Annotated in this window: 60 protein-coding genes and 1 tRNA gene (1 of these 61 cut by a window edge); 14 read left to right on the top strand and 47 right to left on the bottom strand. The window is 47.0% G+C overall.

Annotated elements, in window-relative coordinates:
• Window positions 1-68: 68 nt before the first annotated feature.
• Both OQ477_RS10490 and OQ477_RS10495 read right to left on the bottom strand, forming a co-directional pair.
• Window positions 69-938 (bottom strand): SDR family oxidoreductase, encoded by an 870-nt coding sequence (locus OQ477_RS10490; RefSeq protein WP_265972336.1) that lies wholly within the window; start codon window positions 936-938, stop codon window positions 69-71.
• A 79-nt stretch (window positions 939-1,017) separates the two neighbouring features.
• Entirely contained in the window at window positions 1,018-2,121 is a 1,104-nt protein-coding gene (locus OQ477_RS10495) for a citrate synthase/methylcitrate synthase (RefSeq protein WP_045207585.1), read from the bottom strand.
• 109 nt (window positions 2,122-2,230) lie between these two features.
• Here OQ477_RS10495 and OQ477_RS10500 point away from each other — a divergent pair, with 109 nt between their 5' ends.
• Entirely contained in the window at window positions 2,231-3,100 is an 870-nt protein-coding gene (locus OQ477_RS10500) for a LysR family transcriptional regulator (RefSeq protein ID WP_265972337.1), read from the top strand.
• Window positions 3,101-3,168: 68 nt separating this feature from the next.
• On the opposite strand, the gene OQ477_RS10505 is transcribed toward OQ477_RS10500, so the two are convergent.
• Window positions 3,169-3,993, bottom strand: coding sequence for a C40 family peptidase (locus OQ477_RS10505; RefSeq protein ID WP_088462357.1), 825 nt, complete (start codon window positions 3,991-3,993; stop codon window positions 3,169-3,171).
• Window positions 3,994-4,451: 458 nt separating this feature from the next.
• Between OQ477_RS10505 and OQ477_RS10510 the strand changes: the two genes are divergently transcribed.
• The gene (locus tag OQ477_RS10510) at window positions 4,452-5,831 is read left to right on the top strand and encodes an alkaline phosphatase (protein ID WP_265972338.1); all 1,380 of its coding nucleotides are present in this window, start codon (window positions 4,452-4,454) and stop codon (window positions 5,829-5,831) included.
• A 37-nt stretch (window positions 5,832-5,868) separates the two neighbouring features.
• On the opposite strand, the gene OQ477_RS10515 is transcribed toward OQ477_RS10510, so the two are convergent.
• Window positions 5,869-7,275, bottom strand: coding sequence for a SpoVR family protein (locus tag OQ477_RS10515; protein WP_007409274.1), 1,407 nt, complete (start codon window positions 7,273-7,275; stop codon window positions 5,869-5,871).
• Between the two features lie 169 nt (window positions 7,276-7,444).
• Between OQ477_RS10515 and OQ477_RS10520 the strand changes: the two genes are divergently transcribed.
• From OQ477_RS10520 to OQ477_RS10530, 3 genes are all read left to right on the top strand, one after another.
• Window positions 7,445-8,959, top strand: a complete 1,515-nt coding sequence (locus OQ477_RS10520; RefSeq protein ID WP_410577211.1) for a mechanosensitive ion channel — start codon at window positions 7,445-7,447, stop codon at window positions 8,957-8,959.
• A 131-nt stretch (window positions 8,960-9,090) separates the two neighbouring features.
• The gene (nsrR, locus tag OQ477_RS10525) at window positions 9,091-9,525 is read left to right on the top strand and encodes a nitric oxide-sensing transcriptional repressor NsrR (protein WP_032874275.1); all 435 of its coding nucleotides are present in this window, start codon (window positions 9,091-9,093) and stop codon (window positions 9,523-9,525) included.
• A gap of 178 nt (window positions 9,526-9,703) precedes the next feature.
• Window positions 9,704-11,158, top strand: a complete 1,455-nt coding sequence (locus OQ477_RS10530) for a LysM peptidoglycan-binding domain-containing protein (RefSeq protein WP_265972339.1) — start codon at window positions 9,704-9,706, stop codon at window positions 11,156-11,158.
• 44 nt (window positions 11,159-11,202) lie between these two features.
• On the opposite strand, the gene OQ477_RS10535 is transcribed toward OQ477_RS10530, so the two are convergent.
• Window positions 11,203-11,526 (bottom strand): DUF3889 domain-containing protein, encoded by a 324-nt coding sequence (locus tag OQ477_RS10535; RefSeq protein WP_265972340.1) that lies wholly within the window; start codon window positions 11,524-11,526, stop codon window positions 11,203-11,205.
• A gap of 191 nt (window positions 11,527-11,717) precedes the next feature.
• Between OQ477_RS10535 and OQ477_RS10540 the strand changes: the two genes are divergently transcribed.
• On the top strand, window positions 11,718-11,960 hold the full coding sequence (locus OQ477_RS10540) for a YhdB family protein (protein WP_021494909.1): 243 nt from the start codon (window positions 11,718-11,720) through the stop codon (window positions 11,958-11,960).
• 14 nt (window positions 11,961-11,974) lie between these two features.
• Here OQ477_RS10540 and OQ477_RS10545 read toward each other — a convergent pair whose 3' ends face one another.
• The 13 genes from OQ477_RS10545 to OQ477_RS10605 form a co-directional block, all read right to left on the bottom strand.
• Window positions 11,975-12,499: an NADPH-dependent FMN reductase gene (locus OQ477_RS10545; protein WP_265972342.1), complete on the bottom strand. Its 525-nt coding sequence runs from the start codon at window positions 12,497-12,499 to the stop codon at window positions 11,975-11,977.
• Window positions 12,496-13,143 (bottom strand): response regulator, encoded by a 648-nt coding sequence (locus OQ477_RS10550; RefSeq protein WP_007610297.1) that lies wholly within the window; start codon window positions 13,141-13,143, stop codon window positions 12,496-12,498. The genes OQ477_RS10545 and OQ477_RS10550 overlap by 4 nt, the downstream gene beginning before the upstream one ends.
• On the bottom strand, window positions 13,143-14,279 hold the full coding sequence (locus OQ477_RS10555) for a GAF domain-containing sensor histidine kinase (RefSeq protein WP_265972345.1): 1,137 nt from the start codon (window positions 14,277-14,279) through the stop codon (window positions 13,143-13,145). The genes OQ477_RS10550 and OQ477_RS10555 overlap by 1 nt, the downstream gene beginning before the upstream one ends.
• 145 nt (window positions 14,280-14,424) lie before the next feature.
• Window positions 14,425-16,167: a phospho-sugar mutase gene (locus OQ477_RS10560; protein WP_130571226.1), complete on the bottom strand. Its 1,743-nt coding sequence runs from the start codon at window positions 16,165-16,167 to the stop codon at window positions 14,425-14,427.
• A gap of 139 nt (window positions 16,168-16,306) precedes the next feature.
• Entirely contained in the window at window positions 16,307-17,974 is a 1,668-nt protein-coding gene (glpD, locus tag OQ477_RS10565) for a glycerol-3-phosphate dehydrogenase (protein ID WP_003155341.1), read from the bottom strand.
• Window positions 17,975-18,112: 138 nt separating this feature from the next.
• Window positions 18,113-19,603, bottom strand: coding sequence for a glycerol kinase GlpK (gene glpK, locus OQ477_RS10570; protein ID WP_007610291.1), 1,491 nt, complete (start codon window positions 19,601-19,603; stop codon window positions 18,113-18,115).
• A gap of 16 nt (window positions 19,604-19,619) precedes the next feature.
• Complete coding sequence (locus tag OQ477_RS10575; RefSeq protein WP_265972348.1) at window positions 19,620-20,447, bottom strand: MIP/aquaporin family protein; 828 nt, start codon at window positions 20,445-20,447, stop codon at window positions 19,620-19,622.
• Window positions 20,448-20,619: 172 nt separating this feature from the next.
• Entirely contained in the window at window positions 20,620-21,195 is a 576-nt protein-coding gene (locus OQ477_RS10580; protein ID WP_007610287.1) for a glycerol-3-phosphate responsive antiterminator, read from the bottom strand.
• Between the two features lie 16 nt (window positions 21,196-21,211).
• Entirely contained in the window at window positions 21,212-22,564 is a 1,353-nt protein-coding gene (locus OQ477_RS10585; RefSeq protein ID WP_130571228.1) for an aspartate aminotransferase family protein, read from the bottom strand.
• A 243-nt stretch (window positions 22,565-22,807) separates the two neighbouring features.
• A complete protein-coding gene (locus tag OQ477_RS10590) occupies window positions 22,808-24,346 on the bottom strand; it encodes a bifunctional GNAT family N-acetyltransferase/carbon-nitrogen hydrolase family protein (protein ID WP_007408451.1) in 1,539 nt (512 codons plus the stop codon).
• Complete coding sequence (locus OQ477_RS10595; protein WP_003155347.1) at window positions 24,339-25,028, bottom strand: HAD family hydrolase; 690 nt, start codon at window positions 25,026-25,028, stop codon at window positions 24,339-24,341. Before OQ477_RS10595 ends, OQ477_RS10590 begins: the two co-directional genes overlap by 8 nt.
• A gap of 127 nt (window positions 25,029-25,155) precedes the next feature.
• Entirely contained in the window at window positions 25,156-25,578 is a 423-nt protein-coding gene (locus OQ477_RS10600; protein ID WP_007408449.1) for a CBS domain-containing protein, read from the bottom strand.
• A gap of 130 nt (window positions 25,579-25,708) precedes the next feature.
• Window positions 25,709-26,104, bottom strand: a complete 396-nt coding sequence (locus tag OQ477_RS10605; RefSeq protein WP_265972354.1) for a DUF5365 family protein — start codon at window positions 26,102-26,104, stop codon at window positions 25,709-25,711.
• A gap of 109 nt (window positions 26,105-26,213) precedes the next feature.
• Between OQ477_RS10605 and OQ477_RS10610 the strand changes: the two genes are divergently transcribed.
• Window positions 26,214-27,122, top strand: coding sequence for an RluA family pseudouridine synthase (locus OQ477_RS10610; RefSeq protein WP_265972355.1), 909 nt, complete (start codon window positions 26,214-26,216; stop codon window positions 27,120-27,122).
• Here the strand turns inward: OQ477_RS10610 and OQ477_RS10615 are convergent.
• Both OQ477_RS10615 and OQ477_RS10620 read right to left on the bottom strand, forming a co-directional pair.
• Window positions 27,119-27,715, bottom strand: coding sequence for a class D sortase (locus OQ477_RS10615; protein WP_032874231.1), 597 nt, complete (start codon window positions 27,713-27,715; stop codon window positions 27,119-27,121). The two genes, OQ477_RS10610 and OQ477_RS10615, sit on opposite strands and share 4 nt — an antisense overlap.
• Window positions 27,712-29,766 carry a bifunctional metallophosphatase/5'-nucleotidase gene (locus OQ477_RS10620; protein ID WP_265972356.1) on the bottom strand — a complete coding sequence of 685 codons (2,055 nt, stop codon included), beginning with the start codon at window positions 29,764-29,766 and terminating at the stop codon, window positions 27,712-27,714. Before OQ477_RS10620 ends, OQ477_RS10615 begins: the two co-directional genes overlap by 4 nt.
• A 193-nt stretch (window positions 29,767-29,959) precedes the next feature.
• On the opposite strand from OQ477_RS10620, the gene OQ477_RS10625 reads away from it, so the two are divergent.
• Window positions 29,960-30,625: a spore coat protein gene (locus tag OQ477_RS10625; RefSeq protein WP_044801693.1), complete on the top strand. Its 666-nt coding sequence runs from the start codon at window positions 29,960-29,962 to the stop codon at window positions 30,623-30,625.
• Here OQ477_RS10625 and OQ477_RS10630 read toward each other — a convergent pair whose 3' ends face one another.
• Together OQ477_RS10630 and OQ477_RS10635 are read right to left on the bottom strand one after the other, a co-directional pair.
• On the bottom strand, window positions 30,626-31,528 hold the full coding sequence (locus OQ477_RS10630; RefSeq protein WP_025649518.1) for a hypothetical protein: 903 nt from the start codon (window positions 31,526-31,528) through the stop codon (window positions 30,626-30,628).
• A gap of 128 nt (window positions 31,529-31,656) precedes the next feature.
• Window positions 31,657-32,196, bottom strand: coding sequence for a YhcN/YlaJ family sporulation lipoprotein (locus OQ477_RS10635; RefSeq protein ID WP_003155362.1), 540 nt, complete (start codon window positions 32,194-32,196; stop codon window positions 31,657-31,659).
• A gap of 144 nt (window positions 32,197-32,340) precedes the next feature.
• Here OQ477_RS10635 and OQ477_RS10640 point away from each other — a divergent pair, with 144 nt between their 5' ends.
• Window positions 32,341-32,919, top strand: coding sequence for a hypothetical protein (locus OQ477_RS10640; protein WP_265972357.1), 579 nt, complete (start codon window positions 32,341-32,343; stop codon window positions 32,917-32,919).
• Between the two features lie 103 nt (window positions 32,920-33,022).
• Here OQ477_RS10640 and OQ477_RS10645 read toward each other — a convergent pair whose 3' ends face one another.
• A complete protein-coding gene (locus OQ477_RS10645; RefSeq protein WP_042635000.1) occupies window positions 33,023-34,414 on the bottom strand; it encodes an L-cystine transporter in 1,392 nt (463 codons plus the stop codon).
• Between the two features lie 151 nt (window positions 34,415-34,565).
• On the opposite strand from OQ477_RS10645, the gene OQ477_RS10650 reads away from it, so the two are divergent.
• A complete protein-coding gene (locus tag OQ477_RS10650; RefSeq protein ID WP_265972358.1) occupies window positions 34,566-35,645 on the top strand; it encodes a GGDEF domain-containing protein in 1,080 nt (359 codons plus the stop codon).
• 16 nt (window positions 35,646-35,661) lie between these two features.
• Here OQ477_RS10650 and OQ477_RS10655 read toward each other — a convergent pair whose 3' ends face one another.
• Window positions 35,662-36,492: a MetQ/NlpA family ABC transporter substrate-binding protein gene (locus OQ477_RS10655; RefSeq protein ID WP_265972359.1), complete on the bottom strand. Its 831-nt coding sequence runs from the start codon at window positions 36,490-36,492 to the stop codon at window positions 35,662-35,664.
• Window positions 36,493-36,874: 382 nt separating this feature from the next.
• On the opposite strand from OQ477_RS10655, the gene cspB reads away from it, so the two are divergent.
• Entirely contained in the window at window positions 36,875-37,075 is a 201-nt protein-coding gene (gene cspB, locus OQ477_RS10660; RefSeq protein ID WP_003155376.1) for a cold shock-like protein CspB, read from the top strand.
• A 92-nt stretch (window positions 37,076-37,167) separates the two neighbouring features.
• Here cspB and OQ477_RS10665 read toward each other — a convergent pair whose 3' ends face one another.
• The 18 genes from OQ477_RS10665 to queG all read right to left on the bottom strand — a co-directional run bounded on the left by OQ477_RS10665 (window position 37,168) and on the right by queG (window position 53,416).
• The gene (locus tag OQ477_RS10665; RefSeq protein WP_265972360.1) at window positions 37,168-38,115 is read right to left on the bottom strand and encodes an ABC transporter permease; all 948 of its coding nucleotides are present in this window, start codon (window positions 38,113-38,115) and stop codon (window positions 37,168-37,170) included.
• The gene (locus tag OQ477_RS10670; protein WP_265972361.1) at window positions 38,108-39,025 is read right to left on the bottom strand and encodes an ABC transporter ATP-binding protein; all 918 of its coding nucleotides are present in this window, start codon (window positions 39,023-39,025) and stop codon (window positions 38,108-38,110) included. The genes OQ477_RS10665 and OQ477_RS10670 overlap by 8 nt, the downstream gene beginning before the upstream one ends.
• A complete protein-coding gene (locus tag OQ477_RS10675; protein ID WP_044801698.1) occupies window positions 39,026-39,742 on the bottom strand; it encodes an ATP-binding cassette domain-containing protein in 717 nt (238 codons plus the stop codon).
• Window positions 39,732-40,109: a GntR family transcriptional regulator gene (locus OQ477_RS10680; protein ID WP_044801699.1), complete on the bottom strand. Its 378-nt coding sequence runs from the start codon at window positions 40,107-40,109 to the stop codon at window positions 39,732-39,734. The genes OQ477_RS10675 and OQ477_RS10680 overlap by 11 nt, the downstream gene beginning before the upstream one ends.
• Before the next feature lie 2 nt (window positions 40,110-40,111).
• A complete protein-coding gene (locus OQ477_RS10685; protein WP_265972362.1) occupies window positions 40,112-40,879 on the bottom strand; it encodes a hypothetical protein in 768 nt (255 codons plus the stop codon).
• Between the two features lie 119 nt (window positions 40,880-40,998).
• Window positions 40,999-41,370: a hypothetical protein gene (locus tag OQ477_RS10690; RefSeq protein ID WP_003155385.1), complete on the bottom strand. Its 372-nt coding sequence runs from the start codon at window positions 41,368-41,370 to the stop codon at window positions 40,999-41,001.
• A 12-nt stretch (window positions 41,371-41,382) separates the two neighbouring features.
• Window positions 41,383-41,916 (bottom strand): NAD(P)H-dependent oxidoreductase, encoded by a 534-nt coding sequence (locus tag OQ477_RS10695; protein WP_003155386.1) that lies wholly within the window; start codon window positions 41,914-41,916, stop codon window positions 41,383-41,385.
• 24 nt (window positions 41,917-41,940) lie between these two features.
• On the bottom strand, window positions 41,941-43,536 hold the full coding sequence (locus OQ477_RS10700) for an MFS transporter (protein WP_003155387.1): 1,596 nt from the start codon (window positions 43,534-43,536) through the stop codon (window positions 41,941-41,943).
• Window positions 43,537-43,576: 40 nt separating this feature from the next.
• Entirely contained in the window at window positions 43,577-44,242 is a 666-nt protein-coding gene (locus OQ477_RS10705) for an HlyD family secretion protein (protein WP_007610259.1), read from the bottom strand.
• Between the two features lie 36 nt (window positions 44,243-44,278).
• A complete protein-coding gene (locus OQ477_RS10710) occupies window positions 44,279-44,743 on the bottom strand; it encodes a MarR family transcriptional regulator (protein ID WP_003155389.1) in 465 nt (154 codons plus the stop codon).
• A gap of 185 nt (window positions 44,744-44,928) precedes the next feature.
• Entirely contained in the window at window positions 44,929-46,107 is a 1,179-nt protein-coding gene (gene yhbH / locus OQ477_RS10715) for a sporulation protein YhbH (RefSeq protein WP_017417325.1), read from the bottom strand.
• A gap of 190 nt (window positions 46,108-46,297) precedes the next feature.
• Entirely contained in the window at window positions 46,298-48,193 is a 1,896-nt protein-coding gene (prkA, locus tag OQ477_RS10720) for a serine/threonine protein kinase PrkA (protein ID WP_003155391.1), read from the bottom strand.
• Window positions 48,194-48,551: 358 nt separating this feature from the next.
• Entirely contained in the window at window positions 48,552-49,262 is a 711-nt protein-coding gene (locus OQ477_RS10725; RefSeq protein WP_265972363.1) for a hypothetical protein, read from the bottom strand.
• 11 nt (window positions 49,263-49,273) lie between these two features.
• Window positions 49,274-49,987 (bottom strand): polymer-forming cytoskeletal protein, encoded by a 714-nt coding sequence (locus OQ477_RS10730; RefSeq protein WP_265972364.1) that lies wholly within the window; start codon window positions 49,985-49,987, stop codon window positions 49,274-49,276.
• Window positions 49,978-50,610, bottom strand: coding sequence for a YhbD family protein (locus OQ477_RS10735; protein WP_265972365.1), 633 nt, complete (start codon window positions 50,608-50,610; stop codon window positions 49,978-49,980). The genes OQ477_RS10730 and OQ477_RS10735 overlap by 10 nt, the downstream gene beginning before the upstream one ends.
• A 138-nt stretch (window positions 50,611-50,748) precedes the next feature.
• Entirely contained in the window at window positions 50,749-51,231 is a 483-nt protein-coding gene (gene trmL, locus OQ477_RS10740; protein ID WP_007610253.1) for a tRNA (uridine(34)/cytosine(34)/5-carboxymethylaminomethyluridine(34)-2'-O)-methyltransferase TrmL, read from the bottom strand.
• Window positions 51,232-51,267: 36 nt separating this feature from the next.
• The gene (locus OQ477_RS10745; protein WP_265972366.1) at window positions 51,268-52,179 is read right to left on the bottom strand and encodes an amidase domain-containing protein; all 912 of its coding nucleotides are present in this window, start codon (window positions 52,177-52,179) and stop codon (window positions 51,268-51,270) included.
• A 76-nt stretch (window positions 52,180-52,255) separates the two neighbouring features.
• Window positions 52,256-53,416: a tRNA epoxyqueuosine(34) reductase QueG gene (gene queG / locus OQ477_RS10750; protein WP_265972367.1), complete on the bottom strand. Its 1,161-nt coding sequence runs from the start codon at window positions 53,414-53,416 to the stop codon at window positions 52,256-52,258.
• Between the two features lie 84 nt (window positions 53,417-53,500).
• On the opposite strand from queG, the gene OQ477_RS10755 reads away from it, so the two are divergent.
• The gene (locus OQ477_RS10755) at window positions 53,501-54,124 is read left to right on the top strand and encodes a hypothetical protein (RefSeq protein WP_265972368.1); all 624 of its coding nucleotides are present in this window, start codon (window positions 53,501-53,503) and stop codon (window positions 54,122-54,124) included.
• Window positions 54,125-54,213: 89 nt separating this feature from the next.
• Here OQ477_RS10755 and OQ477_RS10760 read toward each other — a convergent pair.
• Window positions 54,214-54,287 (bottom strand) — tRNA-Gly (locus tag OQ477_RS10760).
• A gap of 190 nt (window positions 54,288-54,477) precedes the next feature.
• On the opposite strand from OQ477_RS10760, the gene OQ477_RS10765 reads away from it, so the two are divergent.
• A complete protein-coding gene (locus OQ477_RS10765) occupies window positions 54,478-54,681 on the top strand; it encodes a helix-turn-helix transcriptional regulator (protein WP_003155407.1) in 204 nt (67 codons plus the stop codon).
• The gene (locus OQ477_RS10770; protein WP_007610246.1) at window positions 54,678-55,145 is read left to right on the top strand and encodes a hypothetical protein; all 468 of its coding nucleotides are present in this window, start codon (window positions 54,678-54,680) and stop codon (window positions 55,143-55,145) included. The genes OQ477_RS10765 and OQ477_RS10770 overlap by 4 nt, the downstream gene beginning before the upstream one ends.
• Before the next feature lie 20 nt (window positions 55,146-55,165).
• Here the strand turns inward: OQ477_RS10770 and rpsN are convergent, their stop codons facing one another.
• The 4 genes from rpsN to OQ477_RS10790 all read right to left on the bottom strand — a co-directional run.
• Window positions 55,166-55,435, bottom strand: a complete 270-nt coding sequence (gene rpsN, locus OQ477_RS10775) for a 30S ribosomal protein S14 (RefSeq protein ID WP_007610245.1) — start codon at window positions 55,433-55,435, stop codon at window positions 55,166-55,168.
• Between the two features lie 174 nt (window positions 55,436-55,609).
• On the bottom strand, window positions 55,610-56,746 hold the full coding sequence (ssuD, locus tag OQ477_RS10780) for an FMNH2-dependent alkanesulfonate monooxygenase (protein WP_265972371.1): 1,137 nt from the start codon (window positions 56,744-56,746) through the stop codon (window positions 55,610-55,612).
• A 24-nt stretch (window positions 56,747-56,770) separates the two neighbouring features.
• Complete coding sequence (locus OQ477_RS10785) at window positions 56,771-57,604, bottom strand: ABC transporter permease (RefSeq protein ID WP_265972373.1); 834 nt, start codon at window positions 57,602-57,604, stop codon at window positions 56,771-56,773.
• Window positions 57,604-57,671, bottom strand: the 3' portion of a protein-coding gene (locus OQ477_RS10790) for an aliphatic sulfonate ABC transporter substrate-binding protein (RefSeq protein ID WP_265972375.1). 922 nt of this gene lie beyond the right edge of the window; the window shows 68 of its 990 coding nt (coding positions 923-990); the start codon falls outside the window, past its right edge; it ends in the stop codon at window positions 57,604-57,606. Before OQ477_RS10790 ends, OQ477_RS10785 begins: the two co-directional genes overlap by 1 nt.

A 57,671-nucleotide genomic window follows, 5' to 3' on the forward strand; every position in this document is an offset into this window, starting at 1 on the left:
ATCGTATTCATATGTACGTTCAAATAAAAATCCCGCACTTTTTAAAAGCGCGGGATAAGACTTGCGTATTATGTTGAAATAAATCTGCCGCCATTTACGTGAATGGTCTGCCCCGTCATATAGGAAGATTCGTCTGAAGCCAGAAGCACGTAAGCTCCGGCGTGTTCCGCAGGCTGTCCCGGTCTTCCCATCGGAGTGTCCAGACCGTGCTTTTCCACCTTTTCTTCAGTAAACGTTGCCGGAATCAGAGCGGTCCAGATCGGGCCAGGGGCCACCGCATTTACTCTGATCCCCTGATCGGCCAATGACATCGCCATTGAACGCGTAAAGGAAACGATGCCGCCTTTCGTGCACGAATAGTCGATCAATGAAGTGTCTCCCTGATAAGCGGTAATCGACGTTGTATTAATGATGGCGCTCCCTCTTTTGAGATGAGGCAGCACGGCTTTTGTCATATGAAACATAGAAAACATGTTTGTACGGAATGTCTTTTCCAGCTGTTCAGCTGTAATATCAAGAATCCCGTTTTGCGGATGCTGCTCAGCCGCATTATTAACGAGAATATCTATTTTTCCGTAGTGATCTAAGACTTGCCGGACCGCCTTCTGACAATGCGCCTCATCACCGACGTCTCCCGGAATTAACAGGCATTCGGCCTGGTATTCTTCCGCACGCTTTTTCGTTCTCTCGGCATCGGCATGTTCGTCCAGGTACAGGATGGCAAGATCCGCCCCTTCCTTCGCGTAAGCGATCGCAGCCGCTGCGCCGATGCCGCTGTCTCCGCCCGTGATGACGGCGACTTTTCCTTTTAATCTGCCCGACCCTTTTACATCCGGTTCCTCCAAGAGCGGTTTCGGCTCCATGTCTGACTCAATACCGGGCTGGCGCTTTTGCACCTGCGGCTTTTGTCCTTCCGTCTGTCTGTCCATCGGATTCATATTCTCACACTCCTGCAATTGGTATTACTGAGACGATACCACGCAGTGCGGGGAGTTAAACGGACAAATATGCCGGTGATTAAAGCTGCTGAGCCGTTTCGGGAAACGCGCCGGTATATTTCGCAGACGGCCTGTAAATCATGTTGTCAGCGGACTGTTCAAGCACGTGTGCGCACCAGCCTGCCATTCTGCTTGCTGAAAAGGTCGGCGTAAACAAATCATTGTCGACATCAATGGCCTGCATCACAGCCGCTGCGTAAAACTCCACATTCGTATACAGCTTCCGTCCGGGCTTATATTGCTCTAACAAACGGATGGCTTCCTTCTCCACATAAAGCGCCAAGTCAAGCGACGGATCATTTCCCGCCACTTCTTCAGCCTTTATGCGCAGCGCTTCCGCCCGCGGGTCTTTTGTTTTGTACACCCTATGTCCGAAGCCCATCAGGCGTTCTCCCTTCATAAGCTTCGCTGCCAAATATGCTTCTGCATTTTCTTTTTCCCCGATGTCTTCAAGCATTTTCGTGACGCCTGAAGGTGCGCCTCCGTGCAGCGGCCCTTTCATCGTACCCAGTGCGGCAGTGACGGCAGACACTAAGTCTGATTCCGTCGAAACGGTGACTCTCGCTGAAAAAGTCGATGCATTCATCCCGTGCTCCATCGCCAGAATCATATACGTCTCAAGCGCTTTCTTTTGGGCTGCGGACGGCTGCCTGCCTGTCAGCATATACAAATAGTTTTCAACGTGTCCGTATCGCGCCTCAGGTGACAACGCTTCCTGCCCTTGTTTACGGCGGTATCTGTACGCAATAATCGTCGGTGTGACGGCAATCAGTTTAATCGCTTCTTCCGGCTTGGGCGGATATGTAAATGAATCTGTGCCCAAACCTGAAACAGCCGTTCTCAGCACCGCCATGTCGTCCATTTCATCCGGAAGCGTTTCCAGTAAGTCGATCAAATGTTTCGGAAGCCCGCGCTCGGCTGCAAGTTCTTCCTGAAACGCAAGCAATTGCCGCTCATCAGGAAGCGTCCCGTTCAAAATGAGATACGCCGCTTCTTCAAAACTGAATTGCAGCGCGATATCCTTCGCGTCATAGCCGCGATATATTAAATGCCCCTTTTCTCCGTCAATATGGCTGATAGCCGTTTCTGCACAAGTAATCCCTTTCAATCCACGATAAATCAATTTCATTCCCCCTTATCCTCTTTCTGTTATTATAGTAAATATAATATTTAAAAAATAATGAATATTTTTAAGGGAATTAATTAAAACTTTTAATCAGAGGAGTGCATCTATGGATTTTAAATGGCTTCACACCTTCGTCACCGCGGCAAAATATGAGAATTTCAGAAAAACGGCGGAAACGCTTTTTTTATCTCAGCCGACCGTCACCGTTCATATAAAATTATTAGAGAAAGAAATCAGCTGCAAGCTGTTTCAGCGGAGCGGCCGGAAAATACAATTGACAGAAGAAGGAAAAGCATACGTGCCGTTTGCCATGAGGCTTTTGGAAGACTATGAAAACAGCATGGCGGAGCTGCACAGGGTGCGCCAGGGCTACTCGCACACGCTGACACTCGCTGTTTCGCCGCTTATCGCCGACACCGTTCTCCCGTCTGTCATGAAGCGTTATACAGAGGACAATAAAGAAACCGAAATGACGGTCACCATTTTCGAATCGGAAGAAATCGCCTCTCAAATCAGAAACGGCTCAGCCGATATCGGACTGAGCTGCTTAAAGGTGCAATCATCTTCCCTCACTTGCCGCCCCCTGTACAATGACCCCGTTGTCCTCGTCGCGCCGCCCGGCCAAAAACCCGGGACAGGGAAGGCGGATGAAGTGAAAGATCTGTTCGGACAATATCTGCTTTTGACCCATAACCATCCTGACTATTGGGATGATTTGCTCCGCCAGGTCAGAATACAGTTCCCTTTCGTCAGGACAATGAAGGTGACACAGACGCATATTACGAAACGATTTATTAAAGAGGGGCTGGGCGTCTCATTTCTGCCGCTGTCAGCGGTACGGTCCGAACTCGCCGCAGGCAGCATGATTGAAATTCCGTGCGAATTCGCCCAGATGCCGGGCGCGTACGCCATCGCCCTCTATGAAAATGAAAAAAAGAAAACCTTTTTAGATTTTTTATCACATTTTCATTTTTAGGTGAAACAAATGGAGCTCTGTCCCGTCTAAATAAAAAACCCGTTCTGATGAACGGGTTTCTATCGCTGCTAGAATCTTTTCGCGCCAAGGTAGCGAGGTTTCCAGTAGCTGTTATTCAGATCACTTGTTGTGACGCCGTCAGAACCGGCATGGATGAACTTGTTGTTTCCGATGTACACACCCATGTGTGAAGGGCCGGCCTGATATGTTGTAAAGAAGACGAAGTCTCCTCTTGACGGGCTGGACACGCTCTTCATTGAGCTCCAGTATCCCGCAGTGCTCGTTCTGCCGACACTCGTCTGTTTGTTTAACAGGTACCAGATAAATCCGCTGCAGTCAAAGCCGGAAGTTGTTGTTCCGCCCCATACATACGGCGTGCCGATTAAAGATTGCGCATCAGAAATCAGCTTGTTTACATTCAGGCTCGTCTGTGCAGCATTATGGCTGGATGAAGGCTGCTTTGATGACGAAGATCCTGAAGACGTTGAACCGGAAGTTGATCCCTTTACTTTAAGAACTTGTCCGATGCGGATCAGGTCCGTTTTTAAACCGTTTAAACTTTTTAATTGGTTTACCGTCATTTTATATTTATTCGCAATTTTCCAAAGGCTGTCGCCTTTTACGACTTTATATGTAGACGATGATGACTTGCTGCTTGAGCTTGAACCTGAGGATGATTTACCGTTGATCGAAAGCGACTGACCGATGTAAATGATATCCGATTTTAATTTATTCTCAGATTTAATGGAATTAATTGACGTTCCATACCGATTTGAAAGTCCCCATAATGTATCGCCTTTTTTTACCTTAATCGTTTGCGCAGATGCTGCGCCCGCAAACAAAGTCGTCCCCAAAACCACTGCCGTTGTTGCTGTAACAAGTTGCTTTTTCATATTTTCCTCCCTGAATGATTCTATCTATTTTATGTGTCTCTTTTTTAAAGTATTTATCTGTTTCCTATTATAAGGTTCAATTTCCACTAGAAATAGACTTGACTTCCCGTGACAAATTTCTTACTAATTCGTTTTAGAAAAAAGTTTTTAAGGGTATTAAATATTTCAATTTGATTTCAAACGTGACGAAAAACGAGTCAATTTGTCATGTTTTTTTCCTGTGATCCTCGTATTTTGGAAAAACAAAGCAGTTTACTTTCCAAATAACTCCTTGTTAAAAAAATCCTCATCTTTTTCAAAAAAGTGAATGGTTTTCACTCTTTCTTGAAAACATAAGTTACACCGGAATTTACATTTCTAACAATATTTCACCTGAAATTTACAGGAGAAACAGGCGCTCTTTACAAACACCCCCTACCATTAGACATGCAGACACGATTAAAGGAGGACGAGTGAGAATGAGTCTATTTAAACAGGTTCGATCAAAACTTCTGCCGGCGGCAGCCGTATCTGTACTGACAGCCGGTCTGATTGCGGGCGCGGGGCTTCAGCACTCCGAACAGGCTGCGGCAAAAAAACAGCCTGACAAAAACGAAATCAGAAACGTCATCTTCATGGTCGGCGACGGAATGGGCGCTCCCTATATGAACGCCTACCGTTCGGTCATTAACAAAGGAAAGCCTTCGGATGGTATGAAACTGACGGCATTCGATCCCAATCTCACCGGTATGATGATGACTTATCCTGACGATCCTGATTCCAATATTACCGATTCCGCGGCGGCTGGCACGGCAATGGCCACAGGCGTGAAAACGTATAACGCGGCGATCGGAGTCGATAAAAAAGGAAAGCGGGTAAAATCCGTCCTCGAAGAAGCGAAACAAAGAGGGAAATCCACCGGACTTGTCGCAACTTCGGAGATTGCGCACGCCACCCCTGCGGCATTCGGAGCCCATAACAAATCCCGAAAGAACATGGATGACATCGCAAGCAGCTACTTTGATGACCGCATCAACGGAAAACAGAAAGTCGATGTGCTCCTTGGAGGCGGCAAGTCAAACTTTATCCGTAAAGACCGCAATGTAACAAAGGATTTCAAAAAAGCGGGATACAGCTACGTGACATCAAAACAGGAGCTCAAAAAGGATCGTAACAAGAAGATTCTCGGCCTGTTTGCCGATGGCGGACTCGACAAAGCAATCGACCGCTCAAACGCGGTCCCTTCATTAGAAGAGATGACAACGGCAGCGATCGACAGGCTGAACAAGAATAAAAAAGGGTTTTTCTTAATGGTCGAAGGCAGCCAAATTGACTGGGCGGGACATGACAATGATATAGTCGGCGCAATGAGTGAAATGAAGGATTTTGAAAAAGCGTATAAAGCAGCGATCGCATTTGCCAAAAAGGACAAACATACGCTTGTCGTTGCCACGGCTGACCATACCACCGGGGGATTGACGATCGGCGCGAATGACGATAAAAACTGGCATGTTGAACCGATTCTTGCCGCCAAAAAAACCCCGGCATTTATGGCTGACCAAATCAAAGCGGGCAAATCCGTATCTTCCGTGCTTGCGCGTTATACAGACCTGAAATGGTCAAAAGCGGAAATCAAACAGATCGAAACGGCCTCAAAACAGGATGCTGACAAGAGCGTCTACAAAGCGATCATTAAGCTCTTTAATGCGAAAACCAACAGCGGCTGGACAACCGGCGATCATACGGGCGAAGAAGTTCCCGTTTACGCATACGGTCCGGGAAGAGAGTCATTTACGGGGCTTTTAAACAACACGGACCAGGCCAAAAAGATCTTTCACATCCTGAAACACGGAAAATAAAAAATGATGCGGGGGTTTCCCCGCATCATTTCTTCTTTTACAGATATCTCCGGTGCACTCCTTTGCCGTCATAAGAAAACATCACTTCTCTGTCTTCAAGAACAGATTCGATGTGCACGCTCCTGCCCCACAGCTGGTACAGATACGGCAGCACTTTCTCCAAATATTTCAGATCAAGCTCAATTCCCTCATACCAATGTTTAATATAGAGCTCATTATTCTTCAGGTAATCCCCGTCATTGACGGTCAGATAAGGAAATCCCCCGTTGACCCGCATGTTCACGAGCTGGTCGCGCACGGCCTTCCATTCTTTGTCGATCACTTTATAGTCCCTGCCCTGCTTTTGGAATAAATACAAATCCTCACGCATCACGAGATCTTTCGTCAAATAATTGCGGATAAATGATATATCCGATTCAATTTCCCTGACCTCAAACATTTTCTCGCGTCCGGAACCGGGCTTTACTCCTGTTTTTTTCATTTCATCTGTCGGGTTGTCATAACGCTCTTCGATGTCTTCAAAAATTTTCAGCCCTAAATAATACGGGTTGATTCCCGTTTTTGACGGCTGAACGACGCCTGCGTTCAGCTTCGCAAATTCGATGGCTTCATCTGAAGTCAGGTCAAGCTCGCGGATAATCCGCTGATGCCAATAGGATGCCCAGCCTTCGTTCATGATTTTCGTTTCCAGCTGCGGCCAGAAATACAGCATTTCTTCTCTCATCATGGTTAAAATGTCACGCTGCCACGGTTCAAGCTCCCGCGAATGTTCTTCGATAAACAGCAGAATATCTTTTTCCGGCCGGGGCGGAAACGGTTTTTTCCCTTTTTTCTTTTTCACCTGCTTCGGCTTATCCATTCCCCATAAATCATCGTAAGGCGATGGCGCGGTTTCTTCTTCATCCTCCTCTTCGTCATCGACGCTCCACAGCAGCTTCGGCCTGACGAGCGACGGATCGATATGCTCCTGAACCGCCAGAATGGCATCTAAAAAGGACTCCACCTCTTTTATCCCGTGAATTCTTTCATAATGCTTAATCCGCTCCGCCGCAGCCGCCATACTCTCAACCATGTCCCGGTTCGTATTTTGAAAGCGGCAGTTATGTTTGAAAAAATCACAATGGGCAAGAACATGGGCTACAATTAATTTATTTTGGATCAGCGAATTGCTGTCCAGCAAAAAAGCGTAGCAAGGGTTGGAATTAATGACAAGTTCATAAATTTTGCTCAAACCGAGATCATAATGGAGTTTCATCTTGTGAAATTGTTTGCCGAAACTCCAGTGGCTGAATCTCGTCGGCATGCCGTACGCGCCGAATGTATAAATAATTTCAGCCGGGCAAATTTCATATCTCATCGGGTAGAAATCAAGGCCGAAACCCTTCGCAATGTCGGTTATTTCCTCAATTGCCCGCTGTAAACCTTTTGTCTCCTCCGCGTTCAACCGAATCCCCCCTACTTGGACTTATTTATAATGTATGACCCCTCCTCTCAAAAGATGAAATAACAGACCGGTTTCCGGCTGAAAACTTTCGGCACATCCGCCCCGTTTGCTTTATATGTAAGTGGGTAAAACACACACCATACCCCAAAAAGAAAAGGAGCGATTCTACTTGAATACAGCAGACATGCTTACGACGTATCTCAGCAAACTCCCGAATCTGATCATTGCACTGCTCGTCCTGCTTATCGGCTGGGGCATTGCCAAAATCATTGAAAAAGCCGTATACAAAGGCCTGCAAAAAACAAAAATCGACGACAGGCTGTTCGCCGAAAAAAAGCCGGCGCGCTATTCCTCAGAAAAAGTCATCAGTAAAGTCATTTATTTTATCGCATTAATCATCGTTTTTATTCTATTCTTTAACATTCTGCATCTGACAACCGTGGCTTCGCCTTTTGTCAGCATGCTGTCAGCGATAACGGCGGCTGTGCCGAGCATTTTAAAAGCCGGCTTGATTCTGCTGTTGGGCTGGGCGGCCGCTTCGCTTTTCAGCTATCTCGTCAAAAAAGCGGGCATGAAACTCGCTGAAAACGGCCGGTTCAGAAAATGGACAATGGTTTCTGAAGAAGCGGAGATGAGCAGATCCGTTACGGCCGCTTCACGAATCGTTTTTTACTTCGTCTTGCTCTTGTTCCTGCCCGGCGTCTTGGCCGCTCTCCAAATCAGCGGAGTATCAGGGCCGTTTACAAATATGATCCAAAGCGTTTTGTCCTTTATACCGAAATTATTCGCCGCGGCGCTGATTGTTTTAATCGGCTGGCTTGTTGCCCGTCTCGTCCGTGATATCGTCACAAACTTTCTGGCGAGTATCGGCACGGAAAGGCTCGCCGCACGTATGGGGCTTTCTATATACCTGAAGGATACAAGCCTGTCGGCAATCATCGGAACGATTGTCTACGTGCTGATTTTCATTCCGGTGATCATTTCTGCGCTTGACCGGCTTGATGTGGCGGGTATTTCTGAACCGGCGTCAGCCATGCTGCACACGGTCTTCACAATGCTCCCTAATATCATCATCGGTATCGTGCTGATCATCGCCGGCATCTGGATCGGAAAATGGGTCAACAGCATTGTGTCCGGGCTCTTGCACCGGGCCGGTTTCGACTCTCTTCTCGGTAAAATGGGCTTTGAACAGGCGGGTACCCCGAAGCTGACGCTTTCTCAGACGGTCGGCATGATTGTTCAGATCATCATCGTCCTGCTCTTTACGGCAGAGGCGCTGCAGCTTGTCCATCTCGAATTTCTCGTCGTTATCGCAACCGGTATTATCGCTTACCTGCCTAATGTTCTGGCCGCTGTATTTATTCTCGGAATCGGGCTTTTGGCCGGACAGCTCGTCAGCAGGCTGCTTGCCGGCATGCTGAGCGGAAAGGAATTCAGATTCCTGGCGCCGCTTGCGAAATATACCATTATCACTCTCTCAATCTTTATGGCGCTGGATCAGCTCGGTGTCGCCGACACGATCGTAAATGCCGCGTTTATTCTGATTCTGGGCGGTTTCGCGCTTGCCTTCGGACTTTCATTCGGTCTTGGCGGAAAAGAATTTGCCTCCCGTTATCTCGCAAAATTGGATCGCAAAATTGAAAAACATCAATCGGCTGACGATCGTAAGCCGCCGATGTCTTAACAAAAAAACGTGTGCTCAGAAGGAGCGCACGTTTTTTTTTGAGTTAAAGGGGCAAATTCCTTTTTTTTCATTTTAGATTCATATATGATAGACTGTAACAGAAGCAAAATCTCTTTTTCCGAGGTCATTCTATGAAATTAACGAACTATACCGATTATTCTTTACGCGTTTTGATTTTTTTGGCTTCCAAACATTCCGACGAACTTTCCAACATAAAAGAAATCGCAGATACTTATTCCATCTCTAAAAACCACCTCATGAAAGTCATTTACCGCCTCGGCCAGCTCGGGTATGTCGAAACGATCCGGGGCCGGGGAGGCGGAATCCGATTAGGAATGACACCGGAAGACATAAACATTGGAGAAGTCGTTCGAAATACAGAAGACGACTTTAACATCGTAGAATGCTTTGACTCCAAAAAAAATCTCTGTATCATATCTCCCGCCTGCAACTTAAAGAACCTTCTGAATGAAGCCCTGCAAGCTTACCTGGCCGTTTTAGACAAATATACGTTAAGAGATCTGGTCAAAAACAAAGAGGAGATTATGAGACTGCTCAGAAGCTGAAGGAATGTCCGCATTCCTTCTTTTTTTATGCCGGCATAAGAAAAAAGGACTATTTCTATTAATATGATAAACGATTGCAGACAAGTGCCGATATAAAGATTATCATTACTGATATCCTCACCTTGCGGCTGCAACGAATGGGGATAGTAAAATCATCGCAGGAAAAGGGAGATTCATTATGAAAAAAAAGGTAGCGGTCGGTTTGACTGCATCTGCGATCGTCGGGTCTGCGTTAGCTGTAACACCGGCAGAAGCACAAACGATTAAGGTTAAAAGCGGAGATTCATTATGGAAGCTTGCCCAAAACTACAATACAAGCGTGGATGCCATTACATCAGCGAATCATCTAAAATCCACCGTTATTTCTATCGGGCAGACGCTCAACATTCCTAACGGCAAATCAGATTCCGGCAGCAAAAAGCCGTCTTCAAAGAACAGCGGCACGACTAAAAGCGTTTATACAGTGAAAAGCGGAGACTCGCTGTGGCTGATCGCATCTGATTTTAAAATGTCCGTACAGGAACTGAAAAAATTGAACGGTCTGACAAGCGACTTAATCCGCGCCGGACAGAAGCTGCAAGTGACGGGGAAAGTTTCCTCAAGCACCGATCAGAAAAAAACCACACCGGGCAGCAGCTCAAACAGCAGCAAAAAGCAGTCATCATCTTCCGGGACGTATAAAGTCAAACTCGGCGATTCACTATGGAAGATCGCAAACAGCGTCAATATGACCATTGCGGAACTCAAAGTATTAAACAACTTAAAAACGGATACGATCTACGTAAACCAAGTCCTGAAAACAAAAGGAACGTCTTCTTCGGGAAACACACCGTCAAAAGACAATTCAAACCAAAATAAAAACCAGACGCAAACGTCCTCTTATACAGTAAAAAGCGGAGACTCACTCTGGAAAATCGCAAACGCATACAACATGACGGTTCAGCAAATCAGAAGCATCAACAAACTGACGTCAGACATGCTTCGGGTCGGACAAGTGCTTAAGCTGACAAAAACGTCATCTTCCGGCTCTTCGACTTCACCGTCAACTCCGAACCAGTCCGGAGATACAGGGAAAACCACTACATATACCGTGAAAAGCGGGGATTCTTTATGGGTGATCGCCCAAAAGTTCAATGTGACCGCCCAGCAGATCCGCGAGAAAAACAATCTGAAAACAGATGTTCTTCAAATCGGACAAAAGCTGACGATTACCGGGCAGCAGACAAACACGACACCGAATCAGTCCGGCAACACAGGCGGCACAGGTTCAACAAGCGCGAAGATTAATGTAATGATCGATGCCGCAAAAGCTCAACTGGGCGTACCGTATGTATGGGGCGGGACAACGCCGAGAGGCTTTGACTGCAGCGGTTTCATTTATTACGTTCTCAATAAGGTCACTTCTGTATCCAGACTTTCAGCCGCAGGCTACTGGAATACGATGACATCAGTCAGCCAGCCGGCGGTCGGTGACTTTGTCTTTTTCTCAACTTATAAAGCCGGACCTTCCCACGTCGGTATTTATCTCGGGAACGGCCAGTTTATTAATGCCAACGATTCAGGTGTCGTTATTTCCAGCATGAACAATTCCTATTGGAAACAGCGCTACCTCGGCGCAAAACGTTTCTTCTGATATCTGACAAGCTGTACGGCCTCAATTAGGCTGTGCAGCTTTTTTTACAGTCTGAAAATATTAATGCTGATCACATGCTTTGTCACGGGATGGAAATACACTTCAGCACGGGATGAAAACGTTTCTTTTGCTGTTTGCACCGTTACGCGAAACACATCTTTCGTCTGTTCCCGGTTCACTTTTGTACGGCCCATGTACGAATAATCGGTAAGCTCGGCCCCCTTGTATTCACGTTCAAGCTGGTTCCATGCGAGCTGCTCCCATTTTTCAACTGATAGATCAAGGTGTTCTGTATGCCCTTTTTCAGCGATCGAGGCAATGAGAATGCCGCAAAACAATAGGGCAAGCGCAAATGGAAGGGATTTCATCTTTATGTTCTCCTGAGTCGTTTTTTGTCAATCTTAGCGTGTCCAAAGAAGAGACGGATATGCGGTTTTATTTTATGTCTCCCTCATATTGCTATGCCGCAGTGATAAGGACACCAACTTTTCCCCCGTTGCATCGGGGCTTCAGCGGCATAAACTAACGGAGAACTTCTCATTGAAAGGAGAAGCGTTAGATGGATCATGCCGATTATGACAAAGCCTTGTATTACACACACCGGTCTCAATGGGACAATTTGTTAATATTGATGGTTCGTACAAAAGATGATTTATTATCAAAGCGTATTGAGCACTTTCTGCACGCGTATCATTTCGAATATGATCATGCGGTGCTTGAAAAAGAGCTGTATTCTCTTCTCGGGTATATTGATCATGCGGCAGAGCTCGCTTATGAAGATCAATTAGCCATGCTGACATAAAAACAATCCCGGCGTCAGACGCCGGGATTTCTTGTATTTGTGAACATATTCAGCTCTTCGATCATCTCTTTCAGGCTGACCGCCATATCCTCAGATACGATCCGGCGCTCCATGTCAATGTGAATCGGGTCTAAGACCAGCTGTTTCGGGATGACATTTGCATAAACGCCCCGCATGACCGTCCGCATATTCGCCAGCGCGTTCATGCCTCCTTTTCCTCCGCCCGCCGCGGCAATGATTGCCACCGGTTTGTATGCCCAGTGATCGCTGCTTAAAAAATCGATGGCGTTTTTTAAAGTGCCGCTCATGCCGCTGTGATACTCGGGAGATAATAAGACGACGGCCGCCGACTTTTTCACCTGCCGCCTTAACTCTTGCACTGAAAGCAGCTCGTTCTGTTCTTCTTCACCGTTATAAAGCGGCAGATCACTTTCGCTCAAATCAATAAAATCGGTATGAAACCGATCTCTGATATGAGAAGCGGCAATTCTAGTCCGCCCGTTTTTTCTCGGTGTTCCGCTGATCACTAATATGCTCATGATTTTACCGCCTTTCCAAAAACATTATATTTTACCGCATACAATGCCGCCTGCGTCCGATCGGAAAGATTCAGCTTTGACAGCAGGTTGGACACGTGGGTCTTCACTGTTTTTTCTGAAATAAACAGTGCCGCCGCAATTTCCTTATTGCTTTTTCCTTTGGCTATTTCTTGAAGAACATCTTTTTCACGAGGGGTCAGGTGATAATATTTTTCCTTATCCTGATCATCCTGAACCATATGGGTCAGCACATGAGGCACAATATCCGCCGACAGCCGGTAACGTCCGGAATATACTTCCCGGAGCGTTTTCACTAAATCATCGGGCTGGGCGTCTTTCAGCTGATACGCTTTTGCGCCGGCTTTAAGGGCGGGAATGACATGCTCCTGATCAGAATAGCTCGTCAAAACGACGATACTGATGTCCGGAAATCGTTCAGCCGCAATTTTTGCCGCTTCTATGCCGTCCATATCAGGCATTGATAAATCCATCAGAATGATGTCCGGCTCCGTCTTTTCAGCTTGCTGAAGCGCTTCAGCACCGGTGGACGCCTCACCGACAACTTCAATGTCTTCCTGAGTGGCGAAGAAATAGCGCAGTCCTTTGCGGACAACGTGATGATCATCAGCAATCACAATTTTCATCAATCAGACCTCCTGTCCCGAAACGGAAGCCGAACGGAGACAATCGTTCCGGCTCCAAGCTCGGATTGCAATGTAAAGCGGCCTCCGATCGCTTCAGCCCGCGCTTTCATGCCGGCCACGCCGAGCGATGGGAGCACAGCATGCGCATCAGCGCTAAAGCCCGCTCCACGGTCGCTAATGTGAAGCTCGGCGCAATCCGGCTTTTTAACGGCGGAAATGATAACCCGGTCCGTTCCCGCATGCTTTTTACAGTTATTCAAGGCTTCCTGGGCGATCCGCCAAAGCGCGTGTTCCTGTTCATCCGTAAGCTCCAGCTCATCCTCCATTTCACAAACGGCTTCCAGGCCGATAAGAGCGGCATAGCTTTTGATCGACGCATACAGCCCTTTCGTCAAACTTTCCGGCTTCAGCTGCCAAATAAGCGCCCTCATTTCTGTTAGCGCATCCTGAGACAGCTCTTGAATAAACGTAATCATCTGCCGGAGCCGATCATCATTTGTAAAACTCTTTGCGGCTTTTGCCGTTAAGCTGACAGAAAACAGCATCTGATTGACGGAATCATGCAGCTCTTGCGCAAGTCTGCTTCGTTCCATCAACAGGGCGTTCTGCTGCTCAAATTCGGCCAATTTCATCCGCTGAATCGCCGTTCCGATTTGAAATGCAACCGCTTCAAGAAGATGCAGTTCTTCTTCGTTGAAAAATGTCTTTTCGTTTGCGGCGACGTTTAATAAACCGAACTTCCGGCCGCCGTCCTCAAGCGGTACGGTCGCATGATGGGTAATGCCCTCCGTATCACGGCAGTTCGTCGTCTGTTCCGCAAATTCAATCCGTTTACAATTCATTATGTTTACGGCCTTTGTCAATCCGCCATTGCTGAACTTGGTCAGACAATAGCATTCCCCGCTGCACATGAGTGATTTTTCCCGCTGACCGAGAGCCGGCGGTAAATAAGCGGATGCGGCGAGCGTATAAGATCCGTCCGGCTCAATCAGAAAAATCCACCCTGTCTGCAGCCCGGTCAGGCTGAGCAGTTCGCGGAGCACTTTATCAAGCGCTTCCTTTAAATCGTGGCTTTGGTTTAAGGTTTCCGCAATCGCTTTTAACGTTTTTAACGTTTCTACCGTCGTTTTCGTCAATTTCCCTCACTCCGGCCAATCAGAATTATCCATATTATATCAATTCTTTTCTGTATATTCCTTTGTTTTCAGCATGAATTTTCCTCATACTTTCGGATGAGACGCATAAAAAAACCGCCGGATGTCGCTTCCGGCGGTTTGTTGTTTATTTCGTTTTTTCCACTATGCCATCCACTGTTTTCATGACGGCTTCAGATAATGCGGCAAGACGCTGTTCGCTGTCTTGTAAAGAAGTTCCCTTCACAGCGAAATAGAACTTCACTTTCGGCTCTGTTCCTGATGGACGAAGACAGAACCAAGAGCCGTCTTCAAGGAAATATTTCAGGACATTTGACTTCGGCAGATCAATATCCTCTTCATGATGATCGGCAAATACAGTCCGTTTTCCCGTTGAATAGTCTTCAGCCTGCGTGATTTGTTTTCCGGCCATCTGCTTCGGCGGATCGTTTCGGAAGGAAGTCAGGATAGCGGAAATCTGCTCGGCTCCCTGTTTTCCTTTTAACGTCAATGACTTCAAGCCTTCACGGTAATATCCGTATTCTTTAAAAATGGACAGCAGTGCGTCATAAAGCGACATGCCCTGCTTTTTATAAAAGGCGCATACCTCGACGGCTAACAGCGCAGCCTGGATCGCGTCTTTGTCACGCGCGAAATCGCCGATTAAGTAGCCGTAGCTTTCTTCATACCCGAACTGGAACGTGTATTGGCCTGATTTTTCATATTCTTTGATCTTTTCACCGATAAATTTGAAGCCTGTCAGCGTGTCAACCGTATCTAATCCGAACGATGAAGCGACGGCGCGGCCCAATTCGCTCGTGACAATCGTTTTCATGACGACACCGTTTTCAGGAAGGGTGCCCTGTTTTTTCTTCTCGGAAAGCAGGTAATGCAATAAAAGCGCGCCTGTCTGGTTTCCCGTCAGCACTGTGTACTTGCCTTCGCTGTTTTTCACGGCAATGCCGAGACGGTCGGCATCCGGGTCCGTAGCGACAAGAATATCAGCGTTTTGTTCTTCTCCGAGCTTAATGGCATATTCGAATGCCGCGTGCTCTTCCGGATTCGGCGATTTGACGGTTGAAAAATCCGGGTCCGGCAGCTCTTGCTCCTTTACGACGGTGACGTTTTTGTAACCGAGTGCTTCAAGACCGCGGCGCACCGGTTTATTCGCCGTGCCGTGCAGCGGAGTGAACACGACGCTGACATCCACTTCATCCGAAAGCTCGGGATGTACGGAGATGGAAGTCAGTTCTTCAGTATATGGTTTATCAATTTCTTCACCGATTATTTTAATCAAACCTTTTTCTTTCAGTGACTGTTCATCTTCAACTTGAATCGTTAATTCATTTTCTATGGCATTCACTTCCGCAATGACGATGTCCGCTTCTTTCGGCGGCAGCTGTGCGCCGTCATCGCCATACACTTTATATCCGTTATATTCAGGCGGGTTATGGCTGGCCGTCACGACGATACCGGCATAAGCGTTCAGCTTTCTCACCGCAAAAGACAGCTCAGGCGTCGGGCGGAGCTCATCAAATACGTATGTTTGAATGCCTTGGGAAGCAAGAGTTTTTGCAGCTTCCATCGCAAACTCAGGAGATTTATGACGGGAGTCGTATGCGATCGCAACCCCTCTTTTTTTCGCGTCTTCCCCCTGTTTCGCGATATACGCCGCAAGTCCGGCGGATGCTTTGCGGACCGTGTAAATATTCATCCTGTTCGTACCCGGCCCGATTTCTCCTCTCATGCCTCCTGTTCCGAACTCAAGATTTTTGTAGAAAAAATCTTCCAGCAGCTGCTCGTTTCCTTCTGCGTCCGCCAATAATTTTTTCAATTCTGAATCTAATTGTTCGGCCTGATTCCAGCGTTCGTAACTCTTACTCCAACTCATGTTCGTCCTCCTATAATTTCAGCTTATGACCATATTTTAATATGAAGCGGCTGCCCGTGTCACTTGATAACTTAACCAAATGCTTTATGTAAGAAGATAAAAGAAGGGCTCATGCCTTTTCGGCACAGCCCTCCGGTTATTATTGTTCGAGCGGAACAACCGCGTCGTGCAGCAGCGTATTTAACCACTCAGTGTGTTTTTCTTTCGTTTCGTCATTCCATTGGAATCGGTCGCTCATGTAATCAATCACGGCCGTTTTATACGTTTGCACCCATTTGATGTCGAAGAACAGTCTTCCCGTTCTGCGGACGAAGAAATCGGCAGGTGTCGCAGCCATTTCTTCTTCGATGCTGTAAGCCGCTTCCGCCAAAATGTGAACCGGAATCTGACGTTTTTCCGCTTCGTCTTTCAGACCTTCAATCCGGCTGAATACATTTTCAACGTTAGAGCCGTATCTGATGGCTAACTGCTTAGCCGTTTCCTGTGATAAACCGATTTTCAAGCCGTCTTTTGTCTTTGCTTCCACAAATGACTCGAAGTTTTTAGAGCCGCCGACATGTCCGCCAGAAATCGGCATCGTCTTCGTCTTGCAGCCGCCGAAGTCCTGGCCGCCCTCTTCTTTCAAGCGGTCGCGGACAAGATCGACAATGTGCTCAGCCATTTTACGGTAGCCCGTCAGTTTTCCTCCGGCGATCGTAATCAGGCCTGATTGAGATGTCCAGATTTCATCTTTACGGGAGATCTCAGACGGGTCTTTCCCTTCTTCGTGAATAAGCGGTCTGAGGCCGGCCCAGCTTGATTCAATATCGTCCGCCGTAATGTTCAGTTCCGGGAACATATAATTGATGGAGCTGACGACATAATCGCGATCCTGCACCGTCATGCGCGGATGCTCAAGTTTTTGTTTGTAAACCGTATCGGTCGTACCCACGTATGTTTTTCCTTCACGCGGAATGGCGAACACCATCCGGCCGTCCGGCGTATCAAAGTACACCGCCTGTTTAAGCGGGAATACGGATTGGTCGAATACAAGATGGACCCCTTTTGTGTGCTGAAGATGTTTTCCGCTTTTGCTATGGTCTTTTTCTCTCAGCTCGTCGACCCACGGACCTGTCGCATTGACGATTTTTTTGGCGTAAACTTTGTATTCCTTGCCTGACAGCAGATCCTCAATTAAAACGCCGACAACTTTTCCTTTTTCATAAAGCAGTTCTTTCACTTTAGAATAGTTGACAGGCTCCGCACCGAATTTAACGGCTTCTTTCATGACTTCAATCGTCAGTCTCGCATCGTCCGTCCGGTACTCTACATAATAGCCTCCGCCTTTTAAGCCGTCTTTTTTGACGAGCGGCTCTTTTTGCAGCGTTTCTTTAGCAGACAGCATGCTTCTGCGCTCTGATTTTTTTACTCCCGCTAAATAGTCATACACACGCAGGCCGATGGAAGTAGAGAATGAACCGAACGTGCCGCCTTTATGAAACGGAAGCAGCATCCATTCCGGCGTCGTGACGTGCGGGCCGTTTTCGTACACGATGGCACGTTCCTTACCGACTTCTGCAACCATTTTGACTTCAAATTGCTTCAGATAACGCAAACCGCCGTGGACAAGCTTTGTGGATCGGCTTGATGTGCCGGCCGCGAAATCCTGCATTTCGCTCAAAGCGACTTTCATTCCCCTTGAAGCTGCGTCAAGCGCCGTGCCGGCACCCGTAATACCTCCGCCTATAATAAACAGATCGTATGTTTTTTTAGTCATGTCTTCCAGCATATGATCCCGTTCCAAACTTGAAAATTGGTGATTCATCATTACGTTTCCTCCTTGTTGTCACGGTATAGAAAAAGAGACCACAACAGCCAAAGCGCATGTCATCACTTTGGTGCTGTGGTCTCTCCTCATCTCAGGACCGTTCCTATTAACTTGTTTTCAGTATACCACATTTTTATCTTATTTAAAAGCCATAGCTGCATTTACTGCTTTTTTCCATCCTCCGTACAATTCATCGCGTTTTTCATCTTCCATTTCCGGTTTGAATTGCTTATCAAGGTTCCATTGATCAGCGATTTCAGTGCTGTCCTTCCAGTAGCCGACAGCGATTCCGGCCAAATACGCAGCACCGAGCGCCGTCGTTTCATTAATTTCCGGACGTTCGACCGGCACATCAAGCAAGTCGCTCTGGAACTGCATGAGGAAGTTATTTTTTACCGCTCCGCCGTCTACACGCAATGTTTTTAAAGAGATGCCTGAATCAGCCTCCATGGCATCAAGCACATCTTTCGCCTGATAAGCGAGAGATTCAAGCGTAGCCCGAATGAAATGCTCCTTCGTCGTTCCGCGTGTCAGGCCGAAAACTGAGCCGCGCACGTCACTGTCCCAGTACGGTGTGCCTAATCCGACGAAAGCGGGCACGACATAAACACCGTCAGCGGAATCCACACGCTCTGCGTATGTCTCGCTTTCTTTTGAATCCTGGAACATCCGCATGCCGTCTCTCAGCCATTGGATGGCAGAACCTGCGACAAAGATGCTTCCTTCCAGTGCATACTCGACTTTTCCGTCTAATCCCCAGGCGATTGTCGTCAGAAGGCCGTGATCAGAAGTGATGGCTTTTTCTCCGGTATTCATCAGCATAAAGCAGCCTGTGCCGTATGTGTTTTTCCCCATGCCTTCTTCAAAGCACGCCTGACCGAACAGCGCAGACTGCTGGTCTCCGGCCGCTCCCGCAATCGGAATGTTTTTACCGAAGAAATGATAATCAACCGTTTTCGCGTACACATGAGAAGACGGTTTCACTTCCGGCAGCATTGATTTCGGCACGCCTAAAATATCAAGCAGCTCGTCATCCCATTTTAATTCATGTATATTAAACATCAGCGTTCTTGAAGCGTTGGAATAATCCGTTACGTGCGCCGCCCCTCCGGACATTTTCCAGATGAGCCATGAATCAATCGTTCCGAACAGAAGATTTCCGTTTTCCGCTTTTTCCCGCGCGCCTTCTACATTGTCAAGAATCCATTTGACTTTCGTTCCTGAGAAATAAGGGTCGATCAAAAGTCCCGTTTTTTCTCTGAATGTATCATTATATCCTTTTTCACGAAGCTCTTCGCAAATGCCGGATGTTTGTCTCGATTGCCACACAATCGCATTGTATACCGGCTTTCCGGTATCTTTATCCCATACGACCGTCGTTTCCCTTTGGTTCGTGATGCCGATGCCGGCAATTTGATCAGCGCTGATTCCGGACTCGGAAATTACAGTCGCGATAACGGCGAGCACCGATCCCCAGATTTCGTTCGCATTGTGCTCCACCCAGCCCGGCTGAGGGAAATGCTGTGTGAATTCCTTTTGAGCGGAATGCACGATTTTTCCTTCTTTATTAAAAAGAATCGCTCTTGAACTTGTTGTGCCTTGGTCAATTGATAAAATATAGGTCTCCATGATGCCGCTCTCCTTTTTAAATATATTCAGAATTTGATAATGTTTTCTGTGATTGAGATTTCTTGGTATAAATATAGAGTATGAAAACCACTACAATCATTATAACGCTTACAAACCAAAAGCTAGGTGTCACATTTCCTTTAAACGCAGCATTGTAAAATACGCCGCCGAACGCACCGCCCATGATCGGACCGACTACGGGAATCCAGGCATATTTCCAATTTGACGGCCCTTTTTTCGGAATCGGCAAAAAGGCGTGAGCGATTCTCGGCCCCAAATCCCGCGCAGGGTTGATCGCATATCCGGTCGTCCCTCCAAGAGAAATCCCGATGGCAACGATGAGGAATCCGACAATCAGCGGGTTCAGCCCTTTTGTAAATTCATTCGCTCCGATTGCCAAAATGCCGAGCACAAGCACAAACGTACCAATGACTTCACTTATCATATTCCCAAATGTATGAGGAATACTCGGGCCGGTCGAGAAAACGCCCAGTTTGGCGGCCGGATCATCCGTCGCCTTCCAATGCGGCAGATAATGAAGGAACACAACAACCGCACCGATCATTGCTCCGATCATCTGTCCCGCAATATAAACAGGGACCTCTTTCCAAGGAAAGCTGCCTTCAAGCGCAAGGCCTATCGTTAAAGCCGGATTCAAGTGGGCGCCGCTGATGCTGCCGACGGCATATGCCGCCATGGCTACTCCCAATCCCCAGCCGAATACAATAACAATCCATCCGGATTGGTATGAAAGCGATTTCTTTAAATTGACTCCCGCACAAACGCCGCCGCCGAAAATAACAAGCAGCATTGTACCGATTACTTCTCCCCAAAATGCTGTCATCATCATTCCTCCTAAATGACAAAATAGCAGGTTTGACAGAGTTATAGAGAATAAAAAACCCACAACAAACCGCTTTACGCTTTATTGCTTCCGTAAAGAGCTGTTGTGGGTCTCCGGATCTCCATCACATAGTATTAACCTAGGTCTATTGTAACAACGGGTGTAAGCGGTGTCAATCTTTTTTTGTCATAGAATGTTCATATTTAGCCCATAGTTCTGTGTCTGAAGTCGTCACGGCCGTGGCTCCTGCCTGCAAGGCGTTTTCAACGTCCTGCTCCGTGCGGATGAAGCCGCCGGCAAAAATAGGAATCCCCGTCATTTCTTTAATTTCTCTGATTAAAGTCGGAACAATGCCTGGGAGAACCTCGATAAAGTCAGGTTTATGCTTTCCGACGAATTCCATGCTTTTCTCCATGGCGCTCGTATCCAAGAGAAACAGACGCTGGATCGCGTATATTTTCTTTTGTTTCGCTTTGACAATGACTGATGATCTCGTCGAAATGATACCCGCGGGCCGGATATCCTGACAAATAAACTCCGCACCGTATTCGTCATGCTTAATGCCGTGAATTAAATCGACGTGAACCATCAGAAGTTTTCCGTGTTTTTTTGCTTCATTTACGACACCTTTTAATTGACCAAGGTGGATATCTAAAATGACGCCGTATAAGAACGGACTCTCTAAAAATGCATCGAATTGCTTCATGTTCCGGATAGCCGGTAGAATCTGCTGGTTGTGAAAACTCATGTTTTACTCCTTTACATTAAAAATCAATGCTCATCACGCTTTCCTTGACGGTCGAAATGATGAAAGAGAGCTCCTCGTCCGACAGGCAAAAAGGCGGAGACAGCTGAATGACATTATTATATCCCGCTACAGTATCACCATTTTTCCCGACAAGCAGGCCTTTTTCTCTGCACGCGGTGATGACGTGCTGCACAAGGGCGGCATCAGCAGGTTCCTTCGTGATTTTGTCCTTGACGAGCTCAATGCCGGTAAGAAGGCCCTTGCCTCGTACATCTCCGACCGCCGGATGTTCTCTGAGCGGCTCAAGCTCACGGAGCAGCCTTTCTCCAAGCTCCCGGGAGCGGGCGATCAGATTTTCGTCCTCCATCAATTGCAGGTTTTTCAAAGCCAGGGCGCAGGCTGCCGGATTGCCTCCGAATGTATTCACGTGCCGGAAGCGGCCGTACGGCTCACCGCCCGAATACGCCTCAAAAATCTCCCGTTTTACCGCCGTTGCCGACAGCGGCAGATAAGCGCTCGTAATGCCTTTTGCCATTGTGACGATGTCCGGTGAAACGCCGTAATGCTGAAATCCGAACGGCTCTCCCGTGCGGCCGAAACCGCAAATGACTTCATCACTGATCAGAAGCGCGCCGTGGCGGCGGCAAATGTCCTCTACCTTTGCCATATACCCGTCCGGGGGCATCAGTATCCCTCCGCCTGTAATAATCGGCTCCATAATAACGCCGGCAATCGTTTCGCTTAATTCCCACGTCATGATCCGGTCGATTTCATGCGCGCTTTCCAATGTGACGGCATCGCCGGGATTCCGATAAAGATCAGGCGGCGCCGCGTGCAAAAAACCTTGTGAGAGCGGCTCATATTTATATTTTCTCTGCGCCTGGCCGGTAGCGGCGAGCGCCCCCATCGTATTGCCGTGATAGCCTCTGTACCGGGAGATGAATTTGAAGCGGCTGTGATCGCCGTTTTCAATGTGGTATTGGCGGGCAATTTTGAACGCGGTTTCATTTGCTTCCGATCCGCTGTTGGAAAAGAAGATCACATAATCGCCGCCGAGCCATTCATTCAATTTTTCCGCAAGCTCAATCGCAGGTTGATGGCTTTGGGTCAGCGGATAATAAGGAAGCTCCTTCAATTGGCTGTAAGCCGCATCGGCAAGCTCCTTTCTCCCGTATCCGATATTGACGCACCACAGGCCTGACATACCGTCCAAATACCGTCTGCCGTCAATATCCGTAACCCAGGCGCCTTCCCCTTTTTGGACGATTATGCTGTCATCCGGCTCCGCCCCTTTCATCGCGTGCCAAATCAGCTCTTTATCCTTTTGTTTGAGTGACTGATTTTTTTGTACATGTTCCACACCGCTCATCTCCCTTTCAATATCATTGCACTGTATCGAAAGCTGCCCGGCTTCTGACGCCGATTCTCTTGGTGAAGTTTTCCTCTTAATAAGAATATAAAGGCGCGGCATGGGCGAGTCAATAAAGCGGCGGCAATTAAAAAAACGCTTTCTCCCAGAAAGCGAAAGGGCTACAAGAGCATATCCCGAAACCGGGGCCGGTGCAAGTGTTTTTATAAAAAAACCCGCCCCTTAAGCGGAGCGGGCGTTTTTTTATTTCAGGTGCGTAATCCGGTAAATATCTTTGCGCCGGTCTTTCAGCTGGCGCACGGTTCCGTTTTCACGCTGCCTTCTTAAGATTTCAAGGTCCACGTCCCCGATCACGACCATTTCGATATTCGGATTCGTTTCACCGACGATTCCGTCTCTGGCAAATTCAAAATCCGACGGAGCAAAAATGGCTGACTGCGCGTATTGAATATCCATATTTTCTGTTTGCGGCAGGTTTCCGACCGTACCTGAGATGACGGTGTAAATTTGGTTTTCAACCGCTCTCGCCTGAGAGCAGTACCTTACGCGCAAGTAGCCTTGGCGGTCTTCAGTACAGAACGGCGTAAAGATAATTTTCGCCCCTTGATCCGCGGCAATTCTCGCAAGCTCCGGAAATTCGATATCGTAACAGATCTGAATGGCGATCTTTCCGCAGTCCGTATCAAATACGCGCACCCTGTCTCCGGCGCTGATGCCCCACCATTTCCGCTCATTCGGCGTAATGTGAAGCTTATATTGTTTTTCAATCGTGCCGTCACGTCTGAATAAGTAGGCGATGTTATAAATTTTCCCCTCTTCTTCAACGAAGTGAGAGCCGCCGATGATGTTGACGTTATATTTCACCGCGAGATCTGTAAAGAGGCTGATATAGTCCTCGGTATATTCGGTAATCCTCTGAATGGCCAGACTCGGAGAACGCTCCTCGAGAAATGACATCAGCTGCGTCGTGAAAATTTCCGGGAACACCGCGAAATCAGATCTCGCATCGGAAGCCACATCGACATAATATTCAACCTGATTGGCAAATTCCTCGAAGGAGTAAATCTTTTTCATTTCATATTGAATGACGCAAATGCGCACCGGAAATGCCGATTTGTAATAGCGCTTCGACTGCGGCAGGTAATCGACATTGTTCCATTGCATTAATGTCGCATATTTAATGGACGCGGTGTCATCCGGGAGATAATTCGGATTGATCCGCATGAGCGTAAATCCGTTCATCAGCTGGAAAGAAAGCACCGGATCATAAATCTGATGGCGCGTCACCTGTTCGACATAGGCTCTCGCCGTCATTTCTTCCGCATACTTATGATAATTCGGAATCCGCCCGCCGATAATGATGCTTTTCAGATTCAATCGTCTCGCCAAGTCTTTTCTCGCCTCATACAGCCGGTGTCCGATTTTCATCCGTCTGTATTCCGGGTGAACCATTACCTCAATCCCGTACAGATTCAATCCGTCCGGGTTGTGGTTCGTGATATAACCGTCGTCTGTAATGTCCTGCCACGTGTGGCGGTCATCATATTCATCGAAATTGATGATCAGGCTTGAGCATGAACCGATAATTTCCCCTTCATACTCCGCGCAAAACTGACCTTCCGGAAAGTGCGCGAGATGGCTGATTAAATGCTCAGGCTCCCACGGCTCCATCCCCGGGAAACAATCCTTTTGCAGCTCAATAATTTTGTTAATATCTTTCTCTTCCATATTCCGTATGACCATTTTCTTTTCAAAACGGGTCAGATCAAGTTTCTCAGACAATGCTGCTTCCCCCTGCCGGTTCGTTTTGATCGTTCAATCGCTGTAAGAGTAATTCAAGTTCCATTTCAGCCATCGATTCCAGTCTGTGATCGTATTCTTCAAACAACAGGGCGCTTGTTACCTTATTCGGGACGATGACACATTTCATGCCGGCCCGTTTGGCTGCGATTGAGCCGTTGACCGAATCCTCAAAGGCCAGACATTCAGATGGTTCAACGCCCAAATGTTCCGCAGCTTTCAGATAGAGCTCCGGATTCGGCTTCACTTCTTCTACGTCGTCAGCCGTCTGAATCACTTCAAATTCATCAAACAGGCCTAATTCCTTCAGATGGCCCGACACCCATTTAAAATCTGAGCTGGAAGCGAGCCCCACCTTCAATCCTAATTCTTTTGCCGCGGCTAAATAAGCCTCCACCCCGGGACGCGCCGTTTCCGTCTTCATCCGCTGTTCGAAGCGCCCGCGCCTGATCGCCGTCAGTTCATCATGATCGAGCTTTCTTCCCAGCTGCTCCTCTAAATATGCGAACGGCTTAAACCCCGCGGCCGTTCCGATCACCTTTCCCCAGACGGATAAAGGCAATGTTGAACCGTGTTCTTCAAACATTTCCTGCAGCACTTCATATTCATGGGTTTCTGTATCTAAAATTAACCCGTCAAAATCAAAGATTAATGCTTTTATCAATGGTTACAGCTCCTTTAGTTAAACGTACTGACCTATGTATACACTATACCGTGAATTTCTTTCGCGTTCAAAATGTAACATTCTGACGGAAAGAAGAGCCTGCATAAGTGCAAGCTCTCTTCATCCGTTACTGTGTGTTTTGACTGGAAATATTGGAAAGAGCTGCTCCCGCAGACTCATTTGAACGCTGATCGACCGCTAAGTCTCCAAGCGCAACGATCCCGACCAGATGATTTTGATCGACAATGGGAAGGCGGCGGATTTGGTGTTGGGCCATCAGATGTGACGCCTCTTCAAGACTCATTTCCGGGTTTCCGGATACAACTGCAGAAGACATCACGTGTGAAACAGGTGTTTGGCCGTCGCGGCCTTGAGCCGTTGTTCTCAATGCGATATCACGGTCTGTCAGCATTCCTTTTAATTCCCCTCCGTCAACGACGGGAATTGCTCCGACATTATGCTGGTGCATCAGCGCAGCCGCTTCCTGGATCGTTTGATTGGGAGAAACGGTAGCCACGTGGGTAGTCATTGATTGTTTGATTGAACTCATTGTAAAGCACCCCTTTCGACATTTATTATGCTCGGGGATTTGTCTCAATATAAAGGGAGTTAGAGGAAAGAAATTGTGGTATCATGTCAAAGAAGCAAAAAAGAGCCTGTCAAAAGGCTCTTTACACCCGTCAGATCAGCCTTCTGCGACCGCAGGCTTCTGATCCGGCCCCTGTCTCGAAATCATCATGGGTAAACGGAAAATTCATTCCGCATTCGTTCAGCAAAGCGCAATTTTTATCAAACAGCGCCCGCTCTTTGACGTCATATACCGGGTGCGGCTTTGACAGCATGATATGTACCGTTTGCAGACAAGCCATTATTTGAAACGCTTCTTTTAAAGTTCCTTGGTAACGTTGGTTTTGTAATGATAATACGCCCCTTTTTTTAAAGCGCTGAATTTCCAGTTCGGAGAAATAAAGAGGAAAGACATTTTGAAACAATTCAGAGGAAAGCTCTTGTATCGCGCTTTCTTGTCCGTCAGTCGCTGCGTTCACAATTCTCACATCAATCACCTTTCTTGCCATGTGAATATCCTTAATCTTTATCAAGAATAGCATAGAAAAAAACGCGAAAGCTAAGGTAAGTGTTTCCTATTGAAACAGCCGCTTTCCGCTTGAAAAGGAGCTTTATGATATGAAACAAAATGACCGCGGTCTGGAACTCCTGATTACGGAAAAGCACGCCGGACAATGGCTGTTTTCAGTCCTGAAATCTGAATTCCAGGCGTCAAAACCCGTAATTACGGAATGGATGAACCAAGAAAGCATCCAGGTGAATCGAACATCACCGAAAAACAACATCATACTGAAAACCGGAGATCGCTTATTCATTGATCTTCAGGAAAAAACGGGTTCTTCGGTGACTCCGGAATACGGAGAGCCGGACATTTTATTTGAGGACAATCATATGCTGATTGCAAATAAGCCGGCGGGAATGCCGACTCATCCAAATGAAGAGGGTCAGACCGGCACCCTCAGCAACCTGATCGCTTACCATTTTCAAATCAACGGCGAGCAGGCGAAAGTGCGCCACGTTCACCGTCTTGACCGTGACACGTCAGGCGCGGTCGTTTTCGCGAAACACCGCCTGGCCCATGCAATCCTTGACCGTCAGCTCGAAACCAAAACATTAAAACGCACCTATATCGCCGTGGCGGAAGGAAAAGTGACGCCTAAAAAAGGCACGGTTGACTCGCCGATCGGCCGCGACAGGTCACATTCCGTCAGACGGCGCGTCTCACCCGGCGGACAAGCCGCCGTCACCCATTACAAAGTGAAAGGCTATCATCCCGGTGCGCAGCTTACATTGGCAGAGCTTGAACTGGAAACCGGGAGAACACATCAAATCAGGGTGCATATGGCAAGCATCGGCCATCCGTTAGCGGGCGATGCGCTGTACGGCGGAAGCAGGACGCTGTTTCACAGGCAGGCGCTTCACGCCAAAAAAGTCAGTGTCGTCCATCCGATCTCAGGAGAAGAAATCGTTGCCGAGGCGCAGATGCCGGCTGATCTGGCTCATTTTACTGAAACGTATTTTTCTTAAACCGGGTCGGCATATATAATATATCGTTTCGGCGCATTTCCAATGTAAGAAAACGGATAGCAAGTGGTCAGGATTAGTTCCTCCCGCTTGTGCTGAAGGGTGATGACAGATGTATCATCCCGGCTGACGATTTTTGTACGGCTGATTTTATAAGAAAACGTGCCGTAAGACAGAATCACGTTCAGTCTGTCTCCTTTTTTCAGTTCGCCGGTCCGGCGGAACACCGTGTCCCTGTGGCCGGATAACACAATTTGGCCGTGATCGCCCGGATAATAGCTGTCCTTATAATGTCCGACGCCTTTTGCTAAATCATCTGCGTCAGTCCCTTCGACGATCGGGAGCTCAGCGTCGATTTCAGGGATTTCTAAAATGCCGCTTGCCTCACCCGTTTCGGGGTGAAATTCTTTTTTGCGCTGTGTCAGCACAGCGCTTTTTGTTTTTTTCTTTTCCAAGACAGGTTCTGTTGCTTTTTTTGCTTCTTCAAGCGATTGGTTCGTTTTCATATGTGAATCAATGATCTTCCAGCTTCCGTAACATGTGATGATGATACCCACGATGATGACGAGAAGCGGAATATGTTTCAGTTTGTTCATCGTGTGCGGGTTCCCCTTTTCTTTCTGAAAAGCCAATATACGCCGGCACCCGTGATCACCAGTCCGGCCAATGCCGTCTGATGGCTGCCCGCTGAAGTATCAGGCAATGGGCGGCCTTTTTGTGTGCCGCTTTCAGTCTGTTCTGTGCTTTGTTCCGAATTTGCGGCAGACGCCGGACGGGATTCGGGAATTGGCTGCACTGTATCAGATGCTGTTTCTTCTGCGACAGGACGTTTAGGTTTTTTGGTTTGATCAGGCTGTACTGCTGCATCCGGTTTTTTAGCGGGTTTTTCCGCTTGAGGTTTTTCTCCTTTATCAGGCCTGGTGCCGCCCGGTGTTTCCCCGCTTCCCGGCTGATTGCCGGTGTCATCAGGTGTTTCGGCGGCTGATGCCGTGCGGATGCGGCCGTCGGTCTGATAAGAAATCGGTGCGGAAAAGCTTTTGACATAGTCTACTGTCGCTTCCAAATCCTCAGGCCCCGTCACCGGATTCTTGCCGAGTTTCCCGATCGGACCGTATTTTGCCCCCGCTGCCGTCGCCATAAACTGATTGACTGTTACTGTATATCCTTTTTCGGGCTGTATGTCTGTACCGTCCGCCATTTTCATATCAACCGCTTGTCCGGTTTCCGGGTTCCATGTATAGGAAAATCCGCTGATGCTGTAATCCGGTCCGTACACCGGAGAAATTTGCGCGTTAATGATCTCCCGCAAATCTTTTCCTTTGATTTCAAGCTTCGTCAGCACATTGCCGAACGGCTGTACATTATAAAGGTCTCCCCATGTGATCGGCCCTTTTTTTAAGCCGTCCCGGATGCCTCCTCCATTCATAAGCGCAAAATCGGATTTCATCTTCGCTTTCATACCGTCGGCAATCAGATTTCCGAGCGCCGTGTCGCCGTCATTTGAATATCCGCCCGTTATATCATGGGCCGCTTCCCCGACCGTTTCGCTGATAATCGGTTTCACTTTCTCTTCATATTTGCCTAATATGCCTGCCGCAGCCGGGTCAGGCTTGATTTTACTTTGATCGATATATTGGATTTCCGCTGATTTTTTCACGATATCCTTCGACTCTTTATCTAGTTCAAGATCGGCGATTCCGATTGCTTTTCCGTATTCAAATGCCTGCACGATCAGCTTGCCGTCGATTTCTCCGTTTACGACTTTATGATTGTGCGCGGCGAAAATCACATCAATCTCTGAGTCTGTTCCGCTTGCAAGCTTTGCGGATTCTCCCGTGATGGCTGAGCCATTTTGTTCAGCAGACATATGGGCGAGCACGGCGATTGCTTTAATTCCTTTTTTCTTCAGGTCAGCGGCGGCGTCATTGACAGCCTTTACCTCATCCGTAAACGTAATATTTTTAATTCCGTCCGGGATGACCATGCCTGCCGCCGATCTGGTTACAACCCCGATAAATGCGACCGGAATTCCGGAAATGTATTTAATTTCATACGGCGGCAGAAAGGACTCCCCTGACTTCAGTTTACAGTTGGCGCAGACGAGCGGGAAATTTTGGCCGTCATAACCGCTTGTCCCCTTACCGTCCGGATGATCTCCTCCATTGATGATCCGTTTAAGCTCATTCGTTCCTTCATCGAATTCGTGATTGCCGACAGTTCCGACATCAAAACCGATGTCTTCCATCAATTCTACTGTCGGTTCATCCTGAAAAAGGGCTGACACGGGAGAGCTGCCCCCGATCATATCGCCCGCATGTACCACGAGGGCGTGTTCTTTCTCGGCTTTCGCCTTTTTAATGTACGCTGCGGCGTAGTCCATTCGCCCGAAAGTGCCATCCGGTTTACCGTCTCCGTTTAGGTCAAGCTCATATTGCTGATCAATTTTTCCGTGCAGATCATTCATGCTGATGATTCTGAGTGGGACACGGCCGGAGTCTTCAGTCTGCCGTTCTTTATACGCTTTATCCGTTCCAGCTTCATTCAGTGATCCTGCTTGTCCGATTGCTTCCGCATCTTTCACGCTGAACATCATAAAACAAACCGTGAGCAAACAGCACGAAAGACGCATACCCCTTATTTTCTTCATTCATTTCCCCCCCTGTCTTCTAAGAAATACGTTAGCTTATTTTCTTAAAAATCACATCACTTTTTTGTAAAGATTGTCTTCGCTGGCGCAAAATAGTAAATAATCCCCACGTAACGAAATAGGTCTTGATGTATAACGGATCGGCTTTTTTCACATCTTAATGATGATTTGACATGAAGGAGGAAAACAATCAGTGGAACAGCAGCAGAATCAGCAGCAGCCGCCAGTAAATCAGGGGATCCCGGGTTCACCGCAAGTGAATCACGGAGGACATGAGCTTTTCGATATGCATGAAGTGCTGGCCGGAACAGTCGGTGTTTTGGATCAATTTATGATGCTCAGACAGTTTATACAGGATCAGCATCTGGCCGACATCCTTGACCGCCAGTATCAATTCATTCTCGGACTCTATAATCTGACGGCAGAATGCTTTAAGACCGGCCAAAAGCCTTCTCAGGAAACGTCGACATATATGATGAAGGAACAGAACCAGGCCGTCTACGGTATAAAACCGACTCAGCCGAAAAAACCGAATCAATCATTAAATGATGTCAAAGATCTCGGGATCAGCGGCCATATGCTCGGCCTGATTAAAGCTCAAGCTTCTCTCTTGACGATGAGCTCGCTTGAAATGACCAATCCCGTCACAAGAAGAGTGCTCTCCGCGCAAATTCAGCAATATGTCGAAATGGCGTTTGAAATCTTCTTATACCAAAATAAACACGGTTATTATCAGGTTCCTCAGCTCAATGCACAAGATATGCAGACCATGCTGAATTCATTTGCACCGGCCCAGGGACAGCCGCAAATGCCTCCGATTAAAGGACAAATGGGACAGCAGCAGCAAAACCTCCATTGATTAAAAAACGGCGTTGGAAACCTGACTCTCCAATGCCGTTTTCTTTTTTTCATATGCTTTTGTGAAATCATGTTCAAATCGTTTCAGGCTTTCTTTCGTAGCCGCTTCAAAGCCTTTTTCAAAATCCTGTGTTTCGGCGGTTTTGTTGATAATGGTTAAGATAATGCCTTCTCCGAATGTTTCGGTTAAGTCCTTTATCATATAGAAGCTTTGCAAATAGACATCTGTTTCATATTCCATACGCGATTTCTGCCATTTTCGGTCGGTCGTTAATTGATCAAACGGCACGACGGAAAATGCAATCGGATCAATGACTACATCATAATGCGCGACCCACTCGCTCAGCCCCTCATGAAACCAAAGCGGAAATACAGACGTATCCGTCCCCAATTGCCGCGTTTTTTGGTGAAACGCGTAGTGTGTATATTCATGTATAATCAATTGCTTATACATGAAAACGGCCAGCTCATCTTTTTTCAGAAGCTGTTTTTTCTCTTCAGGCAAAAGCCCCATCATCTGCTCCTGTTCTGAATAAAAACCGACTACATTTTTCAATCCTGAATATTGCTCCATTTCAGCTTCATCCGAAAAGAAAATGAGTTCAAGTGGCGCTGCACCTTTATAGCCGACAATGATTTGATTGATACGCTTTGCGTGGTCCAGCGTAAGCTTGGTCAGATCCAAGAGCGGCTTTTCATCCGCCGTATAGTAAATCGCTGTATGTTTGTAAATTTCTTTATTCATGTGTTCAGTCACTTGTTCCTTCGTCGGAACAGAGCGGCTGTTTTGGCCTGACAGGACGTACATCATACTTACTGAAACGGCTGAACTGACAGCCAATATGACAAGGACTCCGCACAGGATCAGAGTGAATGCCGCCCGTTTCCCCATGCCGTCACGCAAACAAGCTCCCCTCCCCGATCCTTTAATTTTCATCTCATTCTTTACTTTATGCTCAGGAGCGCTGGGTCGTGACGGCAGATAAAATAAAAAAGCCGCATCAAATGCGGCTTTTCCATTCATTCATTCATTTATTTATTGGGGTTTGGGAATACACGCTGCACCATTTGACCGAATTCATCAAACAGACCGGATACAGGATGTCCGTTTTGGATTCGTTTTCCGTAGCCTTGCATGCGTTCAACGAAGTCCGGGTTCGCTGATACATATACAGTCCGGACATGTTTATCGGCCGATTTCACCTTATCGGTAATTTTATTTTTCAAATGGTTGGCGATGGCGCCTTTTTGTCCGTTTGTCAAAACAACGGCTACATAAGCGCTGTTTCCGGCAACGATCACAGTCGCATTTTTAACCTCTTTTAAATCAGTCACCTTGTCGGCGGCTTTATCAGCCACTCTCAGGTTACGATTGTCATTGTGATCGGTGTTTTGGTTATGACGGTTCACTGTATTCATATTTGTCGCACCGTCGTTAGGCGTGTTGCGGTAGTTTACATTCTGGGTGCGGTTGTCATTTCGTTTTCCTTCTCCCTGGTTCCCCATACTGCACCCTGCGGTAATCAGCATCGGCAGAAGAAGGGCAGAGATTACTGCTTGCTTTTTTATCATGTGAACTCCTCCTTTCTCATTTTACGTATAGGTTTTTCTATTCGGCGGGATTTATGCACGCCGTTTGCATTCTGAGCGGTTTGGATAAATATCAGAAGGAAAGGGAAAGGTAAGCGTAATCAATTGAATGAGGAGGGATTTAACTTGTTCAGAAAAAAAAGCGGCGTCAGCCCGACAGCGCTGCTGATCGGATCATCGATTCTGATTGCAGCTTTATCACCCGAAATCCGCCGGAAAATCTCCGGAATGGTTTCAGGCCGAATGCAGCATAAAGATGGTACACACTCCATGCAGCCTGCTGACCTGATTCAACAGGCGTTCGGCGGGGAATCCGGCGGACAGCAGCACACAGACAAAGCCCGGCATTCACAAACCGGCTCCACGCAGCCTGCCGAGCTGATCAAACAGGCTTTCGGCGGGGATTCCGGCGGACAGCAGCACACGGACAAAGCCCGGCATTCACAAACCGGCTCTACGCAGCCTGCCGAGCTGATCAAACAGGCGTTCGGCGGGGAATCCGGCGGACGGCAGCATGAGCAGACTTCCCGCAATCACTCCGGCTCATCCCATACGGACGGACAGGCAGACCGCAGCCGAAGTAAAGAAACTTCGCAGAAGCCTCACTATACCGAGCCGATTAACTTCGAAGAAAGCGCGGTAAATGTTTTAAATGACAGCACCGTGATGAATATGCTGGAAGAAATTGAACCCGGAAATCATTAGAAACGAAAAAATCCTTCATTCGTTCAACGATGAAGGATTTTTCGTTTTAGCGCTCTATCTATTATTTTTCTATAAGAGAATGAACCATTGATCTGCTTTTTTGTTAAGCTTCTTCAGCTTCAATGACGATTGAGGAATCATTGTACACCGCGGTATCGGTTTCCTTCGTCATTTTACTTGTTAACAGCCCTGCGGTCATACTGCCGCTGACATTTAAGGCGGTGCGCCCCATGTCAATTAACGGCTCAATTGAAATGAGCAGCCCGGCAAGCGCGACAGGCATGTTCAAAGCGGATAGGACGAGCAGAGCCGCAAATGTCGCGCCGCCTCCCACGCCTGCTACACCGAATGAACTGATTGCCACGATGGCGATGACGGAAATGATAAATCCCGGTTCAAACGGGTTTTGCCCTACTGTCGGCGCAATCATCATCGCGAGCATCGCCGGATAAATGCCGGCACAGCCGTTTTGACCGATTGATAAGCCGAATGAACCGGCGAAGTTCGCAATGCCTTCCGGTACGCCCATGCTTTTTTGTGTTTTAATATTGAGCGGCAAAGCCCCTGCGCTTGAACGGGACGTAAACGCAAACACCATAACCGGAAAAGCTTTTTTCACGTATGTGATCGGATTTAAACCGCTGAACGTGATCAGCAGCAAGTGAATGATAAACATGGCGATAAGCGCGGCGTATGAAGCGATCACAAACATCCCCAGTTTCGCAATGCTGTCGATGTCGCTTGTCGCGATCGTTTTGGTCATAATCGCCAATACCCCGTAAGGCGTCAGTCTTAAAATTAATGTCACGACGCGCATAATAATCGCGTAAACCGCATCGACAATTCCGCTGAATGTCGCTGCGTGCTCCGGCTGCTTCCGTTTCACGCCCAGAAAAGCGATGCCGAGGAAAGCGGCGAAAATAACGACTCCGATGGTGGAAGTCGGTCTGGCTCCCGTGAAATCAAGAAACGGATTCCCCGGCAGAAGCTCAACGATTTGCTGAGGCAGCGTTTTGGCCGTCATATCCTCAGATTTTTGCTGCAGCTCCTGACCCCTTGATAACTCAGTGCTCCCCTGGTCGATATGAACGGCTTTCAGATCAAAGGAAAGCGCCGAAACAATTCCGACTGCCGCGGCAATTGCTGTCGTAGCAATCAAAATTCCGATGATCAGTCCGCTGATTTTCCCGATGTTATGGGTCAGTTTAAGCTTCGTAAATGCGCCGAGAATAGAAATAAAGACTAGCGGCATGACGATCATCTGAAGCAATTTGACATAACCGCCGCCGGCAATATTAAACCAATCGGCCGTTTGTGTCACGACATGTGAGGCCGGCCCGTAAATCAATTGCAGCGCAAAACCGAATACAATGCCTAATCCGAGTGCGGTAAAGACACGTTTAGAAAAGGAAACGTGTTTTTTTTGCATCACAAACAGACCTGCTATAAACAAAAACAAAATAAAAACATGTAAGATTACAAATAAATTCTCCAAAACAGGTAAACACTCCCTTGCTCATTATCCTTAAACACTATATTACATCAATTCCGATCGGTCAAGTAAGAATTGACAATATATGTATTTTTATTGATTTTTCTCTTTTCTTTCCATCCTTTCTTTAGTAACTTATATAAGGGTGATTGTTATGCTGAAGGAACTGTTTCTTAATTTAACGATTTTAATTACATTTAATTATCTCTTCACCCTTCTTTTTAAAGAGTCGCTTTCGTATAAAGAAGACCGTCTGATCTTTCAATTACTGAAGGGGACGGTCTGCGGGCTTTTAGGGGTTTTTCTGATTGCTTTCGGCTTTTCTTACTCCGATTCCATCATTGATCTCAGAAATATCCCCATTATCATCGCCGCTCTTTACGGAGGCTGGGTGTCTACGGCAGCCGCCTTTGCGATTATCGTCGCAGGCCGTATCTTGATCAATTTCAATACAAGCGCCATTTTTTCCATCGCCGCCGTCGGGGTCATTGCGATACTTTCTGCGGCCGTCCTCAGAGGAAAAAAGCCGGATCACAAAATGGCGTTCGTTATGCTGCTTTTTTCAAATGTTATTTTCACCCTGACGCTGCTGTTTCTTATGCCTGAACAGCCTGCCGGGGCCCTCGTTTATTATTGGCTTATTTCCACCTTGGGCGGAATGCTGTCGCTGTATATCATCAAACACGAAGCCGATGCCCGCCTTTTGTTCAAGCAATACAAGTTTCAAGCGAATTATGATTTTCTGACGGGGATTTTTAATAAGAGAAAATTCGAGGAAATCTCGCGCGTTCTGTTCGATCGGGCGTCTCAATCCCCCTCGTCTCAGCTCGCGCTTATTTATTTGGATATTGATCACTTTAAGCAGATCAATGATCAATACGGCCATTATGAAGGGGATCGAGTACTGAAAGAACTGGGGACGCGTCTGAGGTTCTTACTCAGCAGTTCTGACCCGTCAGCCCGCATCGGCGGCGAAGAATTTGCCGTGCTTATGCCCAATTGCACGTATACAAAAGGGCTTCACCTCGCAGAAGAAATCAGGCACACGATTGACGCGAACCCGATTCTGCTGACGAGCGGAGATACAATTCCCGTGACCGTTTCCCTCGGCATCGCGCATTATCCGACAAATACCTCGGATCCTCAGACATTGCCCCTGATCGCGGACCGGATGCTGTACAAAGCGAAAACATCAGGGCGCAATCAAGTGTGCAGCACTGAAAAAAAAGAATGATCGCCCGAAGAGGAAATCATTCTTTCTTTTCAGTGAGAAAGCCGCCTTTCAGGAAAACAGGAATCAGGCTGCCCTCATATTCTTTTTCAATAAACGCCGCGGTATCATCTGATTGATACAAAGACAGGAGTTTTTGCATCCGTTCATCATCTTTATCCTCAGCTCTGACGGCGATCAGATGAATATACGCTTCCTTCATTTGCGCCGATCGGATCAGCGCGTCCTTCTCCGCATGAAATCCTGCTCTTTTCGCCTCGCTTTGACTGAGAACTGCTGCGTCAGCATGTTCCGCCGCCTGATATGCGTTCTTTTTTGTTTCCGTTTTTAAGGTCAGATGCTTCGGGTTGTCCTTGATCATATCAGTTGAACCCGTACCGGTGAATCCCTTTTTCAATGTCATCAGTCCGGCCTCCTGCATGAGAAAAAGCGCCCTGCCGAAGGCCGCCGCTTCATCAGGCACGACAATGACCGCTCCGTCCGGTATATCCTTCAGCCGTTTATGTTGCTTGGAATACACCCCCAGCGATGCCGCATATGTCGTTCCTAAAGGAGCCAGCTTCTTTTTCACATGAGGCGGCAAAGATTGAAAATAAGAAACGGATTGAAACGCATTGGCGTCGAGATCCCCGCCGGCAAGCGCCAAATCGGCCTCGGCATAATCCGAAAACGTTACCAAAGAAAGCTGCAATCCTTCCTCACCGGCTTTTTTCGCGACAAACTCCCAGATCGATTGATCAGATTCATTGATTCCGATAGTAATTGTCCGGTTCCCGTCAGGATAATGGCATGAAGTAAGTGATATGATCAAATTGAAAAGAAACAGACTGTTTATAAGCCGCAGGTTCAAGTTGACCTACTCCCTATCTATTTTTATGTACAGAGGCTGCACCATGGTATTCGGGCTCATGATTACATACAATACCGATTTAAAAAAGGGTTGTCAATTGCTTCCTTAAGAGGCTGCAAAGCGGTTTTTATCAGCTGAAAATGGGCTGTTCTAGTCTCAAATCAGATTTCCGTATCAGGGCGTTCTCCTCTTAAAACATGTTATTTCGAAAAAAGTTACATTTAGCAGTTGTTTTTTCTTCGAATTACTGGTAGAGTAAAGGTAATTATTTTTGTTCGAACTATCTTTAAGAAGAAAGTTTTGTAAGAGTTTTCGTCTTGGAAGTTTGTTTTAGAGCAAGAATAGTGAATTTAAGCGTTATGTCGCTTTAGGAGGAAATTTCATGTTAGAAGGTAAAGTAAAATGGTTCAACTCTGAAAAAGGATTCGGATTCATCGAAGTAGAAGGTCAAGACGATGTATTCGTTCACTTCTCTGCTATTCAAGGCGAAGGCTTCAAAACTTTAGAAGAAGGCCAATCTGTTTCTTTCGAAATCGTTGAAGGAAACCGCGGACCACAAGCTGCTAACGTAACAAAAGCATAAATTGTTTTAAAAAACCTGCCGGTTTACGCCGGCAGGTTTTTTTTCATCTAAAACGAAAAGCTGTTTTGCAAAGGCAAAACAGCTTTTTTATATCAGGTGGCAATATCGCGTTTTAAGAAGACGCCGAATGCGAGCGCCAGAAAAATAACGAAGTAAATCACAAGCATCACAACCGAAAATGTCATCGTCATCCCCTCTACTAAAGGAGTCCCGTTCATATATTGCGACAAATCCGTGTTCGCAAATAAAATATATTTGGTCCATTCAAATTTCGCAGCAAGAAATACCGTGGCCGTGTTCCCCATAACCAATAGAAAAATAGAAAATCCGACCGCTAATGAGCTGTTCCGGAATACCGCAGACAGCATAAACGCCATCGTCGCAAGCATAAAAGCGGAGACAGATTCATAGACATATGTTTTAGCGAGGAAAGCGATGATATTTTGCTCAAAAACATGGCCGTCTTTGTATACGAGATGAACATCAGCCGCAGTATCTCCGCCTGTCCCGAAAAAGACCAATCCCAGCAGAGCGGAGCCGGCAAATAAAATCACAAGCATCAACAGTCCGAACAGCAGCACCGTCATATATTTAGATAACAAAATCTGAAAACGGCTGAGCGGACGGATAGCCAGCAGCTTGATCGTCCCCCAGTTGAACTCATTCGCCACGATGCCTGCGGCAATGATAATCGTAAACAGCCCGGTCAAAACAGTCATCATCGAAGAATCAGCTACGTATGACCACACTGTGTCCCCTGTATCCTCGGGGATGTTATGGTCCATACGGTATTGATTTATCGCGACATTCTGTTTCAGGTTATCAATGAGAGTCTGATTTCCGGTTTCCTTCATCTGCTGTTTCATTTCTTTGTTTTCAGCCTGGAGCTCCTGTTTCCAATTCGGATTGGCTTCGCTGGAGGTGAAATGGTTTGACAGAAGCGCAAAACCGATCATCGAAACGCCTAAAATTACAATCATAGCCCACGTGCCGACGCGGCTGAAAATTTTTATCCATTCATTATAGATCAGCTTAAACATATTGAACCTCCTCTTTCGTCCCGCCGGTAATCTCCAAGAAACGGTCTTCCAAAGATTTTGTCATGATTTTCACTTCATATAAGCGGATGTTTTCACGGACGAGCAGTGATATCACATCAGGCACTTCCTGTTTTGACAGCTTGATTTCAATGCCGTCTGTCTTCTTCATACAGTCAAACTGACTCAGAACGGCAAGAGCCTCTTCTCTTTGTTCAATATGGAAGAAGTATGTATCTTTATCCTCTTTTCCTTCATCCCTTACTTTTTGAATATCGACAAGCTCCCCTTTTTGCAAAATGCCGATTCGGTCGCACATTAACTCCATTTCTGACAGCAGATGGCTTGAGACGATGACAGCCATTCCTTTTTCACGTGTCAGCTTTTTCAGATGGTCCCTGATTTCCCTGATGCCCGCGGGATCAAGGCCGTTTGTCGGTTCATCCAGAATCAGCACCTTAGGATTATGCAGCAGGCTTTGGGCGAGGCCGAGACGCTGTCTCATTCCGAGAGAGTAGGTTTTTACTTTGTCATGTATTCTGTCCTGCAACCCGACGAGCTCGATGACCTCATCTATTTTTTCTTTCGTAACGCCTTTTACCATCCTTGCGTACTGCTGTAAATTTTTATAGCCGCTCAGGAATTTGTACAGCTCCGGGTTTTCCACGATGGCCCCGACGTGCCTGACCGCTTTTGCATAGTTTTTCGTAATGGATTCCCCGCAGATTACGATGTCTCCCTGAGACAGTTTCATTAATCCGACCATCATTCTGATCGTAGTGGTTTTCCCCGCTCCGTTCGGCCCTAAAAATCCAAACACTTCGCCCGCCCGGACGGAGAAGCTCAGATCATGAATAATCGTTCGTCCTTTTATCATTTTCTTTACCTGTTGCAGTTCTAATACCGTTTCCAATTAGAATCCCCCTTCTATTTCGTGCGCCTGCATGACGCTTCTGTACCATTGCAGCACGGACATTCCTTCCTGTTCCCGAATTTCTTCGACCTCGCGCCGTTCAGCGATTTCCCCTTTTATGAAAACCATCACTTCGTCTAACAGCGTCTCAATCTCGCCGATCTCATGTGTGGCGATGACGACGATCTGACTGTCAAAATCAATATAAGATACGAGACTGTTGACAATCGACTCTCTGACCGCCGGATCAAGACCTGAAAACGGCTCATCCAGCAGAATGACGGATGCTTTTCTCGACAGGGCCAAAACGATTTTCAGCCTGCCCCGGCTGCCTTTGGACAGCTCTTTTATCTTCTGCTTCGCTGAAAGATTCATTTCCGTTAATAGGTTATGTGCTTTTTCCAGCTGAAAATCCGGGAATTGCGAATGATAAAATGTGAGCATATCACCGACGGTCGTCCGGGCGGAAAACATATCATGTTCGGTTAAATAAGCCGTACGAAACAGCATGTTCCTGCTTACTGCGCAGTCTCCCATCCGGACGGCGCCCGATGTCGGGAACGCAAGCCCGGCAAGCATTTTAAGCGTTGTTGATTTACCGCTTCCGTTCGGCCCTAAAATTCCGTAGATTTTACCCGGAGACAATGAAAATGATACATCGCTGACCGCGAGCCTGCGGCCGTATTTTTTTGTTACGCGTTCAAAATCAAGCTTCATCGTTTGCTTCCTCCGCATATCGTTTGATCCCGTCGAGCATTTCCTCAGGAGATAACCCCAGCTCCGCCATTTCCTGAATAAAGCGTTTGAAAACGTCTTTTGTCAGCCTGTCTTTCAGCTCCGCTTTCAGATCGGATCTTTCCGCTATAAAGGTTCCCTGTCCTCTTCTCGTCTCCACGATCCCCAGCCTTTCCATTTCACTGTACGTTCTTTGTATCGTGTTCGGGTTCACTTTCATCTGTACGGCCATCTCCCTTACGGACGGCAGTTTGTCCCCCGGTGAAAGCTCACTTCGGATCAGCCGGTAATATACACGATCGGCAATCTGCAGATAAATCGGCTTGGATGACTGAAATTCATTCTCCATCACTACACCTCAACCTTTCGATTCAGCAGCATAGAGGCCAGCGCGAGACAGAGCGCCGCAAGCACGATCACTGCCAGGAAACTGAAAAGCGAAATGTGGACGGCTTTCAGCTCCATCGTCCATCCAGTCAATTTTGTATAATGAAAATGAGAATCCGCATACACTTTTACCGGCCATATATCATGTTGAGATGAAGTGAAAGGCGTAATGATTTTATCGTCAATATAGGTCCAGACAAACACAAGCACGATGCAGATCACCCAACGGAGGACGGGAACATGTTTTAATGAGTGAAAAACAGTCCAAAATACGGCCACGATCACAGATAAGTACGCTGAACTGATCAGCAGGTAAGCATTCAGTCCGGTTAATGTGCCGGCCAGGGGAATGGTGTGTTCCAGCGCTCCTTTTGCAGAAAGCATCCGGTACATCCAAATGCCGTAGCCGGTCAGCGCCAGCTGCCCGATCAACTGATACAGCAGTGAGGCCGTCAACTTGGAAGCCAGCAGATAAAATCCTCCATTCGGATTGTAAAGCCACAGCTGGTTTTTTCCTTCTTTATGAAGGTGATAGTACATAAACAGCGGCGCTACAAGAAATTGAAAAAACCCCATTGCCGCAAAAAAGCCGAAAATGACGAGCGGTTCTTTCTGACGGGCAGCGATGACGTGGGCTGCAAACGCCCAGCAAATCATGCCGCAAAGCCACACCGCGAGCCAAATCCATGAAACCTTCGCATCTTTTTTCAGCAAACCTAAAAACGATGTCATTCTTTCTCTCTCCATTCGGATCAAGTGTATGAGTAACATAGTACACTAGATCATCGTGTATTACAATATCTTCAATAAAAAAAAGGCAAATCCGCTATTACGCGGATTTGCCTTTTCAATTACTTCTTTTTGTTTTTTAAGGAGAGCAGCGCATCACGATAGCTGCTATCCTGCATTTTGCCGCCGCTATCAGGATCGTTTGGTTCCTGATCCGTCTCAGAAGTCTTAAACTTCTGAAGCGCCTGACGGTACACATCATCGCCCATTGTATTCTTTTTCTCACGGGGAGATTCAGATTTTACAACGACGGGAGCATGCTCGGCTGAGCGCTCCTCGGCCGGATCATGCTTTTCCGGCTGTTCGGCTGTAGTGCCGATCGCTTCTCTCTTTTCTTCTTTGACATCCTGTCCTGCAGAAGTGCTGCGGACATTGAATGTGATAAGAAGTGCAATCACAATGACAGCAGCAATAACCGCTATAATAATGGCCATATAACCCTCTCCTTACTGTCGTCCGGCAGTTAGATTACCTGTGACTTGGCTGACACGTCTGCCAAGCGCTCGGCCTAATTGAAGGCCTTCTTCCGTCATCAGCACATCGCTGTCAACCGGGCATGTGACGCCCGCGCCGTAGTATGAGCCGTACAGCGCGTTTTCAGGAACGTTGCCGGGAAGTCCGACAACAATCATGCCTTGGTGAAACATAGGAGTGATCAGATTGTGCATTGTCATTTCTAATCCGCCATGTGTTGTCGCCGTCGTACAGAATACGGCGCCGACTTTATCAATCAGCTCGCCTTCAGCCCACAGATAGCCGAGTCTGTCGATCCACGCTTTTAAGCCTGAACTGATGGTGCCAAAGTGTCCCGGGCATCCCCAGATAATGGCATCCATGTCTTTCAGCTTGCGGATGTCTGCTTGATCGACATGGTCGATCAGGACTTCAGCCTCAGCGTTTTCTCGTGCTCCTTCGGCAATGGCTTCAGCAAGGTGTTTTGTGTGTTCGCCTTCACTATCGTACACTACGTAAATTTTCATTCAGGAAACCTCCCATTCAGATGATTAAGATTCCTTCACTTCTTTAGGGGCCGGAAGCAATGACAGCTCCTCTTTTTTCTTCGCCCGCTGCTTGTCTTTCCGTACGTCACGCAAGAACAGGCTCAGGACTACGCCGATAACCGCAAAGATCGTCGCCCACATAAACGCGTCATTAATCCCCATAACGTTGGAATTAAGTGAAGCTGTTTTGTAGAGATATGAATAAACGGTTTGTTTCGCCGCATCAAGCGACATGTTCATGTTGACCATTAAATTCGAAACCGCGCTTTGGAACGACTGCATGAAGCTCGGATCAGCCGTGCTCGTTTTATCCGCAATCTGCGAATAGTGCATTGTCGTACGGTTCGTATAAATCGTTGTGATCAAACTTGTTCCGATTGAACCGCTGATCTGGCGGAGCGTGTTGCTCATCGCCGTGCCGTGGCTGTTCAATCGTGCCGGAAGCTGGTTCATTCCGGCTGTCATAACAGGCATCATTAACAGTGACATACCGAATGCGCGGATGGCATAGACAAGCATAATGTGCGTATAAGGTGTGTCAATTGTCAATTTTGTGTACTGGAATGTCGTTGCGACCGTGATGACCAGCCCGATAATCGCAAGCGGTCTCGGACCGATTTTGTCAAACAGAATACCGGAAATCGGCGACATGATCAGCATGACAATCGCGCCCGGCAATAGCAAGAGACCCGATTGCAGCGCCGTAAAGCCGACTAAGTTCTGCAGGTAAATCGGAAGCAGGAACATTCCTGTGTAAAGCGCAACGGTAATAATGATGTTAATCACACTGGAAAGTGAGAAAATATCATATTTAAATACCCGGAAGTCGAGCATCGGTTTTTCAGAGCGCAATTGCTGAATGACAAACGCGGCAATCGCGATGACACCGACGATGACGGTAGACAGCACGATCGGATCTCCCCAGCCGTCGCTGCCCGCTTCACTGACTCCGTAAAGCAATGAGGCAAATCCGACAATGGATAGAATCGCACCCAAGCTGTCGAGTTTGATTTTTTGCGGTTCCACCAAGTTCTTAAAGAGGAAGAACGCTATGATAATAACGATTGCCCCGATCGGAACAAGGCCGTAGAACATAATGCGCCATGTGTAATGCTCGATGATCCAGCCGGAAAGAGTCGGTCCGACCGCCGGAGCAAACATCATCGCAAGACCGAAAATCCCCATTCCTTTCCCCCTGCTTTCAGGCGGGAAGATAAGCAGAATGGTTGTCATGACCAGCGGCTGCAGGATACCGCCGCCGACCGCCTGAATTAACCGGCCGATCAGCATGGTTGAGAAGTTAGGCGCGATTCCGCAGACTAACGTTCCCGCTGTAAAACAGAACATGGCTACGAGAAAGAGGCTTCTCTGTCCGAACCGGGTAATTAAGAACGCAGATAACGGAATCAAAACACCGTTGACCAGCATGTATCCGGTCGTAAGCCACTGAATCGTCGTCGCACTCACACCGAACTCGGTCATTAAGTGCGGCATCGCCACGTTAAGAAGCGTTTGGTTCAAGATCGCCAGGAATAACCCGGCCATAAGCACAATAAGCAATGTTTTAGGACTTTTTACTTGATTATCTGATTTAGCCACCTAAGACAACCTCCCTTCATGGTTTGATGACTGATCTGTATTATTCAGAGATTTTTACAGATGCGTTCATACCAGGAAGCACCTTGTCAGATGGGTTGCTGAGTGAAATTTTAACAGGAACTTTTTGCGTTACTTTTGTGTAGTTGCCGCTTGAGTTTGAAGAAGGCAGCATATCAAATGTTGAATTTGTCGCATAACCGATTTCTTCTACTGTTCCGTCAAATGTTGTATTAGGGTCGCCGTCAACAATTACGTCTACTTTGTTTCCTACTTCAATGTCTCTAATGTCTGTTTCTTTAATGTTTGCAGTGATGTAAAGGTGTTTCATGTCAATTTCTTGGGCAATTGTCGTACCGGCTTGCACCATTTGGCCGTTTTTCACTTCGTTTTTCACGATTGTTCCATCCATGATGGCTTTTACGTCAGCATTTTGCTGTCCTTTGATTTTTGCAACAACGTCGTTTTTACTTACTTCTTTCCCCTCATCAAGGTTCCAGTCAGTTACTTTACCCGCAGCAGGAGCTGTGATAGCAGCCATGTCGCCGGCAACTTTTGCTTCATCGGTTTTTACATAGTGTGTGCTTTGATAATAGTAGTAAGCACCTCCGCCTATAATTGCAAGAACAACAATCAAACCGATAATGTTGGTCAGAATTAAACGTCCTCTGTTCATTTTGTTTTCTCCTTTCGTTTCTTCCTCTATCATTTTGTGGAATGATGATAAAAATATGTGGGGATTTTTTTATTTTCCGTTTTTCACTGCACAGCCGTTTGCAAGCTTCGTTAAACTTTCCGCAAGCTTGCGCAGGTACTGCAGTTCAGCGGTATTGAGCTGCCGGTATAAGACCGCCGCTTTTTCGGCATATTGAACAGCAGCTTTCTTTAGAAGTTCTTCCCCCTCTTCGGTTAACTGAATCATAACAACACGCCGGTCGTCGTGATAGTCGCTCCGAACCATTAGGCGGCGCTTATACAGAATATCGGTCATTCTCGTAACAGACGCCGGTTTCAGATCAAGCGACAAAGCCAGCCTTGAAAGCTGCGTGCTTTTGCTCTTATGTATTTTGAACATCAGCAGATACTGCAGCACTGTAATATCAAAAGGTTCAAGCACTGTCTCCAGAATCATTTTCTGCTTTTTGTAAATCGATCTGGAAGTATCAAACAGTTGTTCAAAACTGAGCAAAGCGAGCTCTGATTCAATCACCGTATTTTCACCTCATTCCCTTAATAATAGTTCACAAGATAAAATATTAATAAATGAAAGAAGGTTTGTAAAGAGAAAAGTTTCATTTTTTAAGGATTTTTTTTATGCCGTTTTTTCTCTTTATTTTTAATTTAAAAAAGCCGGGCGAAGAACCGCGGCCCACGATTCTTCACTCGGCTTTATATTTAATACGATGCTTTGCTTACACCGGCTTCCTCATTTTTAAAAAAGCTTTTCAGCGCTTGAAATACGTCTGATTTCTGTTTCAGGATGTAGTATTTAAATTTATCATCTTTGACATTTTTATAGGCGGACATGAGGGTGGAATGCCTGTTATATTGATTGACCTCACCGTAACAGAACAGATTCGATTTTTTCATGATGTCATTGACGAGCTTTACGCACCGGGCGTTATCCGAAGTCAGGTTATCTCCGTCTGAAAAATGAAACGGATAGATGTTGTAGCGGGCGGGGTCATATTTTTCATCAATTAATTCAAGAGACTTCCGGTAAACGGAGGAACAGATGGTGCCCCCGCTCTCGCCTTTCGAGAAAAAATCTTCTTCGGACACGACCTTCGCTTCCGTATGGTGGGCGATAAATTCGATATCAACCGTTTCATACTTTGTCCGTAAAAATCGTGTCATCCAAAAAAAGAAGCTCCTCGCCATATACTTTTCCCATACGCCCATCGAACCGCTTGTATCCATCATGGCTAAAACGACAGCTTTCGATTCCGGCTTCGTCACATCATTCCATGTTTTGTATTTCAGATCTTCCGGATAAATAGGGTAAAACGACGGCTTGCCTGTCATAGCGTTTCGTTTATAGGCCGACAGCATCGTCCTTTTCTTATCGATATTCCCTGTCAGCCCGGTTTTCCGGATATCATTGAACTCGATATCGGTATGGACGATATTGTCCCTTTCCTTTTGCTGCAGATTCGGCAGTTCTAATTCCTGAAACAGCGCTTCTTCCAGATCCATCAATGAAACTTCCGCTTCATAATAATCCTCGCCTGCCTGATCGCCTGCTCCCTGGCCTTTTCCGGCACCCTGCTTTTTATCCGCGCCGTCTCTTGCGACGACATCGCCGACTTCGCTGTCGCCGTCGCCTTGGCCGACATGTTTATTTTTATCATAGTTATAACGGATTTTATATTCATCAAGCGAACGAATCGGAATTTTCACGACATCTTTTCCGTTGGACATAATAATGCTTTCCTCAGTGACAAGATCCGGAAGGTTGTTTTTTATCGCTTCCTGTACTTTCTTTTGGTGGCGCTGCTGGTCGTCAAAGCCTTTGCGATGGAGGGACCAGTCTTCCTCTGAAATCAAAAAATTTCCGCTGTCATTACGGGACATGAATTCCCCTCCTTAACCGTTATGGTCGTTTTACATGTGTATTCCGGCTTGGTCCTGTTTATGAAACAAGTCCGGCGAAAAGATTTATTTTCATCTTATGCCGGACGGACTCTCCAATTGACAAACAATTGCGAAAAACAGCCAAAAGAACCCGTCCTTTTACAGACGGGCCTCTCAATGAAATCAAACATCAGCGGTTTAACAAGCTTCCGACATACTTCAGCAGTTCATTAGCGCTAGTCGAATTATAACCGTGTTCATCTATTAACCTTGCAACAACTTCATTGACCTTTTTAAGCTGCTGTTCATCCGGTGTTTTGGTTGAGGTCGTAATTTTCACCACATCTTTTAAGTCTGCGAACAGCTTTTTCTGAATCGCTTCGCGGAGTCTTTCGTGCGAATTATAGTCAAAGCGTTTTCCTTTTCTTGCATAGGCGGATATGCGGATTAAAATTTCTTCGCGGAACGCTTTTTTCGCGTTTTCTGAAATGCCGATCTGCTCTTCAATGGATCTCATCAGTTTTTCGTCAGGATTCATTTCTTCTCCCGTCAGCGGATCGCGGAGCTTATTTTTATTGCAGTACGCTTCCACATTATCTAAATAATTGTCCATGAGAGTTTTCGCGGATTCTTCATATGAATAGACGAACGCCTTCTGCACTTCTTTTTTAGCGATGTCATCGTACTCTTTCCTGGCGGCGGAAATAAAATTCATATACCGCTCTTTGTCCTCGGCGGAGATCGACGGATGCTGGTCAAGTCCTTCTTTTAAGGAACGCAGCACGTCAAGCGAATTGATCGATTCCATATTTTTTCGGATAATCGTTGAGGAAATGCGGTTGATGACATAGCGCGGGTCAATTCCGCTCATTCCTTCATCGTGGAATTCCTTCTTCATATCCTCCAGATCAACGGAATTGTAACCTTCAACGCTTTCTCCGTCATAGAGCCTCATTTTTTTGACAAGATCAATATCAGAACGGTTCGGTTCCTTCAGCCTGGTCAAAATAGAAAACATCGCGGCCACTTTTAATGTATGGGGGGCGATGTGTACGTCAGAAACATCACTTTCAGAAATCATTTTCTCATAAATCCGTTCTTCCTCTGACACCTTTAAATTATAAGGAACAGGCATCACGATGATCCTGGAGTGAAGGGCTTCATTTTTCTTATTGGCAATAAACGAGCGGTACTCCGTTTCGTTCGTATGCGCAACAACCAATTCGTCGGCTGAGATGAGCGCAAACCGTCCGGCTTTGAAATTCCCTTCCTGCGTGAGTGACAGAAGGTGCCACAGAAATTTTTCATCGCATTTCAGCATTTCCTGAAACTCCATCATTCCGCGGTTCGCTTTATTTAATTCACCGTCAAACCGATAAGCGCGCGGATCTGATTCTGAGCCGTATTCGGCAATCGTCGAAAAATCAATGCTTCCCGTCAAATCGGCGATATCCTGCGATTTCGGATCAGACGGGCTGAAGGTTCCGATTCCGGTACGTTTATCCTCCGAGAAGAAAATACGTTCAACCTTTACATCCTCAATTCTGCCGCCGTACTCTTCTTCAAGCCGCATGACATTAAGCGGAGAAAGGCTGCCCTCAATTCTGATGCCGTATTCTCTGTAGAAGTCGTCGCGCAGATGATGGGGAATGAGATGGAGAGGATCTTCATGCATCGGGCAGCCTTTAATGGCGTAAACAGCGCCGTTGTCTGTCAATGAGTAGGCTTCAAGCCCTTTTTTCAGCATGGTGACAAGAGTTGACTTTCCGCCGCTGACGGGTCCCATCAATAGTAAAATCCGTTTTCTTACATCGAGCCGCTTGGCAGCCGGGTGAAAGTATTCCTCCACGAGCCGTTCCAGAGATTCCTCAAGGCCGAACAGCTCCCGCGAGAAAAAGCTGTATGTCTTTTTACCGTCATCCTCCTCGATTCCGCTGTCTTTTATCATATTAAAAACGCGAGAATGAGCAGACTGCGCGACCAATGGATTTTCTTTTATGATCTCCAAATAATCAGCGAACGTCCCTTCCCATTTGAGACGCTGCTCTTCCTCTCTGTACTTTTCAATTTTCTTTAATATATCCATAAGAACCTCCTCTATCATGGTTAATGCACTAGAAATAAGGTACTTTGTTACAATCTATGCGGTGACGTGATAATACATGCTTTTCGTTTCTTAAAAATAAAGACGTTATAAGGCCGTCATTGACAAGGGTCCGGTGCACCGTTCATAATGAAAGAAATACAGTTTCATCCAGACTCGGACATCAAATGGAAAAGCAAAGAGGAGGAGAAATGATGAAAACGATCATTTTACTTGGGGTCATTCTCACTTTTTTAGTATCCATTTTTACGGCGGGTTACGACAGCAAACCTGAAAACAAATAACGGCAAAAGGGTGCTCTTCATAAAGAGCACCCTTTCCTGTACAACATAACAATGTTTCATATTTGAATACGTTCTTGGACAGTTGATTTTTCATGAGATTTGCAGCTTGTTTGATACTCGATTTTTCCGATTTTGCAGCCCGGGCCGATTTCCACATGCTTTCCTCTGACGATGTCCGCTTCCGTGTATTCGAGGTAAATTGCGTCTCCTTCGATCAATTCAGCAGAAAGCGTGCCGGCTTTCCGTTTAAGAAAACCGGGTTTCCGTCTGACGGTGATCGATGTGCCGCCGATTTCTTTCACGCGGCTTCGGTCATAACGCAAATGGATGTTTACGTCCCCCGCGTTTAACAATCCCGCCACATTGATACATCCTGTTACATGAAGCAGCTCCGTCTCGCAATCGCCGCCGACTGTGAGACTTCCTTTTATATGACACCGCTCTCCCGCGGCCCCGCCGCCAATTTCAGCAAGTCCTTTCAGCCTCATCGTGGCGAAACGCATGGAGCCGCCGACTTTCAATGTGCCCATCACATTTGCTGAACGTGCTGATAAATCTCCGGCAACTTCATGCTCTCCGAAAATTTTCAGCCTGTTGATTTCGGCATCTCCGAGAAAAAGTCCCGTACCGAATATCCGGCAGCGTTCGCTTTGAAGTCCTTCGCCGACAGTTCCTTCCCCTTTAATGCTTACATTTTGGTAGGACCCGCCGGAGGCGTGTCCGGCTCCGTACATTTTTAAATGACTCAATTTTTTTGTCGTTTCCATCGCAGCTCCTCCTATCGTTTCACGACTTTGTTAACCAAAGCGGAAGGATCACATGTAAAATCGCCGCTGTATTCCACAATCCCAATGGTGCAGCCTGCGCCGATCCGCACATGATTTCCGCGGACTGTCTTCGCGTTCGTGTCCGCCAATTCAATGATGTCGCCTTCAATCAGCTCCGCTGTCAGCACCGGGGCCGGCATCAGCTTAAAACGCGTAAGCACGCTCTTTCTGCTCATCACTTTCAAATGGCGGCAGCCGATCTCTTTCACATGGCTTTCTCCCGCCGCCAGCTTAATACTGACTTCATCGGCATTCAGCAAGCCGCCGATCTTGCATTTGCCTTCCGAACGGAACGTCTCTGTCTCGCAATCGCCTTCAATCCCGGCTTTCCCGGATATGAAAATATCATCAGCTTTCACACCGCCGCCGAAAGATGAAAATCCCGCGACGTTCAGCCGCTCCGTTTTGACATCACCTTTAATGACACCCGTTCCGTTGATACGGATGGATTCAGCTTCGGCACTGCCGGAAATTTTCCCCGAACCGCTGATCGTCAGCGTTTGCGTCTTGACATGTCCGTCTGTTTTTCCGCTGCCGTTAAACAAAAAGCTCGCGCACTCCACATCACCTGACACCGTGCCGCTTCCGTTGATCTCCACTGTATGAAAACGGCCTCCTTTTGAACTTCCTGAACCGTTGATGATTAATTTATCTGTTACTTCCATTGATGGTCCTCCTGCATCCATTTCGTTTTTAATTCTTCCGATGCCGCAGCAAGCGCCACCCGTTCAACCACTTTGACAGTCGGTTCAAATAAAATATGTTCCGCGTCAGCGATGAAGCACGTCGTTACGCCAAGCTTTCGGAGCATGACAAGCTCCGTATTTGCTTTCAGTTCGGAAGCCTCAAAAGTTTTCAGCACCCCTGCCGCCAATTTTCCTTCCTCAAGGCTGATATTGCCCGATCGCAAAAGTCCTTCAAGCACATATAAAGACAGCAGCGCGCGGGACGTGAATGTCACGCCGTCTTCGCCATAAACTTGCAGCGCAGCCTTTGAAATCAGTCCTTTTTGAAGCAGCTCCGCAGACGTTATATTGACATCAGTCATTTGCGGAGACAGCATTTCTCTCATTTCATCCAAAGACAGGTTTTCTTTCATTTTCTGTATTTTTGAGATGCGTTTTAATATTTCCGCTCTCGGAAAAAATGTTTCCTGGCCTGTAAATGTTGATTTTCGGATAAACCATTCTTCAGGAATTAAATTTTTCCGTTTCCAGCGGTACAGCTGCCCGTATGAAATTGATGTTTCTTCCAGCAATTCTTTTTTAGAAATCAGTTGTTCCTCCATGAATCCAGCTCCTTCGATGAATGTATTGTAACATAACACTGTTACGTTGTTAAGCCTGGAAATATAAAAATGCCGTGAACCGCTGCTGTCCGTCTTTTTTATTCAATAAAAAAAACGCCCGAATGCGGGCGTTTTTTCTCACGTCAAATCTCTGTAATTTTGCTGGCGCAGCGCTTCATATACAAGAATCGCGGCCGTGTTGGACAGGTTTAATGATCTCACATGCTCGGTCATCGGCAGACGCAGGCAGCGGTCCATATTGTTTTCGATCAATTCTTTCGGAAGTCCGCTCGTTTCTCTGCCGAATACGAAGAAAAAGTCTTCCTCCGTATTTGAGTAATCAAATGATGTGTGCGGCTTTTGGCCGAATTTTGTAATGAAGAAAAACTTTCCGTTCTCATATGCCTCAAATAACTCTTCCAATGAATCATGATATACGACGTTGACGAACTCCCAATAATCGAGTCCGGCGCGCTTCAGCATTTTATCATCGGTTGAGAATCCGAGCGGGCGGATCAAATGAAGCGTTGTGTCTGTTGCCGCACAAGTACGTGCGATATTTCCCGTATTGGCCGGGATTTCAGGTTGATATAAAACGACATGTAATGCCACGATGTTCACCTCTGTTTTTTATTCCGCCCACCATTATATCATTAATTACTCTTTTGTCGTATCATCCGTAATATGAAAAAACGCATATCTGATGGAAGGAGTATACGCCGTTGAATCCTCATATGACCAATATCTCATTCTGCTGTCATACGTTTGGGCATTGACAAGCGGCATATTGCTTTTATCTTTCGCGACCACGATCGTCGTATGATTAAAACGGCCGTCTCCTTCAAAATCATAGCAAATGATATCTCCGGGCATCAGTTCTTCAGCTCTTGATACTTGCACCGCGCGAAGCCCGGCCTTGGATTGGGCCAGATACATCTTCATCGAATGCGCGACCGTCCAGCTGTAGCTCCACGAGCTTGCCTTCATCCACCAGCCTGAGCCTCTGTTCGGATGCCCCCGCATCGGTGCTTTTCCGGCATGTAAACATTGGGAAATAAAATTGGTGCAATTATCGCTGAAATTTTTATAAGCGGGATTTCGTTTATTCCAAAACTTCTCCGCGTACTGCACGGCAGCCAGACGGTCGTATTGAAACGCCCGCCCGAAATCTTCCCGTTCACTCCGCTCATATTCAATTACGCTGTTCCCGTCAGAAAATCCCGCCGGTTTTTTCTTTACTTCCCGGTCTTTAATCAACAGCTGATCATAGAGAAATGCAGTCCGTTCCTCAATCTGCTCTTCTAAGTAAAGGTGTCCGTCATGCTCCTTGCACAAATATTCGAAATGAATCGTGTACATGACGCATAACGTGCCGTCGTCCTCAAGGCTGCTTTTGACAATGATGGCTTTTGCCTTCGCTTTCACGATGTCAACTTTCCGTTTTTCAAACAGCTCTTTTTTTCTCGTCAGGACCTCAAGATCGCCGGGCTGCCCATTGTGCCTCATCTCGGTTCCGTTTATTAAATAATGAAGCCGGGCCTCCGCTAAATCTTCAATAATATGCTTCAAGCGCTCCACCCACCATACTGTTTTATAAAGAAAAAACACTTGAACTCCGGCCAAGTGCTTTTTCTCTATACATATGTCAGGACCGGCCGGTTTTAGTCTTATCAGAAACCGATAACAGCTCCAGTCCCTTTTCAATTTCCCGTATGGCTTCCTCATCCTGCTCCTTTTGAAGCGCTTTTTCTAATTCCCCCGCATAATCAGGGTCACCGATTTTCCCGATGGCCCAGGCGGCCGTCCCCCTGATGACGGGACGCGGATCTTGGTGCATCAAGGCCGTTAATTCCGGAAGAGACGAGGCATCTTTAAAATGAGCCAAAGCTAAAATCGCATTCCGCTGTATCGGCTTCTTGCCGCGCCATGATCCCGATACATGTCCGAATTTTTCTTTGAATTCGCGGTTGCTTATGGTCAAAAGCGGCTTTAACAGCGGCTTTGCGATCTCCGGATCAGGCTCCATCTGCGGATGAAGATGAAAATCTTTCCCCTTATTAATCGGACAGACCGTCTGACACGTGTCACAGCCATACAGACGGTTTCCGATTTTCGTGCGGAACTCATCCGGCAAAAATCCCTTTGTCTGGGTCAGGAACGAAATACAGCGCTGGGCGTTAAGCTGTCCGGGATTGACGAGTGCGCCGGTCGGACACGCGTCTAAACATTTTGTGCACGTACCGCACATATCTTCAATCGGCAAATCCGGTTCAAAGGGCAGATTGGTGATCATTTCAGCCAGATAGACGTAAGAACCGTATTCAGGCGTGGTGATCATGCAGTTTTTGGCGCTGAAGCCGATTCCCGCCCGTTCAGCCACGGCCCTGTCGGACAATTCCCCTGTATCCACCATTGACTTTGTGCGGATATCCTCATGTTTGCTTTGGAGAAAATTCTCCAGCAGATCAAGCTTTTCGCGCAGCACGTCATGATAATCCTTCCCCCAGGAAGCTCTGCAAAAAATGCCGCGCCGCCCGTCCCTTGTGCTCCTCGGCGCATCTTTCATTTTGGAAGGATAAGCAAGGGCGATGGCGACGATCGATTTGGCTTTCGGCAGAAGCAAAGACGGAGTGACCCGTTTTTCAATATCCGGCTCTTCAAAACCGGATAAATAGCCGAGTGATTCCTGAAGAATCAGCCGGTCCCGCAGACTGTCGAACGTATCAGCCGTCGTAAACCCGATTTTGTCGACTCCGATGCTTTTGGCGTATTCGATTAATTCCTCTTTCAGTTTATGAATATTCATTTTTTGCACAGCCTCCTTTCTTTGTGATCAGGCTCCCGCACAGGTATAATAGAGTTTTATCATCCCGAAATGGAGTGAACACACTTGAACATCAGTTTAGATCCACTTATTGCTGAACGGGTGCCGGGGATCAAAGCGGCAGCCGTCTTATATGAACAGATCGAAGTCGGGCCTGCTCCGCAAATGCTGAAAGGCCGCCTCCGTTTATTTCAAGAATCTCTTTACTTTGATTATGCTGACGGCGGTATAGATGAGCAGCCTTTTGTAAAAGAGTGGGCGCGTATAATGGAACAGCTCAGTCCCGCCTTTTCAGGACAAAAAACGCCGATGGAGCTTATGCTCGGCGATATTTCCCGGGAACGATTCATTGAAAGTGTGAATTCAGCCCATGATACCATACTTTTTTTCTCCTTGAAATATTCATTGCCTATCATGGCGTATGATGCCGCAGAAATAGATGAACCAATTTCAATTACGATCGGAGAAAAAGAAAGCGTACTGTCCTTCTCCGGCCCGGACGGCGTTTTCGGCGACTTCACCGAACATATCAATACACGCCCTGTCACGCCCGGCACAAAGAAAATGCTGCAGCTGATCTTTTTCCCGCCTTCATTTCATGCCGACGCGGCGGATGAGCTGCTATCATCCTTAACAAAAATGTTTGAACAAATTCACGGAGGCACGCATACCGTCTCTTGGCTTTCATAAAAAGACACGCCTTCGTGTCTTTTTTCACATAAAAAAACGCAATACTTCGTTTATCAGAGAAACGAAACACTGCGTTAATAACGTATGTATGGAGCGGGTGATGAGAATCGAACTCACGACATCAGCTTGGAAGGCTGAGGTTTTACCACTAAACTACACCCGCATCAAAGTTCTTTTTTGTCAGTAGCGATTTGATGTTTCTAATATTACATGTATATTTTTTTTTCGTCAAGGGAATGTTAAAAAATTTGTCGAAAAAAATTCTTTTTTTGTCCACATGTTAAGTTGGGTTTACATTTTGTTAAATAACTCATACAATATGAAAAAGAAGAAAACTTGAGGTACGCCTGATGATGAAAAATAAAGTAAAAGAGCTGAGAGCCAGATTCGGCTATTCTCAGGAAACGCTCGGAAAAGAAGCCGGAGCCACCAGACAGACGATTGCAGCGATTGAAAAAGGAGATTATGTGCCTTCACTTTTATTGGCGCTTAACATCTGCCGGGCTTTCTCCCTGCCGATGGAGGAAGTTTTCTGGCTGGAGGAGGAGAAAAAATGAGTTTGAAAAGAAAAGCGTGTTTTCACCTTGCACTCTACGGATTGGCCTGCTGGACGCTTATTTCCTTAATGGAAGCGGCGCCGCGGATCGCTCAGTTTTTCCAAACGGAGGGGAGCGGTTCATTTGAGCTGAATATCACTCCGTTTCTGCTGTTTACCGTTTGTGCCGCATTGTATATCTATGCCGAAAAGAAAAAACGAAACGGCAAAAAGCACAGGCTTGTGCCCGATGAATTTGAGGAACAGGATGAAAGAGAACGAATGATGACGGCTAAAGCTTGCCGTTCCTCGTATATCGCCGTTTACTTCTCATTGCCGGCCGCAGCCGTTCTGCTTTTGTTTTATCCGCTGATTCAGCCGCATCTTCCCTTTTTTCCGATTCTTTTGATTTTCATTCTAATGATGATTCAGCATTTGGCTTATGTTTTCACTTTTCATAAGCACGGCAAAAACTCCGGTTCATGACAGATCCGGAGTTTTTTACATTACCAGCTCGCTTTTTTCACCCCGGGAATCCGGCCTTTATGGGCCAGCTCCCTGAATGCGATTCTGGACAGTTTAAATTTTCTCATATATCCGCGGGGCCGCCCCGTCACCGTACAGCGGTTATGAAGCCTGGCCGGAGCAGAATCACGCGGCAGTTTGCTCAACGCTTCCCAGTCTCCTTTTGCCTTTAATTCTCTTCGGATGTCCGCATATTGTTCAACAAGCTTCTGCCGCTTGAGCTCTTTGATCACTTTTGATTTTTTTGCCATTTCAGCACTCCTAACAAATCGTAATAATTACGTTTTGTATCATATCATCCATATGAGTATCGTGCAAGCTAAGCGCTTAAAAAGGCGGGTGAATACCCGCCTTCACTGCCGGCATTTCCCCGGAAATGAAACCGCAGAAAGCGCCCGCCGTCAATTATCCGCCTTGCGACGTCATCAGACTGTCGCTTTATTTCCTCTTGCAAAATAGTCATTGCCCATTGCTTCACCCAGTCTGCGCTCAAGCTTTTTAGTCCGTTCATTCTGAAACGGCAGAAGCGGAAACACGAGTTCAGCCAGATAATAAGCTTCTTCCAGATGCGGGTAACCTGAAAAGATAAACGACTCAATGCCGAGTGCCTGATACTCTAAAATTCGAGCAGCGACGGTCTGCGGATCACCGACAAGCGCCGTGCCCGCTCCGCCTCTGACCAGTCCGATGCCAGCCCAGAGATTCGGGCTGATCTCAAGCTTCGAGCGGTCACCGTTATGGAGATCGGCCATCCGTTTTTGTCCCGAAGAATCAGCGCGCCGGAGCGCAGCCTGCGCTTTCGCAATCGTCTCTTCGTCTAAGTGGCTGATTAACCGTTCAGCCGCTTCCCATGCCTCTTCTTCAGTCTCCCGGACAATCACGTGAAGTCTGATGCCAAAACGCATTGTCCTTCCTTCCTTGGCAGCCTGTTTTTTAACGGTTTCAATCTTTTCTTTTACCTGCTCCGGCGGCTCTCCCCATGTTAAATAGACATCTGTATGCTTCGCCGCAGCCTCAATTCCCGCCTGTGATGAACCGCCGAAATATAAGGGCGGATGCGGAGACTGTTTTGGAGGAAACAGCAGATTGCTGTTTTCCACTTTGATATGGTCCCCTTCATATGTCACCGTTTCGCCCCGCATGAGTCCGCGCCAGACGGTTAAAAATTCTTCAGTCGCCTTATAACGTTCATCGTGGCTGATAAACATGCCGTCTCCCGCCAGTTCATAAGGATCTCCGCCCGCTACGACATTTACGAGCAAACGGCCCTCTGACAGCCGATCCATTGTCGACGCCATTCTCGCGGCGACAGACGGCTGCATCAGTCCCGGACGGACCGCCACTAAAAATTTCAAGTCACTCGTTTCTCCCGCTAAAGCGGCAGCCGTCAGCCACGGGTCTTCACATGATCTCCCCGTCGGCAGCAGAACCCCCGTATACCCGAGTCTGTCTGCCGCCTGTGCCACTTGCTTAAAATAAAGATGATCCGCCGTTCTCCCTCCCGTTTGCGTCCCTAAATACCGGCCGTCACCATGCGTCGGAATAAACCAAAGAATCTCCATATGAATCTCTCCTTTTTTAATAGGTTACCCTTCATAACTGTTCCGCCATTTTAATAGTTTCCGTTCGAGCATTCTGACCAATGCATCTGTCAGCTTGCCGACAGCCGCAAAAATGATAATGCCGACAAACACCTTATTTGTCTGTGAAAATTGTCTGGCATCCATAATCATATAACCGACGCCCTCGCTCGATCCCATCAGTTCCGCCACCACGAGACCGAGCCACGCAATGCCTAGAGAGAGCCTGATGCCGAGCAGGATATTCGGCAGAGATGCCGGAAGAATTAATTTCGTCATCTGCTGATACCAATTAAATTCCAGCACCCGCGCGACGTCAAACAGCTTCGCGTCCACACTGCGGATTCCGAGAAATGTATTAATGTACACGGGGAAAAAAGCCCCCAATGCGATCAGCAGAATTTTTGATGTCTCATCAAATCCGAACCACAAAATGAACAGAGGAGTCACGGCCAAGTGCGGAACCGTTCTGAGCATTTGCAGAGACGGATCAAGATATGCTTCCGTCCGCTTTGAGAAACCGACCAGCAGCCCGAAAACAATTCCGAGGCCAGCGCCAAGCAGAAATCCGGCAGCCGCCCGGTATAAGCTGATCTCTAAATGACCCCAAAGTTCACCTGAAAGAAGAAGTTCCTGAAACGTCTGCAAGATGACGACAGGCGACGGGAGCACCGCGGCCGAGACGATGCCCAGACTTGCGATAAACTGCCATACTGCGATGACCGCAGCCGGGAGTACAACCCCCTTCATCCATTGGTATGAATACTTCCGGGATCTTGCCAGAGCTTTCTTTTCTGATTGGCTTATTGCGCCGGCAGCCGTTGATGCTTCTGCTTTCATTACTTGCCATCCCCCGTTTCAAGCGCTTTTTTAATAAATGAATTGTCAACAACGTCGTTTACATGAA

Origin of the sequence: Bacillus sp. ChL18 (assembly GCF_026241425.1) — a bacterium.
Lineage (GTDB): Bacteria > Bacillota > Bacilli > Bacillales > Bacillaceae > Bacillus > Bacillus velezensis.

Bases quoted from the DNA above. Each gene is read 5' to 3' on its own strand.
- OQ477_RS10490 (WP_265972336.1), bottom strand. From the start codon at position 938: ATGAATCCGATGGACAGACAGACGGAAGGACAAAAGCCGCAGGTGCAA.
- OQ477_RS10500 (WP_265972337.1), top strand. From the start codon at position 2,231: ATGGATTTTAAATGGCTTCACACCTTCGTCACCGCGGCAAAATATGAG.
- OQ477_RS10505 (WP_088462357.1), bottom strand. From the start codon at position 3,993: ATGAAAAAGCAACTTGTTACAGCAACAACGGCAGTGGTTTTGGGGACG.
- OQ477_RS10510 (WP_265972338.1), top strand. From the start codon at position 4,452: ATGAGTCTATTTAAACAGGTTCGATCAAAACTTCTGCCGGCGGCAGCC.
- nsrR (WP_032874275.1), top strand. From the start codon at position 9,091: ATGAAATTAACGAACTATACCGATTATTCTTTACGCGTTTTGATTTTT.
- OQ477_RS10530 (WP_265972339.1), top strand. From the start codon at position 9,704: ATGAAAAAAAAGGTAGCGGTCGGTTTGACTGCATCTGCGATCGTCGGG.
- OQ477_RS10535 (WP_265972340.1), bottom strand. From the start codon at position 11,526: ATGAAATCCCTTCCATTTGCGCTTGCCCTATTGTTTTGCGGCATTCTC.
- OQ477_RS10540 (WP_021494909.1), top strand. From the start codon at position 11,718: ATGGATCATGCCGATTATGACAAAGCCTTGTATTACACACACCGGTCT.
- OQ477_RS10545 (WP_265972342.1), bottom strand. From the start codon at position 12,499: ATGAGCATATTAGTGATCAGCGGAACACCGAGAAAAAACGGGCGGACT.
- OQ477_RS10550 (WP_007610297.1), bottom strand. From the start codon at position 13,143: ATGAAAATTGTGATTGCTGATGATCATCACGTTGTCCGCAAAGGACTG.
- OQ477_RS10560 (WP_130571226.1), bottom strand. From the start codon at position 16,167: ATGAGTTGGAGTAAGAGTTACGAACGCTGGAATCAGGCCGAACAATTA.
- glpD (WP_003155341.1), bottom strand. From the start codon at position 17,974: ATGATGAATCACCAATTTTCAAGTTTGGAACGGGATCATATGCTGGAA.
- glpK (WP_007610291.1), bottom strand. From the start codon at position 19,603: ATGGAGACCTATATTTTATCAATTGACCAAGGCACAACAAGTTCAAGA.
- OQ477_RS10575 (WP_265972348.1), bottom strand. From the start codon at position 20,447: ATGACAGCATTTTGGGGAGAAGTAATCGGTACAATGCTGCTTGTTATT.
- OQ477_RS10580 (WP_007610287.1), bottom strand. From the start codon at position 21,195: ATGAGTTTTCACAACCAGCAGATTCTACCGGCTATCCGGAACATGAAG.
- OQ477_RS10585 (WP_130571228.1), bottom strand. From the start codon at position 22,564: ATGAGCGGTGTGGAACATGTACAAAAAAATCAGTCACTCAAACAAAAG.
- OQ477_RS10600 (WP_007408449.1), bottom strand. From the start codon at position 25,578: ATGAGTTCAATCAAACAATCAATGACTACCCACGTGGCTACCGTTTCT.
- OQ477_RS10605 (WP_265972354.1), bottom strand. From the start codon at position 26,104: ATGGCAAGAAAGGTGATTGATGTGAGAATTGTGAACGCAGCGACTGAC.
- OQ477_RS10610 (WP_265972355.1), top strand. From the start codon at position 26,214: ATGAAACAAAATGACCGCGGTCTGGAACTCCTGATTACGGAAAAGCAC.
- OQ477_RS10615 (WP_032874231.1), bottom strand. From the start codon at position 27,715: ATGAACAAACTGAAACATATTCCGCTTCTCGTCATCATCGTGGGTATC.
- OQ477_RS10620 (WP_265972356.1), bottom strand. From the start codon at position 29,766: ATGAAGAAAATAAGGGGTATGCGTCTTTCGTGCTGTTTGCTCACGGTT.
- OQ477_RS10635 (WP_003155362.1), bottom strand. From the start codon at position 32,196: ATGATAAAAAAGCAAGCAGTAATCTCTGCCCTTCTTCTGCCGATGCTG.
- OQ477_RS10650 (WP_265972358.1), top strand. From the start codon at position 34,566: ATGCTGAAGGAACTGTTTCTTAATTTAACGATTTTAATTACATTTAAT.
- cspB (WP_003155376.1), top strand. From the start codon at position 36,875: ATGTTAGAAGGTAAAGTAAAATGGTTCAACTCTGAAAAAGGATTCGGA.
- OQ477_RS10665 (WP_265972360.1), bottom strand. From the start codon at position 38,115: ATGTTTAAGCTGATCTATAATGAATGGATAAAAATTTTCAGCCGCGTC.
- OQ477_RS10675 (WP_044801698.1), bottom strand. From the start codon at position 39,742: ATGAAGCTTGATTTTGAACGCGTAACAAAAAAATACGGCCGCAGGCTC.
- OQ477_RS10680 (WP_044801699.1), bottom strand. From the start codon at position 40,109: ATGGAGAATGAATTTCAGTCATCCAAGCCGATTTATCTGCAGATTGCC.
- OQ477_RS10685 (WP_265972362.1), bottom strand. From the start codon at position 40,879: ATGACATCGTTTTTAGGTTTGCTGAAAAAAGATGCGAAGGTTTCATGG.
- OQ477_RS10690 (WP_003155385.1), bottom strand. From the start codon at position 41,370: ATGGCCATTATTATAGCGGTTATTGCTGCTGTCATTGTGATTGCACTT.
- OQ477_RS10695 (WP_003155386.1), bottom strand. From the start codon at position 41,916: ATGAAAATTTACGTAGTGTACGATAGTGAAGGCGAACACACAAAACAC.
- OQ477_RS10705 (WP_007610259.1), bottom strand. From the start codon at position 44,242: ATGATAGAGGAAGAAACGAAAGGAGAAAACAAAATGAACAGAGGACGT.
- yhbH (WP_017417325.1), bottom strand. From the start codon at position 46,107: ATGTCCCGTAATGACAGCGGAAATTTTTTGATTTCAGAGGAAGACTGG.
- prkA (WP_003155391.1), bottom strand. From the start codon at position 48,193: ATGGATATATTAAAGAAAATTGAAAAGTACAGAGAGGAAGAGCAGCGT.
- OQ477_RS10725 (WP_265972363.1), bottom strand. From the start codon at position 49,262: ATGGAAACGACAAAAAAATTGAGTCATTTAAAAATGTACGGAGCCGGA.
- OQ477_RS10730 (WP_265972364.1), bottom strand. From the start codon at position 49,987: ATGGAAGTAACAGATAAATTAATCATCAACGGTTCAGGAAGTTCAAAA.
- OQ477_RS10735 (WP_265972365.1), bottom strand. From the start codon at position 50,610: ATGGAGGAACAACTGATTTCTAAAAAAGAATTGCTGGAAGAAACATCA.
- queG (WP_265972367.1), bottom strand. From the start codon at position 53,416: ATGAATATTCATAAACTGAAAGAGGAATTAATCGAATACGCCAAAAGC.
- OQ477_RS10765 (WP_003155407.1), top strand. From the start codon at position 54,478: ATGAAAAATAAAGTAAAAGAGCTGAGAGCCAGATTCGGCTATTCTCAG.
- OQ477_RS10770 (WP_007610246.1), top strand. From the start codon at position 54,678: ATGAGTTTGAAAAGAAAAGCGTGTTTTCACCTTGCACTCTACGGATTG.
- rpsN (WP_007610245.1), bottom strand. From the start codon at position 55,435: ATGGCAAAAAAATCAAAAGTGATCAAAGAGCTCAAGCGGCAGAAGCTT.
- ssuD (WP_265972371.1), bottom strand. From the start codon at position 56,746: ATGGAGATTCTTTGGTTTATTCCGACGCATGGTGACGGCCGGTATTTA.
- OQ477_RS10785 (WP_265972373.1), bottom strand. From the start codon at position 57,604: ATGAAAGCAGAAGCATCAACGGCTGCCGGCGCAATAAGCCAATCAGAA.